We start from the raw sequence: 57,005 nt of genomic DNA, 5'->3' as shown, positions 1-57,005 counted from the left end.
GGGCATCTACCTGCCCGGCCAGAACTGGTACGTCCTCTCCGGGTTCATCTGGGACGAGGGCGGCGAGCTCGCCGTCGAGACCGGCGGGGAGTGGGTCGGCACCCTCGACGACGACAAGGCCCTGGCCGGCATGGAGTTCTACAAGCAGCTCCAGGCCCTCGGCGACGGCCCCAAGAACGCCGACGAGGAGACGCCGCCGCAGTCCGAGGTCTTCGCGGGCGGCGAGGTCGCCCAGATCATCGCCCCGCCCGGCCAGGCCGCCGCCATCGAGGCCGCCAACCCGGCCCTCAAGGGCAAGCTCGGCTTCTTCCCGGTCCCCGGCAAGACCTCCGACAAGCCCGGCGCCGTCTTCACCGGCGGCTCGGACCTGATCATCCCCGAGCGGACGAAGCACCGCAGCCAGGCCGTCGACGTGATCACCGCACTGGTCAGCGAGACCTGGCAGACCGAACTCGCCCGCACGATGAGCTACGTACCGAACAAGGCCGCCCTCGCGCACGTGGTCGACGGCAACGAGGGCGCCGCGAGCATGGCGCCCGGGGCCGCCCAGGGGCGCGCCACCCCGAAGTCCGCCCGCTGGGCCGAGGTCGAGGGCAAGAACCCGATCAAGCCCTACATGACCGCCGTGCTCACCGGACAGGACCCGAAGGAAGCCGCCAAGGCGGCCTCTGACATGATCAGCAAGGTCCTCAGCTCCGACCGCTGAGCCGGCCCGCTGAGCCCGACCGCTGAACCGGCCCGCTGACCCCGGCCGAGGAACGCTCCGAGCCCCTGCCGAGTGCCCCGCGAGCCCGTGTCGAGCCCGTGTCGAGCCCCTGTCGAGCCCCTGTCGAGGGCCTCTCCGGCGCCTTTCGAGCGGGCGTCGAGCCCCCTTCGAGCACCTGTCGAGTCCCGGCGCGCCCGCCGAGTTCAGCGTTCGCACATCCAAGTGCCGCTGAGCGGTCATGTCGAATCCAGCCAGTCACGGAAGAAGTAAAGGAGCCAGGCCGAACCACCTGCCGGCCTGGCTCCCGTGCCCGGATCAGGAGCCGCCATGACCATCGCCCCCCTGTCCCCGTCCACCCTTCCCCCCACCGTGACCTCGGCCGTCACCCCTCTCCTCACCGCCGCGGCCGTCCCCGCGGCCGCACCCGTCGCGGCACCCGCGGCCCTCCCCGCGACCCCCCACTACACCGTGCGCCTCGCCCGCGACGAGGACGAGGTACGCGCCGCCCAGCGCCTGCGCCACCTGGTCTTCGCCGGTGAGCTCGGCGCCCGCCTCGACGGCCCCGAGCCGGGCCTGGACTCCGACGCCTTCGACGCGTACTGCGACCACCTCCTCGTCGTCGAGGAGGAGACCGAGCAGGTCGTCGGTACTTACCGGCTGCTGCCCCCGGAGCGCGCAGCCGTCGCCGGCCGCCTCTACTCCGAGGGCGAGTTCGACCTCTCGGCCCTCGCCCCGATCCGCCCGGACCTCGTCGAGGTCGGCCGCTCCTGCGTCCACCCCGACCACCGCAACGGCGCCGTCATCGCGCTGATCTGGGCCGGCCTCGCCCGCTACATGGACAGCTCCGGCCACAACTGGCTCGCCGGCTGCTGCTCGATACCGCTCGCCGACGGCGGGGTCCTGGCCGCCGCCACCCGCGAGAACGTCCTCGCCCGCAACCTCGCCCCCGAGGAGTACCGGGTCACCCCGCACCTGCCCTGGAACCCCGAGGGCATCACCTTCCCGGACCGCGTGGAGCTGCCCCCGCTGCTCCGCGGCTACCTGCGCCTGGGCGCCTGGGTCTGCGGCGAGCCGGCCCTCGACGCCGAGTTCGGCTGCGCCGACCTGTACGTCCTGCTCTCCCTGCGGCGCACCAACCCGCGCTACCTCAAGCACTTCCTCTCGCTCGTCCCGGCCGCATGAGCGTCTGGCTGCCCACCTCGCCCTGCACTCCCGAGGCCTGCGCCGGCCACGAGGGGGAGCGGGCGGGCCTCGCCCGCGCGGTGCTGCGGCTCACCGCCGCCGTCGCCCTGATCCTGCTCGGGATCCTGGGCTTCCAGCCGGTCCGGCTGCTCCCCGCCCGCCCCCGCCAGGCGCTGGTGCGGGCCTGGGCGACCGCCCTGGTCCGGGCCTTCGGCATACGGATCACCGTGCACGGCAGCCCGGGGCCGGGCGGCGGACGCCTGATCGTCGCCAACCACATCTCCTGGCTGGACATCCCGCTCATCGCCGCCACCATGCCCTGCCGGATGCTGGCCAAGAGCGACATCGGCCACTGGCCGGTGCTCGGCCCGCTCTCCCGGCAGAACGGAACCCTGTTCATCGAACGGGAGCGGATCCGCGCCCTCCCCGGCACCGTCGAGACCATCACCCGCGCCCTGCTGGCCGGCGACCGCGTCACCGTCTTCCCCGAGGGCAGCACCTGGTGCGGGCGCGCCCAGGGCCCCTTCCGGCGGGCCGCCTTCCAGTCCGCCCTGGACGCCCGGGTGCCCGTACAGCCCGTGCGGCTCGCGTACCGGCTGCCGGACGGGAGCCCCGCCGGGGCGCCCGCCTTCGTCGGGGACGATCCGCTGACCGCTTCCCTGTGGCGGATCGCACGGGCCCGCGGGGTGCGGGCCGAGGTCCGGCTGCTGCCGCGGATCCCGCCGGGCCGGTACGCGGACCGGCGGGAGCTCGCGGCCGCGGCTCAGGCGGCCGTCGCCGTCGGATCCGTCCCCGTCGTGCCCGTCGTGCCCGTCACCTCGGTCCCCGCTTCCTCCGTTCCCGCGCCCACCTCACTGCTCGCGGGCGTACCGGCCCAGCCGAGCTCGCCGTCGGCCACCGACAGGGACAGGGCGAAGCGGCCCTCCGCGTCCGTCCACCACTGATTCAACTCCAGTCCGGCCTCGGCGAGTTCTTTCCGTACGCCCTCCTGGCGGAACTTCGCGGAGACCTCGGTCAGGATCTCCTCGCCCGCCGCGAACGGCACCACCAGATCCAGCGCCCGGACCTTCACCACCAGTTCCGACCGGGCCCGCAGCCGCATCTCGATCCACTCCTGCTCCCGGTTCCACACCGCGACGTGCTCGAAGTCCTCGATGTGGAAGTCCGCGCCCAGCTCCCGGTTGACGACGGCCAGCACGTTCTTGTTGAACTCGGCCGTCACCCCCTGCGCGTCGTCGTACGCGGCCACCAGCACGGCCTCGTCCTTCACCAGGTCCGTCCCCATCAGCAGGGCGTCCCCGGGCGACAGCATCGCCCGTACGGAGGCCAGGAACACGGCGCGCTCCGGCGGCAGCAGGTTGCCGACCGTGCCGCCGAGGAACACCACCAGCCGGGGCCCGGGCGCGTCCGGCAGCCGCAGCGGCTTCGTGAAGTCGGCCACCAGCGCGTGCACCCGCAGCCCCGGGTGCGCCGCCAGGAGCGTCTGCGCCGCCCCTTCCAGGGCGCTGCCGCTCACGTCCACCGGGATGTACGTGTCCAGCGCGGGCATCGCCTCGATCAGGTGCCGGGTCTTCTCCGAGGAGCCGGAGCCCAGCTCCACCAGCGTGCGCGCCCCGCTCGCCGAGGCGATCTCCCCGGCCCGCGCCAGCAGGATCTCCCGCTCGGCGCGCGTCGGATAGTACTCGGGCAACCGGGTGATCTCCTCGAAGAGTTCGCTGCCGCGCGCGTCGTAGAACCACTTGGGCGGCAGCACCTTGGGGGACGCCGTCAGTCCGTGCAGGACGTCCGCGCGCAGCGCGGTGTCGGCGGAGTGCTCGTCGAGGGTGCGGGTCAACTGGAAGTCGCTCACGGGGAGGTCTCCTTCAGCGGGGTCAGATCGACCCGTGTGCCACGGGCGGTCAGCAGGGTCCGGTCGGGTACTTCGCACCAGCGGGAATCGTCGTCGTACGGCTCGGAGGCCACCACCGTGCGCTCGGCCGCCGCGTCGGACAGGTACCAGAGCGAATCGCCCCAGGCCGTCGCGGCGATGCCGGTGCCGTCGGTCAGCAGCAGGTTCAGCCGGGAGCCGGGCGAGGCCGCCGCGAGCTCCCGCACGGGCTCGGCGAGCGCCGAACCGAGGTCGTCCCCCCGCTGCAGCCGGTGCAGCACCAGCGCCCAGACCAGCGCCGAGTCCGTGCTCGCGGCCAGGGACAGCAGCTCCGCGGGCGGCAGGGCGGCCGCGAGCGGCGCCGCCGCGTCCGGCCAGTCCCGTAGCGCGCCGTTGTGGCTGAACAGCCACTGCCCGGCGGCGAACGGCGCCGCCGCGGCCTCTCCGTCCGCCCCGAACACGGTGGCGTCCCGTACGGCGGCCAGCGCGGCCCGCGTTCGCACGACCCGGGCCAGATCGGCGAAATTGGGGTCCCCCCAGATCGGTCCGGCCCGCCGGTAGCGCGCGGGGGCCGGATCGCCCTCCGCGTACCAGCCGACGCCGAAGCCGTCGGCGTTGACGGTGCCGTGGCGCTGCCGGCGCGGTTCCCAGGACTGCCGCACGAGCGAGTGCTCGGGCTCGGTCAGCAGCCGCGCCAGGGGTATCTCGGGTCCGATGAAGGCGATGTGACGGCACATCAGGCATCCCTCGCGGTCCGGAACCCGGAGAAGATCTGCCGGCGCACCGGCAGGTCCCAGTTGCGGAAGGTGCCCCGGCAGGCCACCGGGTCCACCGCGAACGAGCCGCCGCGCAGCACCTTGTGCTCCGGCCCGAAGAACACCTCCGAGTACTCGCGGTACGGGAAGGCCCGGAATCCCGGGTACGGAAGGAAGTCGGAGGCGGTCCACTCCCACACGTCGCCGATCAGCTGGCGCACCCCGAGCGGGGACGCCCCGGCCGGATAGCTGCCCGCCGGCGCCGGACGCAGATGGCGCTGGCCGAGGTTGGCGTGCGCCGGGGTCGGGTCCTCGTCGCCCCAGGGGTAGCGGGTGGAGCGGCCGGTGGCCGGGTCGTGCCGGGCGGCCTTCTCCCACTCCGCCTCCGTGGGCAGCCTCCGCCCCGCCCAGCGGGCGTACGCGTCGGCCTCGTACCAGCTGACGTGCAGTACGGGCTCGTCGGCGGGCACCGGCTCGGTCACCCCGAAGCGGCGGCGCAGCCACTGGCCGGCCTCCCGGCGCCAGAACAGCGGCGCCTCGATCCCGTGCCGGTGTATCTGGTCCCAGCCCTCGGGATCCCACCAGCGGTCGTCCCGGTAGCCGCCGTCGGCGATGAACGCCTGGTACGCGGAGTTGGTCACCGGCGCCGTGTCGATCCGGAACGCCGCGGTGTCCCGGGTGTGCGCGGGCCGCTCGTTGTCCAGCGACCACGGCTCGGCCGAGGTGCCCATCGTGAACGGGCCTCCGGGAACGAGGACTTCGGCGGCCGCGGGCGGCGGGCCCTGCGGGGGGTCCGGGTCGGGGGCGGTGAGCACCGGCTCGCCCGTCCGCAGCTGATGGGTGATCAGCATGGTCTCGTCGTGCTGCTGTTCGTGCTGGGCGATCATCCCGAACGCGAAACCGTCGTCCAGCAGCGCGGAACCCTCCAGCGCGGTGCGCTCCAGCAGGTCGAAGACCCGGCCGCGCACCTCGGCCGTGTAGCGCCGGGCCTCCGCGGGCCCCAGCAGGGGCAGCTTCGGCCGCTCGGAGCGGGGGTGCTGGAACGCGTCGTAGAGCGGGTCGATCTCGGGGTGCAGGGAGTCGTGTCCGGCCACGTTGCGCAGCAGCCAGAGCTCCTCCTGGTTCCCGATGTGGGCCAGGTCCCAGACGAGGGGGGACATCAGCGGGGAGTGCTGGGCGGTCAGGTCGCGGTCGCTCACGGCGTCGGTGAGCAGGGCCGTACGGGTACGGGCCGCGGTCAGGGCGGCGAAGGCCCGCTCGCGCAGGTCGGCGGGTGTCCGGCGGGTGGGCGCCGGGGCGGCCGGCGTGCGGTCTGCTGAAGGCGATGCGGTCATGAGCGGGCCCCCGTCCCGGTGAGCTGCAGGTATCCGTCGTCGGCCGGGCAGCGGCCGCGCAGGGTGAAACGTTCGGTGAACGCGCCGACCACGTCTTGGACGTGCCGGCTCGCGCCGAGCCGCGGCAGTGCCTCGGCAGCGGCCCGGAAGCAGGTGGCGGCGGCCGTGCGCAGTTCCGGATCGGCCAGACCGTGCCGGGCGGCGGACTGCCACAGCGGGTTGCGCGGCGCGGGCCGGGGTCCGTGGGTGTCGGCCAGCGCCTTCGCCACCCGGTAGGCGCTCTCGGCGGCCTCCGGGTCGTCGAACAGCGCGTGGACGACGGCCACCGGCACCAGCCAGCCGTCGTCACCGGGCTGGGCGTCGATCATCCGGAACTCCAGGTGGCCGCGCGGGCGCACGGGTGGGAACAGCGTGGTCAGGTGGTACTCCAGGTCCTCGGCGGTGGGCGGCCGCAGGCCGTCCGGGCCCGGGGCGCCGTCGCTGTCGTCCCCGGCCCCGCCGGCGCGCAGCCAGTCGCGGAAGGTCATGCCGCGCGGGACCGGCCACGGCCCGTCGCTGGCCGACCGTACGCACATCACCTCGGTGTCCAGCGCGTGCCGGGTCCAGCCGCCGCGGGGTTCGCGGTCCAGGGGCGGCGCGAGCGAGCGCCGGGCGTCGAGATCGTGCCAGATCCCCTGGCGGGAGCACCGCCAGCCGGCGTACGGGCCCTCGTGCGCGGGGGAGTTGGCGAAGGCGGCCACGAACACGGCGCCCAGCAGGTGCGCCAGCCGCCAGCGCCGGCCGTACCCGAGCGGGCCCGGCTCCTCGTACCCGGCGTCCACGCAGACCTGCACGGAGGCTGAGGAGCACATCATGGCGCGCCCGGCCGGGCCGGTGCGGTCGAAGTAGGTCTCCATCGCGTCGTAGCGCGGGCTGCGCAACAGGCGGCGCAGTGGCCGGCGCGGATCGCGGCCGGTGCCGCGCAGGGTCAGGCCCTGGGAGCGCAGGGCGGCCCGTACGGCGGTGAGGTCGGCCTGGAGGCCGTTCACGCAGCCGGAGAGCGAGGGGGCGGGCGCGGAGCTGAGCTCCAGCTGGCCGCCGGGCTCGACGGTGAGCCGGGAGTGCAGGGGCAGGGCGCGGGCCGCGTCGTGCGCGGCCGTGAGCCGGTCGGGCGGCAGTATCTCGCCGGGCCGCTCGGCGTCCAGGACGAGCCATTCGAGCTCGGCGCCGAGGGTGCGGGGCGGCCCCGTCTTGAAACAGATGCCGTGGACCAGGTCCTCGGCGGCGGTTTCACTGAGAGCGGGTGGGTCGCCCAGGGCCTGTGGGTCTGGTGGCGCGTACGAGTCCTGTGGCATGGCAGGGTCTCCTGTCCACGGGTGTGACTTGACCATGCCTACCTACCCGTCCTTGTCGGCCTGAAAAGGGGGGAGCCGGCCACCGCGCGGAAAATCTCTGGCCGCGGGTGGCTCCTGCTGCCGATGATGGCGACGTGAGCAGCAGATTGCGTGAGATCGCGCGGGAGAACGCGACCATCGTGGCGGCCGGTCGGTACCGGACGCGGTCGGGGCGGCAGGTCTCCCTCGCCGCCGCCCTGGCGGAATCCAGGGCCGGAACCAGAATATATGGGCCAAACCAGCTCGTTCCAGACGAGAAGTGGCCCGGCAGGCGGTACGAGACGGCCGTCGAGGTCACGGGGGAGAGCAGCACGGTCGCAGCCCGTAGGCTCGCCGAGGACGGTCCGGGGCCGGTCTCCGGGGCCTCGGTGGCGGTCCTGAACTTCGCCTCGGCCCGTAATCCCGGGGGCGGATACGTCCGCGGGGCCAAGGCCCAGGAGGAGGCGCTGTGCCGCGCCTCGGCCCTGTACGAGACCCTGCTGGAGGCCCCGGAGTACTACGAGGTCCACCGCGCGGGGCGCAGCACCTTCTACACCGACCGGGTGATTCACTCGCCCGGGGTGCCCGTCTTCCGCGACGACCGGGGCGAGCTGCTGGACACCCCGTTCCGGGCGGGCTTCCTGACCTCCCCGGCTCCGAACGCGGGCACCATCCGCCGCCAGGAGCCGGAGCGCGTCGCCGAGATCCCGGCGGCCCTGGCGCGGCGCGCGGAGCGCGTCCTGGAGACGGCGGCGCTGCACGGATATCCGCGGCTGGTGCTGGGGGCGTGGGGGTGCGGGGTGTTCCGGAACGACCCGGCGCAGGTCGCGGAGGCCTTCCGGGCCCTGCTGGCCGGGCGCTTCGCGGGCGTATTCGAGCGGGTGGTGTTCGCGGTGCTGGACCGTGATCCGGGCCCTCGGGAGGCATTCGAACGGGCTTTCGCGGGATTCGGGGCGTAGGGCGGCGCCGGCCCGCCCTGCCCCGATCCGCCGGGTCCCCCCGGAGGGGACGGCTCAGCGCCAGCCGTAGCGCTCGCGGAGCCGGTCCACGACCAGCTGGAACCGGCCCCGGTCCAGGGCGCACGCCTCGCGCCGCATGCCCTCCTCGTGCACCCGCAGCACCCGGTCCACGTCCACCCAGGACTCCCGCCCGGCGCCGTCCCACGGCCCGGTCCCGATCGGCACCCACTCCCGGTCGTTGTCGTGCCGCTTGCTGGACAGCTGCACGGCGAGCAGCGTGCGCCCGCCCGCCTCCCGTGCGACGACCAGCACCGGGCGGTCCTTGCCGCGGCCGTCGTTCTCCTCGTACGGGACCCAGGTCCACACGATCTCGCCGGGGTCCGGGTCGCCGTCCTTGTCGGGCGCGTACTCGGTGCGCACGGGCCCGATGGCGTGCGGATCGGCCTCGGTGGTGGCGGTGGCCCCGCCGCGGCCGGGCTGCTCGATGGGGTCGGAGCTGTGGTGGGAAAGTGCCGTCATGCGGCTGAGGTTAGTGGTTCGGGCGGCCGTCGCGGTGCGGTTCAGCCGGTGACCAGGGCCATGACGAGGCCGTCGTACCCCTTGCTGCCGACGGTCTGGAGGGCCGTGGCGGTCAACCTCGGGTGCTCGGCGATGAGTTCGGTGAACCGGCGGACGCCCTGGACGCGGGGGTCGGCGCTGTCGGAGTCGACGACGGCGCCGTCGCGGACGACGTTGTCGCCGATGATGACGCTGCCGGGCCGGGTCAGTTCGAGGGCCCACTTCAGGTAGTCCGGGTTGGACGGCTTGTCGGCGTCGATGAAGACCAGGTCGAACGGGGCGAGGTCCGTGAGTTCGGGCAGCAGGTCGACGGCCCGGCCGCGCCGGATGTCGACGACGTCCGCCAGTCCGGCCCGGGCGACGTTCGCGGCGGCGACGTCGGCGCACTGCGGGTCGACCTCCAGCGTGACCAGCCGTCCGCCCGCCGGCAGGGCCCGGGCGAGCCAGATGGTGCTGTAGCCGCCGAGGGTGCCGATCTCCAGGATGGTGCGCGCGCCGCTGATCCGGGCGAGGAGATGCAGCAGCTTCCCCTGGTTCGGAGCCACCTGGTGCGCGGGCAGCCCGGCCGCCTCGGCATCCGCGTTGGCGGCGACCAGCGCCTCGTCCTCCTCGACGAGCAGCCCGTCGAAGTAATCGTCAACGGCCGTCCACGTCTGCTGCCCCATGAGCACTTCCGTACTCCCCTTCGCCCGTGTGTGAGTTCCCAAAGGGAACTTACACGAGATCCGGCATCTTTCAACAGGTTGTGGCGGAGGTGGCTTCGGCCGCGGTTTCGGCTGCGCCTGTGGCTTCGGCTGTGGCTGCGCGCAGGCTTTCCCGGTGGGCCCGGGCCGTGGCCATCAGCCCGTCGAGCGCGTCCCGGGTGCGGACGAGGTCGGCGATGTGGCCGGAGAGCCGGTCGCGCTCCTGCGCCATCCGCGTCAGCGCGGCGTCGGAGGTCTCCTCGCTGGGCGAATCGACGCACGGCAGCAGTTCGGCGATGGTGCGGCTGGACAGCCCCGCGGCATACAGCCGCTGGATGAACGCGACGCGCTCCGCCTCGTCGTCCGTGTAGTGCCGCTGTCCGCCGGCGCTGCGCGTGCTGGTGAGCAGCCCCTGCTCCTCGTAGTACCGCACTGACCGGACGCTGACTCCGGCCCGCGCCGCGAGCTCTCCGATGCGCATCTGGGCCCTGCTCTCCCGTTCGGCTGTGATCCGCGGCACACAGCTTGCCTCTGACGTCAATGTCAGGTTTTAGCGTAGCCGCAGTGCCCGACATCCGGGCGCTGCGGATACGAAGGAGCCCTACGGTGACGACGCTTTTCGACAGCCGTCGACTCGGTGACCTGACCCTGCCGAACCGGGTGGTGATGGCCCCGATGACCAGGGTCCGGGCCGCCGCCGACGGTCTGGCGACCCCGTCGATGGCGACGTACTACGCCCAGCGGGCGACCGCCGGGCTGATCGTGACCGAAGGGGTGCAGCCGAGCCCGATCGGGCAGTCCAATCCGGGGACCCCGGGACTGCACACCGAGGAACAGGTCGACGCGTGGCGCCCGGTGACCGCCGCGGTACACGCCAACGGCGGCCGGATCTTCGCCCAGATCATGCACGGCGGCCGCGTCTCGCACCCCGACACCACCGGAATGCGGCCGGTCGGTCCCTCGGCCGTCCCCGCCGCCGGCGACGTGTTCACCCCGGCCGGCCCCCGGCCCGCGCCCGTGCCGCGCGCCCTGGACACCGCCGAGGTGCCCGAGCACGCCCGGTCGTACGCCGAGGCCGCCCGTCGCGCCGTCCACGCCGGCTTCGACGGCGTGGAGCTGCACGGCGCCAACGGCTACCTGATCTCGCAGTTCCTCTCCTCGAACGCCAACCTGCGCACGGACCGCTACGGAGGCTCGGTGGCCAACCGGATCCGGTTCGCCGTCGAGGCGACGGCCGCCACCGTCGACGCGGTCGGCGGGAGCAGGACCGGCATCCGCCTCTCCCCGGGCGGGACGTTCTGGGGCGTCGCGGAAACCGAGGTCCCCGAGCTCTACACCGCCCTGCTCGCCGAACTCGCCCGCCTCGAAGTGGCGTACGTCCATCTCGAAGCGACCGCCGAGGAGCACGTGCTCCTCGGCCTGCGGCGGGCCTGGCCGGGCACCCTCGTGGTGAACCCGACCCTCCCGATGGGACCGAAGCAGACCGGCCGGGCCGAAGCGGACCACTGGCTCGGGCTCGGCGCCGATCTCATCAGCTTCGGCCGCGCCTACATCGCCAACCCCGACCTGGTCGAGCGACTGCGCCTCGGACTGCCCCTCGCCCCGGTGGACGAGGCCACGTTCTACCAGGGCGGCGACGCGGGTTACCTGACCTACCCGGCGTATCGGCACACGGACTGACCCCGCTCCCCATCCCGGCACGCAGACGGGCGAAACGGGAGGGGCGAGGGTTTCCGGGCGGGCATCCGGTCGTTACGGGAGAGGAGGAAGGAGGTCCGCCATGTCCGCACACGGACCCGCGAAGCACCCCACGACCGAGCTCGACGCCCGCTACAGCTCCGCCCTCAACCCCCGCCCGGGCGCCGAGGACGTGACCGCCACCGACTGGGCCGAGGCCCAGCGCCAGTTGGAGTCCGCCGAGATCTTCTGGCTGTCCACGGCGCGGGCCGACGGCCGGCAGCACGTCACTCCCGTGATCGCCGCCTGGCACGACGGGGTGCTGTACTTCTCGACCGGCCCGAGCGAACAGAAGGCGAAGAACCTCGCCCACGACGGCCACTGCGCGCTGACCACCGGGGGGAACTCCCTCACCGAAGGGCTCGACCTCGTGGTCGAGGGCACGGCGGAGCAGGTCGCCGATCCGGCGCGGCTGGAGGAGGTGATCACGGCGTACGAGAGCAAGTACGGCCCCCACATCACCTCTTCCGAAGGCGCCTTCCACGGCATCGGGGACGCGTTCCGCAAGGGCGACGTGATCGTGTTCGCGGTCCCCCCGTCCACGGCCTACGGCTACGGCCGCAACGACGGCGTCTACACCCACACCCGCTGGACGTTCTGAGCGACCGGCATCACGAAGGCGGCGCCACGTCGTCGGCGCGTCAGCGCGTCGGCGACGGATCCGGTCCCGTCGTGGGGGCGAGGTGGTGCCGGACGTACCACTCGGTGCCCGTGACTCGCTTCTGGAGCGCGGGCGCGAGGGCGGTGATGCGGCCGGGGGCGGCTCCCCGGTCCGCCTCGCTGCGGTGGGCGGCGATGGCAGCCAGCTTCTGCCCGACCCAGGGGCTCACGTCGACGGCCGTGACCATCCCGTCCGGGACGGAGTACGCGCTGTCCACGGTCCTGCCGGGTCGCAGGAGATAACCGCCGAGGTCGTGGGCGGCCGAGTCGGGGTGGGTGGCGAGCCAGAGGGCCGTCGGCTGCCAGGGGTCTCCGGCCTCGGGATGGAGCCTGCCGAAGCCGGCCGCGTGGACGGCCAGGACCGCGAGCCTGTGCGCGTGAACGTGGTCCGGATGCCCGGTCAGCCCCCCGTACGCGTCGTGGGTGATGACGACGTGCGGCCGGAACTCCCTGATCTGGGCGACCAGGGCGCCCACGGCCTCGTCGAGAGGTGCGTCGCACCACGGTGGTCGGCCCGGGGCCGAGGACGGGACGCGGGCGTCGGCGTAGCCCAGCAGCCGGGGCGCACCGGCACCGAGGATCTCCAGCGCATCGGCGAGTTCGCCGGCACGCCGCGTACCCGCCGTCCATGTCGCGGTCACCACCGCGGTCCGGGCACCCGCAGCGGCGTGCCGGGCGAGGACGCCACCCGCGGACAGGGCTTCGTCGTCGGGATGGGCGAAGAACGCCAGAACGCTCGGCATCGGCATCGACATCGGCATCGGTATGGGCATAAGGCACCACCTTCCTGAGCTGCTTTCACCGATACCCGGGGCGTCAGCGGCACACCCTCCTGCCGGCACTCGGGGGTGCTCAGGGGCAGCTGGTGCGGGTGTCGCCCGGGTCGGTGGTGCAGGTGTCGGTGCCGGGGCCGCCGTTGGCGGTGTCGTTGGCGGAGACGCCGTCGGTGGTGGTCAGGCGGTCGTTGCCGTAGTCGCCCAGCAGGGTGTCGTTGCCCGGGCCGCCGTTCAGCGTGTCGTCTCCGAAGCCGCCGTCGAGGTTGTCGTTGCCGTAACCGCCGTAGACGGTGTCGTTCCCGTAGCTCGCGCGGACGGTGTCGTTGCCGCCGAGGCCGCAGATCACGTCGGTGAAGTAGCCGCCGTTCAGGGTGTCCGCGCCGGTGGTGCCGATGACGGTGCAGCCGTGGGCGTTGTTCGCCGATGTGGTGGTCGTGGCCGTGTTGTTGGAGGTCGACGGGTCCTGCTGGGCGGCGCTCGCGACGGCCGTGCTCGTGACGGTACCGGTGGTCCGGGGCTCGCCCGTCACCGTGACCGTGGCGCTCGCGCCCGGGGCCAGGGAGCCGAGGGCGCAGGTGGCCCCGGTCGCCGTGGTCGTGCAGGTGCCCTGCGAGGCGGCGGCCGAGGTGAGGCCCGCGCCGGCTCCGGAGAGCGTGTGCGACAGCGTGACACCGGTCGCGGTCGCGTTGGAGGCCGCGGAGTTGGAGACCGTCACCGTGTACGAGGCGCGGTCGCCGATGCTCACGGTGGCGGTACCGCTCTGCGTCACCGACAGGTCCGCGTTCGGCGGCGGGGGCGGCGGCGTGCCGTCGCCGCCCTGGTAGCGGGCGAGGGCGAAGGCGAAGCCCGCCCCGAAGCCGGCCGCCACGATCTTGCCGTCCGGCTGTACGAGCACCCCGCGGGCGCCGTCCCAGTCCAGGAAGCCCGTGACCACGAAGCCGTCGCCGCCGAAGCCGGTGTCCACCGCGCCGTTGGTGTGGAAGCGGGCCAGGCCGAAGTCGTTGGCCTCCTGGCTGTTCGGGTCGTCGGCCTGCCCCGCGATGACGATCTTGCCGTTCGGCTGGAGCGCCAGGGCGCTCGCGCCTCCGCCGTCCCCGGGGAAGTGGACCGAGGTGCGCCCGCCGGTGCCGAAGGCGGCATCGGGGCTGCCGTTCGCCTCGTAGCGCAGCAGGGCGACGCCGACACCGCCGGATCCCGCGGCGACGATCTTGCCGTCCGGCTGCACCGCCACGGCGTTGCCGAACTCGGTGCCGCCGAAGTCCGCGGTCACCATGCCGTCACCGCTGAAGGTGGGGTCGAGGGCGCCGTTGGGCAGGTAGCGGGCCACGCCGATGTCGAAGGCGGTGTTGCCCACGTACCCGACCGAGACGATCTTGCCGTCCGGCTGGAGGGCCATGCCGCGGGCGGTGCCGCCGGCGTCCTGGGGCGAGGCGGGCGTGAAACCGGCGACGACCGCGCCGTCGCCGCCGAGGCTCGGGTCCAGGTGTCCGCCGGTGTCGAGGCGGACCAGCGCGAAGCCCCCGCCGCCGCCCTTGCCCGCGGCGATGATCTTGCCGTCGGGCTGTACCGCCACGTCGGCGCCGTCCGCGGACCCGCCGAACTCCTCGACCCGTACCAGGCCGCCGTCGCCGAAGCCCGCGTCCAGAGTGCCGTCCGTGTTGTACCGGGCCACCGAGAAGAAGCAGCAGCCGCCGCCCTCCTCCGCGACGACCTCGGTGGTGCCCGCCACGACGATCTTCCCGTCCGAGGGCTGGATCGCCACCGCGTTGGCCGCATGGGCGCCGCCGCCGAAGTCGCTGGTCACCGTGCCGTCCCCGGCGAAGCCGGAGTCGAGGCCGCCGTCGGCGTTGTACCGGGCGAGCGCGAAGCCGCCCTCGCTCATGCCCACCACGACCAGCTTGCCGTCGGCCTGCCGCGCGATGTCGTGGCCTTCCGCGTACCCGGGGAACGGGGTGACCACCCGGCCGTCCGGCCCGAACGACGGATCCAGATCGCCGGGCGCGGCCAGCGCGGAGCCGGGCAGCGCGAGTACGAGTGCCAGGCCGAGCGCGGCGGCCAGTACCCCGGTCGTCCCGCCGGGTCCGCGGCGCCGCCGCCGTGCCGGTCTCAGGTGTGCGTGGGTCATGGGCGTACGAACCTCCGGCCTCGCGGGGTGCAGGGAGCAGCGCACAGCTTCGTACGGGAGCCCGCCCGCGCCCCGCGAGCCGTGCCGCACCGCGCCCACTGGGCCCCGGGAACCACCCCGGCGGGGGAGCGCGCGGGGTGATCACGGGGTGATCGGCGGGGAGAGTTGCGGGGGAGAGCGGCGGGGAGGGCGGCGTGCTCAGCCGGCCGCGGCGCCGAACCACTTGGGCAGGTGGGCGAGCAGCTCCTGCTGGTCCTCACCGACCCACGCCACATGGCCGTCCGGCCGCAGCAGTACCGCCGGCACGTCCAGTTCGTCACTGACGTCGACGACGTGGTCGACCCGGTCCGACCAGCCCGCCACCGAGAGCCGGCCGGTCTGGTCGAGCAGCAGGCCGCGGCCGCCGCGCGTCAGCTCGTAGAGGCGGCCGCGCTTCAGCGCCACGTCCCGCATCCGCCGGCCGACCAGGTCGTGGCCCTGGTGAACCCGGCCGCCCTCCTCGCCCTCCTCGCCCTCGTCTCCCTCGCCGAAGTCGTAGCGGACGGAGATCGCGGTGATCTTCTCGATGAGGTACCGGTTCACCTCCTCGAAGTCCATCAGTTCCGCCAGCAGCCGGCGCACCGACTGGGGCCCCGGCTCGGCGGACATCAGCTGGATCTGCGCGCGCGTGTTGTCCAGTACGGAGGCGGCCACCGGGTGCCGTTCCGTGTGGTAGCTGTCCAGCAGGCCCTCCGGTGCCCAGCCGCAGACCTCTGCGGCCAGTTTCCAGCCGAGGTTGAACGCGTCCTGGACGCCGAGGTTGAGTCCCTGCCCGCCGGTCGGCGGGTGGATGTGCGCCGCGTCGCCGGCCAGCAGGACACGGCCGACCCGGTACCGCTCGGCCAGTCGGGTCGCGTCGCCGAAGCGGGAGAGCCAGCGCGGCGAGTGCGCGCCGAAGTCGGTGCCGGCGAAGGCGTGCAGCTGTTGCTTGAACTCGTCGAGGGTCGGCGCGGTGGTGCGGTCCTCGGCCACGCCCTCGGCGGGCGCGACGACGCGGTAGACCCCGTCCCCCATGGGCATGGCACCGAACCGCAGCTGTGTCGTGCGGACTTCGGCCACCACGGCGGCCACCGTCTCCGCCGGTTCGGCCAGCTCCATCACGCCCAGCAGCGTCTCGACCCTGGAGGGCTCGCCGGGGAAGCCGACGCCGAGCAGCTTGCGCACCGTACTGCGACCGCCGTCGCAGCCGACGACGTAGCGGGCGCGCAGGCGCGTGGTGTCGGCCAGTTCGACGGTCACCCCGTCGTCGTCCTGGCTCAGCCCGACCAGCTCGCAGCCGCGCCGGATCTCGACGCCGGCCTCGACGGCGTGCTCGGTCAGCAGCCGCTCGGTGATCTCCTGCGGGATGTGGAGGACGTACGAGTGCGCCGTGTCCATCCCCTCCGGCCACGAGGTACCGAGGCCGGCGAAGAAGCCGCCCACCGTGAACTGCCGGCCGAGCGGGAGGAACCGCTCCAGCAGACCGCGCTGGTCCATCACCTCGATGCTGCGTACGTGCAGACCTTGGGCGCGGGACTGACGGGTCGGCTCCGCCTCCTTCTCCAGCACGAGCACCCGCACACCGTGCAGCCGCAGCTCGCCGGCCAGCATCAGGCCGGTCGGTCCGCCGCCGACCACGATCACGTCCATCATGAAAACCCCCAGGTACGTTGACAAAGGCACGTGTACTGCGCGAATCCCTGATTTCGGCAGGTTCTGGCCTCGGCCGATGATTGTGCGGCACGACGGGGGCCTTGCCGCAAGCCCCCCAGTGCGCTATATGTTGAGAGTGGCAAGGAGTGGGTAACCTCCTTGCCTTTCTCTTTGTCCGCGGCTCGGCGGCTTCGCGCACACTCCGTCCGGAGCCGGGGAACGCGACGACGAGAGCGTGCGGGTTCGCGGCGGGAACGTTCCGGCGGGCCGCCTCGTTGGTCCGGGGTCCGCTGCTCTGACCCGCGAACCGCAGGAGCGCCGTGCCCGTGCCCGAAACCCCGTCCGGCCCCGCCGTACCCTCTCTCCCGCCGCTCGCCGCCCAGGCCGAGCGCCTGATCGAGCTCGGGATGCACGAGCTCGCGGGAATCGACGCCGATGAGCTGCGCGCCTTCGCCTCCGCGCAGGACGCGGGAGGCGGGCACGGCGGTGACGCCCTGCTCGCCGTGCATCCGGACCGCGTCCCCGCCTCCGCCCTCACACTCCTGCTCCGCCGCGACGGCAAGCCCGGCTTCGTCGTCACCGACATGCCCGACGTCGACGGCTTCGCCCCGCTCGACGCCATCGAGCTGCCCGACGCCCCGCTCTACGTCGTCACCGGCCTCGATCGCGGCGACCACATGGCCAACTGGAGCCCGGAGGAGGCGCTCCCGGCCCTGACGAAGGAGGAGCGCACCCCGCTGCTGCTCGGCGAGGGCATCCACTGGGTGCTCCAGCAGCCGGCCGCCCTGGAACGCAACCGCTGCTTCATGACCATCGGCTCCCGGCTGCGCAAGGCGAACGGCACCCTCGACGCCCGTACCCCGGCGATCTGGATCAGCAACGGCACGGGGCGGGACGGCCGCGAGCGGCGCGAGGCCCCGAAGGTCGGCTGGTGCTGGTGGGGCAACCGCCACACCTGGCTCGGCTTCGCCTCGGCGGCGGGCCGCAGAGTCTGAGGGCCCGCACGCCCGGTGCGCTGGGAGGCGACGACGCCGGCGCGCGTGCTGCAATCGTCGTATGCAACTGGACGAACTCCGTGACCTGCTGGCCCGGCACGCGCGGCCGGACTGGAGCACCGACATCGACGGGGTCCGCGTATCGAAGGTCGAGAGCCCCCACCCGCCCACACCGGCCGCGTCCGGCACGGTGCTGGCCGTCATCGCCCAGGGGACCAAGCGGCTGGCGCTGGGCGAGCAGGTGTACGAGTACGGGGCCGGTCAGTACCTCGTCGCCTCGGTGGACCTGCCGATCACCGGCAACTTCACCGAGGCCAGCCCCGAGGAACCCGCCCTCGGCTTCGGGCTGACCCTGGAGCCGTCCGCCGTCGCCGAGCTGCTGCTGGCCGACCCGGGTGGCGCCGGGCGCGCACCGGGCGGACCGCACCCGGCCATCGCGGTCAGCGACGCCCCGCCGGAGCTGCTCGACGCGGTGGTCCGGCTGCTGCGCCTGCTGGACCGGCCCCGCGACCGGGCCGTGCTCGCCCCGCTGGTCAAACGGGAGATCCTGTGGCGGCTGATCACGGGCGAGCAGGGCGAGATCGTACGCCAGCTCGGTCTCGCCGACAGCAGCCTCAGCCACATCGCGCGGGCGGTGCGCTGGATCCGGGAGCACTACGCCGAGCCGTTCCGCGTCGAGGACCTGGCCCGGCTCACCGGCATGAGCGTCTCCGCCTTCCACCGCAACTTCCAGACGGTGACGGCGATGAGCCCCATCCGCTTCCAGAAGCAGATCCGCCTCCAGGAAGCGCGGCTGATGCTGGCCACGCGCTCCGGTGACGTCACCGGTGTCAGCGTCCGCGTCGGCTACGAGAGCCCGTCGCAGTTCAGCCGCGAGTACCGCAGGCAGTTCGGCGCGTCGCCCAGCCAGGACGCCGCCCACCTGAGCCGCTCCGCACGCGCCCGTGCGGAAGCCCTGCCGTGACTCCGGCCCTGCCCTCCGGTCCCACCGCGGCAGGAATGGGCAAGGACGCGGGAGGATCTTTCTTTCGGCGCCGCGACGCCGGCTGGTTGCCTGGAAGTGTCACATTCCGGGTGGAGCGCACGTACTCCACCGCACGAGCGGGAGGCACATCATGCAGGTAGCCGTGGTCACGGGCGCCAGTTCCGGCATCGGACGGAGCGCGGCCCTCCAGATCGCCGCACGGGGCGTCGGAGTCATCCTCACGTACGGCTCCAACCGGCAGGGCGGCGAAGAGGCCGTCGCCGAGATCGAGAAGCGGGGCGGCACCGCCGTGGCGCTGCCCCTGGACATCAGCGACACGGCCGGCTTCCCCGCGTTCCGCGAGGCCGTGGCCGACGCGCTGCGCACCACCTGGCAGCGCGACACCTTCGACCACCTCGTCAACAACGCCGGCTTCGCGGGCGAGTCGATGATCGAGGACACCACCGAGGAGTCCTTCGACCGGCTCACCCGCGGGCTCTTCAAGGGCCCGTTCTTCCTCACCCGGGCGCTGCTGCCGCTGATGGCCGACGGCGGGGCGATCGTCAACACCACCAGTAACTCCGCACTGCCGCACGTGACGGCACCCGGATACTCCGTCTACGCGTCGCTGAAGGGCGCGGTGACCGTACTGACCCGCTACATGGCCAAGGAGTTCGGTCCGCGGGGCATCCGCGTCAACTCCGTCGCGCCCGGTGCCACCCGCACCCGTTTCGCCGACAACGCCTTCGAACGGCACCCGGAGATCATCCCGGAGATGGCGCGTGCCTTCGCGCTCGGACGGATCGGCGAACCCGACGACATCGGCATGGTGATCGCCACCCTGGTCTCCGAGGAAGGCCGCTGGATCACCGCCCAGAACATCGAGGTCTCCGGCGGACAGAACCTCTGAGGGCGACGATCCCGCGCAGAGCCCGTGCAGCCCCGGCTCAGACCCGGCTCAGACCCGGCTCAGCCCCTGCTCACCCTCCCTGCCTGCCACTGGTCCGGCCAGGCGTCCGACCAGGCTCCGGCCGCTTCCGCCTGGGCCGCCAGGGAGAGGAGGAGGGGTTCCGAATCGGCCGGGCCCAGGAGCTGGGCCCCCAGGGGGAGGCCCTCGGTGGTGAAGCCCGCCGGGACGTTCACCCCCGGCCAGCCCAGCACGTTCCAGGTCCAGGCGTACGGGCACGCCGCGATCATCGCCCGGTCCGTGGCCATCGCCCCGAGCCCCGCCAGGGCGCCGATCCGCAGCGGGGGAGCGGCCGTCGTCGGGGTCAGGACCACGTCGAACCGGCCGAAGATCTCCCCGACCCGCCGCCGCAGCAGGGTCTCCGCCCGGCGGGAGACCCGCAGCGGCAGGCCGCCCAGGATCCGGCCCGTGCGCATCGCCTCGTGCGTGCGCGGGTCCAGCAGCGCGGGATCCGGCACCCGGGACGCCCAGTCCCGTACGCCCCCGGTCGCGCGGGGGACGAAGGTCAGGCCGATCTGCCCGTAGCGCGGGTCCTCCGGGACCACCTCGTGCCCCAGGGACTCCAGCCGGCCCGCCAGCCGTTCCACCGCCGAACGGACCTCGGGATCAAGGGACTTCGGTGTCGCCGTGAAGGCCATCCCGAACGACAGGGCGATGCGCAGCCGGCGCGGCGCGCGCCGGGTCGCCTCGATCGCCGAGACGGGGGCCGGGCGGTGCCGGTCCCCGGCGTGCGGGCCGCTCGCGGCGTCGAGCAGGAGCGCCGCGTCGCCGACGCTGCGGGCCAGCACGCCGTTGACGGTCAGCCCGTGGAACGACTCCGGCTCCGGCCAGGTGGAGATGCGCCCGCGCTGCGGTTTGACGCCCACCAGATGGGTCCAGGCCGCGGGGATCCGTACGGAACCCGCCCCGTCGGAGCCGAGCGCCGCCGGGACCAGCCCCGCGGCCACGGCGGCCGCCGAGCCGCCGGAGGAACCGCCGGGCGTGTGGGCCGGGTTCCACGGATTGCGGGTCGCGCCGAACGCCGGGCCCTCGGTGAACGGCCACTGCCCCAGCTCCGGCGTCTGGGTCTTGCCGATGACGACCGCGCCGGCCGCGCGCAGCCTGCGTACGGCCTCGCTGTCGGCGGTCTTCGGCGGGAACTGACCGGCGCAGCCGAACGCGGTCGGCTCGCCGGCCACGTCCATGTCGTCCTTGACGGCTATGGGTACGCCGAGCAGCGGGAGCCGCTCACCGGCGGCCAGCCGCCGGTCGGCCGCGTCCGCCTCGGCGAGCGCGGCCTCGGTGCGTACGATCCGGAACGCGTTGAGGACGGGCTGCGCGGCGGCGATCCGCTCCAGCGCCTCCTCGGTCAACCGGCGTGCCGAGACACCTCCTTCGGCGAGCGCCCGCGCCGTGTCCACCAGACCGTCGGAGACGGAAGGGACAGAAGAGACGGACGAGACAGCTGAAGACTTCGTACCTGACGACGTCACCGACATCGGACCTCCCCGTTACCGCTCGGTAGGACCGAAGGTAACGGGGACGGCCCGAGGGTGGCTAGAGCGGTTGGATCCAACCCTCCAGCGAGGCCATGAACCCGTCGAAGTCGTCCCGGTGGATGGTGTGTCCGGCGCCGGCGACGGACCGTACCTCGAAACCGCGCTCCTCCAGCAGCGCGGCCCGCTCCGGCGGGATGAGGAAGCTCGGGTCGGCGAGCTGGACGAGCGAGGGGACCACCGGCGCCGCCGGCAGCAGGTCCCTGCCGAACAGCGCGGCGAGGCCGAGCGCCGTCGCCTCGTCCCAGACCGCCAGGGTCTCCAGCTCCACGTCGATGTCCGCCTCCTCCCAGCGCGGGTTCATCGCCCGGATCTGCTCCCTGGGCGCGGACTTGAACTGCGCGAACAGCTCCGGACCCATCCCCTCGGCCGGGGCGGCGAGGTGCCAGGCCGGGTCGGAGAACACCGCCCGCTCCGGCTTCAGCCGGTCCACGGCCAGCGAGAGGGTCAGCCCGCCCAGCGAGTGGCCGATCGCGAGTTCGGCGCCGGTGGGCAGGGTCTCGACCACGTCCTGCGCGAAGAGCTCCGGGCCGTACGCGCCCCGCCCGCTGGCGCCGTGGCCCCGCAGGTCCACGGCGATGACCCGGTAGCCGCGCTCGGCGAGGGCGGGACCCACCCGGCGCCAGGTCCGGTGGTCGGCCATCATGCCGTGGATCAGGAGCGCGACGCGGTCGCCCTCGCCCCAGGTGTGGGTGTGCAGCTGCACGGTGATGCCTTTCTCGGCAGTGTGACGGTGGAATCAGCGGTGATGACGGAGGAACAGGACTCGGAGGCGGCACGGGGCCCGAACGCCGAGCAGGAGCGCGCTCCGCCCCTCACCGCACGCTGCGGATCGGCTTCACCGCCAGCGCGCCCGCCACCGCCAGGACCGCCGCGACGATGAACAGCGCGGTGTAGCCGCCGCTCAGCGAGACGATCACCGAGGCGATGAACGGCGCGATGATCTGCGGCCCCGCGTTCGCGATGTTGAGCACGCCCATGTCGCGGGCCGCGTCCTCCGCCTTCGGGAGCACCATCGTCACGAGCGCGGTGTCCACGGCCATGTACGAGCCGAAGGCGAGCCCGTTGACGGCGGCGAAGGCCAGCATGGCCGTCCAGCTGTCCGACACGGCCGGGATCACGAGCGCGACGGCCGACAGCAGGGCGGAGGCGCCGACGAACAGCTTGCGGCGGTCGAGCCGGTCGGAGAGGTACCCGCCGAGGACCGTGGAGACGACCATCGCGATGCTCGTCAGCGGCATCAGCACCGCCACCGCCGCCTCCGGCTTCATGCCGTCGGGCAGCACGGTGTGGTCCTGGAGGATGTACAGCTGGTACCCGCTGACCGCGAAGTACCCGAGTACGAGCAGCGCCCGCCCGATGAAGGCCCAGCGGAAGTCGTGGTCGCGCAGGGCGCTGGTGAACGCGGCGAGCTGCTCCTTGACCGGCAGCGGGGCGCGCGCCGGGAGCCGTTCCTCGCGGGTGCAGGCGGTGAACAGGACCGCGGCGCCCGCCACGATCGCGCCGAAGACGAGGTACCCGGTGCGGTAGTCCTCCGAGAACGCGGCGCCGATCAGCGCGCCGAGGGTGGAGCCGAAGGGCAGGCCGAGCCCCACGGCCGCAGAGGCCTTGCCGCGGGCGGACGTCGGGACCCGGTCGGGGACGACGGAGGTGAGGGCGGCCTGGTAGACGTTCATGACGGCCTGGCCGAGGCACCAGGCGATCGTGATCAGCAGGATCGTGTCGGCGGCGCCGAGCAGGAACATCGCCGGTACGGCGGCGATACCGCCGCCCAGGATCCAGGGATTGCGCCGCCCGCTGCGGTCGGACAGGGCGCCGGCGACCGGGTTGAAGATCGTGGCGAAGATCGCCGAGACCCCCGCGATCAGGCCGAAGTTGGAGACCTTGTTCGCCGGGTCGACGTCCTCGACGTGGAGGGCGAGCAGGACGCCGGCGACGCCGACGTAGAGCGTGTACATCGCGCTGTTGCCGACGAGCAGCAACGGGAACAGGCCGCGTCCGATAGCGCGCGGGGAGCCGGTGTCGCCGCTGGCGGCGGGTGCGGCGGACGCGTCGTCGGGGGTGGCTCCGGTGGTGCCGGTGCCGGAGGAGGAAAGGGCCACGGTGCCCTCCTGGGCGGGTTCTTCGTGCGGACGAGGGTGGGGTGGAGCTTGAGGTGGCGGGTACGGGAGGGGGTGCCGGGAGGTGCGGGGAAGGAGTGCGGGGAGAGGTACGGGGAGGTGCGCGCCGCCCTGTCGCGGCGGCGGGGGTGCGACGGAACACGACAGGGCGGCGGCACGGCGGGACACGCTCGGACGCGTGCGGGAGCGCCCCGGGGAACGGGATGTGACACCCGGGTTACACGTGTCAATGAATCGTGTAACCACTGTGTAGCATTCGTTTCCGGCCATCCGCTAGCCCCCGGGCACGATCGGTCTGGAAAGATGCCACGGCAATGTCACAGTCATCGAAACCGCCGCAGTCGGCCCCCGTGCCGACCAGCGCCGACGTGGCCCGTCTCGCCGGCGTGTCGCGCGCGACCGTCAGCTACGTCCTCAACAACGCGGAAGCCGTACGCATCAGCGAACCGACCCGCCGCAAGGTCCGCCGGGCCGCCGAGGAGCTCGGGTACGTGCCGCACGCCGCTGCCCGCAGCCTGCGCGCCGGCCATACCCGCATCGTGCTGCTGCCCACCTCGCACGTGCCGATCGGACCGCTCTACAGCGCCTTCCTCAACGAGCTCCAGTGGTCGCTGCGCCGCCTCGACTACACCGTGGTCCAGTACGGCAGCCTCGGCCTCAGCGGCGACGAGGCCGCCCGCGCCTGGGCCGAGCTGCGCCCGGTCGCGGTGATCTCGCTCGGCGAGATCACCCTCTCCGCGCACAACGTGGCCACGCTGAAACGGGCCGGAGCCCGCGCGGTGATAACGATGGGCCCGGTCGGCGTTCCCGGGGCCCACGCCCTGGTCATGGACCAGCGCGAGGTGGGCGCCCGGGCCGCCGAACACCTCGTCGAGCGGGGCCACCGGCGGATCGGCGTGGTCGTCCCGGAGGAGGAGGGGATGGAGCTCTTCTCCGCTCCCCGCCTGGAGGGCGCCCGCTCGGTCGCGGGCGCCGAGGTCGAGCCGCTGGCGATGGCCTACTCGGAGGAGTCGGCCGCCGCCCTCGCCGCCCGCTGGCGTTCGCTCGGCCTGGACGCGGTGTTCGCGTACAACGACGAGTACGCGATGCTGCTGATGCGCGCCCTGCTGGACGAGGGGCTGCGGGTCCCCGAAGATGTCGCGGTCATCGGCGCCGACGACCTGCTCATCGGCAGGCTGCTGCGGCCCCGGCTGAGCACGGTGCAGATCGAGCTGCCGACCGGGGACCACCTGGCCGCGCTCGTGGACCGGGCGGTGCGGGAGCCGGGCGAGATCACGCAGCGGCACGACCTGATCTCCGCCGTGGCCATCCGACGGGAGTCGACCTGACGCCCGGCCCGTGACGCCGCCCGGCTCGGGACGGTCGGTCGTTGGCCGGCGGAGGGCCGTTGACAGCCGGTGACCTGCGGACGGAGACTGCGGGCGCGCCCCACCGGGCGCGCCCGGCGCCGCACCGGGTGCCGACCCCGGCACCGCCCCGGCGCCGCCCGTACGGATCCGCCCAGGAGAGCCCCGATGAGCATCCGCACCGCCCGCGACGGACGCAGCGTCCGCGACGTCTACGTGGTCGACGCCGTCCGCACCCCGATCGGCAAGTTCGGCGGAGCCTACGCCGGGGTCCGCCCCGACGACCTCGCTGCGCACGTCGTGCGCGCGCTGGTGGACCGTACGCCCGACCTCGACCCGGCCCGCATCGACGACGTGGTCTTCGGCGATGCCAACGGCGCGGGCGAGGACAACCGGGACGTGGCCCGGATGGCCGTCCTGCTCGCCGGGCTCCCGGTGTCCGTGCCCGGGGTCACCGTCAACCGGCTCTGCGGTTCGGGCCTCGAAGCGGTGATCCAGGCCGCCCGGGCCATCGCGCTCGGCGACGCCTCCGTCGCCATCGCGGGCGGCGTGGAGTCGATGAGCCGCGCCCCCTGGGTGGTGCAGAAGCCGGAGCGCCCCTTCCCGGCCGGCCACCAGCAGATGTGGTCCACCACCCTCGGCTGGCGGATGACCAACCCGCGCATGCCCGCGGAGTGGACGGGCTCGCTCGGCGAGGGCGCCGAACTCATCGCGGAGAAGCACGGCATCACCCGCGAGGCCCAGGACCTCTTCGCCCTGGAGAGCCACCGCAAGGCGGCGGCCGCCTGGGCCGCCGGGCAGTACGCCGACGAGGTCGTCGCGTACCCCGGAGTGGACCTCGTACGCGACGAATGCATCCGGGAGGGCTCCACGCCCGAGGCACTGGGCCGGCTGAAGCCCGCCTTCCGGACGGACGGCACGGGTACGGTCACGGCCGCGAACGCCTCCCCGCTCAACGACGGCGCCGCGGCGCTGCTGCTGACCGACGAGGAGGGGCTGGCGGCCACCGGCCGGGAGCCGCTGGCCCGGATCAGCGCCTCCGCGGTCACGGGCATCGAGCCGCAGCTCTTCGGCCTGGGCCCGGTCGACGCCGTGCAGCGCGCGCTCGCCAAGGCGGGCCGGAGCCTGGCCGATCTGACCACGCTCGAACTCAACGAGGCCTTCGCGGCGCAGGCGTTGGGCTGCCTCGCGGCCTGGCCGGAGCTGGACCCGGCGGTGCTGAACCCGCGCGGCGGTGCCATCGCGATCGGGCACCCGCTCGGCGCCTCCGGGGCCCGGCTGGCCGGTTCGGTGGCGCACCAGCTGGCCGCGGCCGGCTCGGGTACGGGCATGGCGACGCTGTGCATCGGTGTCGGGCAGGGCATCGCGCTCGTCCTGGAGCGCTGAACGCACCCACGCCGCCGGGCCGTCGATCGTTTCCGGTCACGGCGGCCCGTCAACTGCCCAATAACTGAACAGATGTGGTGCCTCCGGTCTGGCACGATGGCGCGTGCTGCCGCCCCCCGCCCCGCCCATCCCCACCGGAGGCCCCGCGCCATGCCGCTCCTCGATCCGACGCTCTGGCAGGACGGACCGACCCTCACCGGGGGCGCCGCCCCGGTCGTCGAACCCGCCACCGGCCGCACCCTGGCCACCTTCGCCCTGGCCGCGACCGCCGATGTCGCCGAGTCCGCCCTGCGGGCCAGGGCTGCCCAGGAGGACTGGGCGCGGGCCTCCCACATGGAGCGGGCCGCCGTCCTGCGCCGCGCCGGAGACCTGTTCACCGCCCACGCCGACGAGCTGCGGGACTGGCTGGTGCGCGAGTCCGGCTCCATACCCGGCAAGGCCGACTTCGAGCTGCACGTCGCCGCCCAGGAGTGCTACGAGGCCGCCGCGCTGGCCTCCCGCCCGGCCGGGCAGGTGCTGCCGAGCGAGGCGCCGCGGCTGTCCTTCACCCGCCGGGTCCCGGCCGGGGTGGTGGGCGTGGTGGCCCCGTTCAACGCGCCGCTGATCCTGGCGATCCGCTCGGTCGCCCCGGCCCTCGCCCTCGGCAACGCCGTGCTGCTCAAGCCGGACCTGCGGACCGCCGTGTGCGGCGGCCTCGCGCTCGCCGCCGTCTTCGCGGCCGCCGGGCTGCCGGACGGACTGCTGCACGTGCTGCCCGGGGGAGCGGAGACCGGGGCGGCGGTGGTCGCCGATCCGCTGGTCCGGGTGGTGTCGTTCACCGGGTCCACGGCCGCCGGGCGGCTCGTCGGTGAGCTGGCGGGCCGCCACCTGAAGCGGGCGCACCTGGAGTTGGGCGGGAACTCGGCCCTCGTCGTGCTCCAGGACGCCGATGTCGAGGCCGCCGTCGCGCAGGCCTCCTGGGGCTCCTTCTTCCACCAGGGCCAGATCTGCATGACGGCCGGCCGGCACCTCGTCCACGCCTCGCTGTACGACGAGTACGTCGAGCGGCTCGCCGCGCGGGCCGAGGCGCTGGCGGTGGGGGACCCGTACCGCGAGCGGGTGCACCTGGGGCCGCTGATCGACCGCGGCCAGCTGGAGCGGGTCCACGCCCTGGTCGAGGCGAGCACGGAGCGGGGCGCCAAGCTCGTCGCCGGCGGCACGTACGAGGGGCTCTTCTACCGGCCGACCGTGCTGGCGGGGGTCACCGACGACACCCCCGCCTACGCGGAGGAGGTCTTCGGCCCGGTGGCGCCCGTACGGTCCTTCGTGACGGAGGAGGAGGCGGTGGCCCTGGCTTCGGCCGGCCCGTACGGCCTCTCCCTCGGGATCGTGACCCGCGACGCGGCGCGCGGGATGGAGCTGGCCGGGCGGATCCCGACCGGGATCGCGCACGTCAACGACCAGACGGTGAACGACGAGGCCGTGGCCCCGTTCGGCGGGGTCGGCGCCTCGGGCACCGGGGCCCGGTTCGGCGGCGAGGCGAACCTGGACGCCTTCACGGAGCTGCGCTGGACGACGGTCCGCTCGGCTCCGGCGGGGCACCCTTTCTGAGACGGCACGTACGGGCGGGCCGCCGACGCCGTGCGGCGGCCCGCCCGCGCGCCGCGGCGGAATGCACGGGGCGAGCCGATCGTTCAAGGTGCATACAAGGCAATCAGGAGGTCTGGAACCGTGGCTACTGTCGAGCTCACCAAGGAGAACTTCGACCAGACGGTCAGCGAGAACCCGTTCGTGCTGATCGATTTCTGGGCGGGCTGGTGCCGGCCCTGCCTGCAGTTCGCCCCGGTCTACGAGAAGGCCTCGGAGGCCCACCCGGACCTGGTCTTCGCCAAGGTGGACACGGAGGCGCAGCAGGAGCTGGCCGCCGCCTTCCAGATCACCTCGATCCCGACGCTGATGATCGTCCGGGACCAGGTGGCGATCTTCGCGCAGCCCGGCGCGCTGCCGGAGCCGGCGCTGACGGACCTGATCGGGCAGGCACGGGCGCTGGACATGGACGAGGTGCGCGCGAAGATCGCCGCGTCGCAGCAGGACGGCCAGCCCGGCACGGCGGAGGCCTGAGCTCAGACCCGCCGCCCCGCGGTCCCCACGTAAGGTGACGGGGAACAAGCGCCCCTGGAACCACGGATGGTGACTGTGTCGGAAGCGGTGGAGTACGACGTCGTGGTGCTCGGCGGGGGACCGGCCGGCGAGAACATCGTGGACCGGACCCGGGCCGCCGGGCTGACCACGGCCCTGGTGGAGGCCGAACTCATCGGCGGCGAATGCTCGTACTGGGCCTGCGTCCCGAGCAAGGCGCTGCTGCGCCCCGCGCTGGCCAGGGCCGACGCCCGCCGGTTGCCCGGGCTCGCGGGCTCCGTGGAGGGGCCGCTGGACGCGGCGGCCGTGTTCGCCCACCGCGACTACTGGACCTCCAGCTGGAAGGACGACGGCCAGGCCGACTGGATCGAGTCGACCGGTGCCCACCTCTACCGGGGCCACGGCCGCCTGTACGGGGTCCGCAAGGTCGCCGTCACCAGCCCCGAGGGCGAGCACCACGTGCTGGCCGCCCGCCACGCCGTGGTCGTCGCCACCGGCACCCGCGCCGTGATCCCGGACGTGCCCGGGCTCGCCGGGGCGCGGCCGTGGACCAGCCGCGAGGCCACCTCCGCCCAGCAGGTGCCGGGCCGGCTGCTGATCGTGGGCGGCTCGGTGGTGGCCGTCGAGATGGCCACGGCCTGGCAGGCCCTCGGCTCCCAGGTCACGGTCCTGGTACGCGGCTCCGGGCTGCTGCCGCGGATGGAGTCCTTCGCCGGCGAACTGGTCGCCGAGGCGCTGCGCGAGGCCGGCGCGGTGGTCCGTACGGACGTCTCCGTCGAGGCGGTCGTACGGGACGGCTCGACCGGGCCCGTCCAGGTCGTACTGGAGGGCGGCGAGATCCTGGAGGGCGACGAGCTGCTGATGGCGACCGGCCGCACGCCGCGCACCGAGGACATCGGGCTGGAGACCGTCGGCCTGAAGGCCGGCGACTGGATCCCGGTCGACGAGAGCTGCCGCGCCCAGGGCCACGACTGGCTGTACGCCGTCGGCGACGTCAACCACCGCGCGCTGCTGACCCACCAGGCCAAGTACCAGGCCAGGATCGCGGGGGCCGCCATCGCCGCCCGCGCGGCGGGCAGCCCCGCGCTCGACAGCGGCCGCTGGGGCGCGCACGTGGCGACCGCCGATACGCGGGCCATGCCGCAGGTGGTGTTCACCGACCCCGAGGCGGCGGCCGTGGGGCTCACCCTCGCGGAGGCCGAGCGGGCGGGCCACCGGGTCCGCGCCGTGGACTACGACCTCGGCAAGGTCTCCGGCGCCGGCCTGTACGCCGACGGCTACCGGGGCAGGGCCCGGATGGTCGTCGACCTGGACCGTGAGGTGCTCCTCGGGGCCACCTTCGTCGGCCCGGGCGTGGCCGAGCTGCTGCACGCGGCCACGATCGCGGTCGCGGGGGAGGTCCCGGTCGACCGGCTGTGGCACGCGGTCCCGGCGTTCCCGACGATCAGCGAGATCTGGCTCAGGCTGCTGGAGGCGTACCGGGGATAGCCGGGTCCACGACGTCGGCCCGCCGGTAGCTGCCGCCGTCGCGGGTGCGGGTCAGCAGGCCCGAGGTGATCAGGTAGCGCCGCAGCGCCGAGCAGTCCTCGTGGACGGTGCGCAGCGCGTCGTTCACCTCGGGTTCGGTGTACGTCCGGCCCTGTGCGAAGAGGGTCTCGGTGAGGTGGGCGAGCAGCTGCTCGCGGCGGGCGGCCTTGCGCGGGATGGCGATGAGCCGTCCGCCGGAGAAGAGGTCGGAGACGTGGCGCTCTTTCTGTGACATGGCAGCGAGCCTCTCCGACACCCCGCGCGTCCGGCAACGGATTTATGCCCGACGCGCTGTCGGCGACGCGGCAACTCCCCGGAAAAGTGACGGTCGTTCATCTTACTGAGCGGTAGACCGCGCCAGTACCCTCCCCCGTGACCGCTTCCTGCCCCACGGAGGAGCACGTATGCGACGTCCCACCGCCCGCCTGAGAACTGCCGTCGCCGCCGGGGTGATCGCCCTCGGCGCCGCCCTGCTCTCCCCGCTCGCGGCCGCCACCGCGGCCGCCGCGCCGCCCGCCGATCCCGTGCCGCTCCCCGTCGCCGACTACTGCGGCGGCCAGTGCGCGGACATCCTGCCGCCCGGCCAGAACGGCAACGCGACCCTGGCCCAGATCCTCCTGCACAAGGCGTTCGGCACGATGCCCGCCCACGCATCCGACCAACTGGCCCGTTACGACTCGCTGGTGGCCGGATACCCCGGGCTCACCGACGCCAAGGTCAACGACTTCTTCAACGACGCGTCCTTCGGGGTCCCCGCCGACCAGGTCGAATCGACCACCAGCCCGCGCTCCGACGTCACCATCACCCGCGACAAGAAGACCGGCGTCCCCCACATCAAGGGAACCACCCGCTACGGGACTTCCTTCGGCGCGGGCTTCGCCGCCGCCCAGGACCGGCTCTGGCAGATGGACCTCTTCCGCCACGTCGGCCGCGGCGACCTGACCCCGTTCGCCGGCGGCGCCCTCGCCAACCAGGGGCTGGAGCAGCAGTTCTGGCCGCAGGCCCCGTACACCGAGGCCGACCTCCAGGCCCAGGTGGACCGGATCCGCACCACGGAGGGCGACCGCGGCCGCCTCGCGATGGAGGACGCGCAGGCGTACGTCGACGGCATCAACGCCTACCGCGTGCAGTCCAAGAACGGCCGCTACTTCCCCGGCGAGTACGTCCTCACCGGCCACATCGACTCCATCACCAACGCCGGCGAGATCCAGCCGTTCAAGACCACCGACCTGATCGCCCTCGCCTCCGTCGTCGGCGGGCTGTTCGGCGGCGGTGGCGGCGGCGAGGTGCAGGCCGCGCTCTCCCTGCTCTCCGCGCAGCAGAGGTACGGCCTGGAGGAGGGCACCCGGGTCTGGGAGTCCTTCCGCGAGCGCGACGACCCCGAGGCCGTGCTCACCGTCCACGACGGCACGAGCTTCCCGTACGCGCAGAAGCCCGCGGACCCGCAGGGCACCGCGCTCCCGGACCCCGGCTCGGTCACCGCCGAGCCGCTGGTCTACGACCGTACGGGCGCGGCGGCCACCGCGGCCGCCGCGAATCCGCCGAAGCCGGTCAAGCAGAGCATGTCGAACGCCCTGCTCGTCTCGGGGGCGAAGACCGCGAGCGGTCGCCCCGTCGCCGTCTTCGGCCCGCAGACCGGCTACCTCGCGCCCCAACTCCTCATGCTCCAGGAGCTCCAGGGCCCCGGCATCAGCGCCCGCGGCGCCTCTTTCGCCGGGGTGAGCATGTACGTCCAGCTCGGCCGCGGCCAGGACTACGCCTGGAGCGCCACCTCCGCCGGGCAGGACATCACCGACACCTTCGCCGTCGAACTGTGCGAGCCGGACGGCGGGACCCCGACCACCGCGAGCGCCTCGTACCTCTACCGCGGCACCTGCACCCCCATGGAGAAGCTGGAGCGCACCAACACCTGGAAGTCCTCGGTGGCCGACCCGACGCCGAACGGCTCGTACCGGATGCAGGTCTGGCGGACGAACTACGGCATCGTCACCCACCGCGCCACCGCCCTGGGCAAGCCCGTGGCCTACACCGCTCTGCGCTCCACGTACCGCCACGAGGCCGACTCGATCATCGGCTTCCAGATGCTGAACGACCCCGCGTACGTGACGGACGCCCGTACGTTCCAGCAGGCCGCCCAGCACATCGGCTACGCCTTCAACTGGTTCTACGCGGACGCGCGCGAAGCGGCGTACTACAACAGCGGGTCGAACCCGGTCCGGGCGGCCGGGGTCGACGCCGCGCTGCCGATCGCGGCCAAGCAGCAGTACGAGTGGCAGGGCTTCGACCCGGCGGCCAACACCGCCGCGTACACCCCGCCCGCCGAGCACCCGCAGTCCATCGGGCAGGACTACTACATCAGTTGGAACAACAAGCAGCCCAAGGAGTACGGCGCGGCCGGCTTCGGGATGGGCTCCGTGCACCGCGGCGACCTCCTCGACCAGCGCGTGAAGCCCCTCGTCGCCGCGGGCGGGGTCACCCGCGCCAAGCTCACCCAGGCGATGGCGGACGCGGCCGTCACCGACCTGCGGGCCGAGAACCTGCTGCCCGAGCTGCTCGCCGTGCTGCGCAGCCGGCCGGTCACCGATCCTGCGGTGGCCGCCGCCGTCGACAAGCTGGCGGCGTGGCAGGCTGCGGGGACCGAGCGCAAGGAGACCGCTCAGGGCTCGAAGGCGTACGCGCACGCCGATGCCATCCGGATCATGGACGCCTGGTGGCCGCTGCTGATCGAGGCCGAGTTCAAACCGGGGCTCGGGGCGCCGCTCTACGACGCCCTGCGGGCCTCCCTGACCGTCGACGAGGCACCCAACGCGGGTCACGGGCCGACCGGTTCGCACGCCGGGTCGGCGTTCCAGTACGGCTGGTGGAGCTACGCGGACAAGGACTTGCGCACGGTGCTCGGGCGCCCGGTCGCCGGTCCGCTGGCCAAGGCGTACTGCGGCGGCGGCTCGCTGTCCGCGTGCCGTGACGCCGTTGCGGCCTCGCTCAAGCAGGCGGCCGCCGCCACCCCGGCGGCCGTGTACCCGGCCGACGGGACCTGCGCGGCCGGGAACCAGTGGTGCGCGGACTCGATCGTGCAGCGTCCGGTGGGCGGGCTGAGCCACCCGCAGATCAACTGGCAGAACCGGCCGACGTACCAGCAGGTGGTGGAGTTCCCGGCGCACCGCTGAGGCCCGGCCGTACACGTGAGGAGGCCCGCCGGCCCCGGATCGCTCCGGGGCCGGCGGGCCTCCTCGGCTGCGGCCCTTGAGCAGGGGGGCCGCCGCCGCCCGTCAGGGGCCGACGGTGATCTGCTGCGCCGGGTCGCTCGTGTCGGTGACCTTGTACACGGCGTTGAAGACGGACGAGGTCGCGCTGGTCGGGCAGCCGAACCCGCCGGTGACCGTGACCGGCACGGAGGCGTTGGTGAAGGTCAGGCTCGGCGGGGCGCCGTTCACCCAGCTCCCGGCGACGTTCGCCGGGGCGGTGGGGGCGGCGGTGACCGTACAGGTGGCCAGGCCGGTCGTGTGCACGACGAGCCCGCCGACGGGGACGGTCATGGTGGCGGTGACGGGGGAGCCGTTCTGCATCGACACCGACCAGGATCCGCTGGTGGTGACCGTCGGGGTCACACCCGGGATGCTGGAGGTGCACGAGGTGTACGTCGGCGGCGTGATCGGCGACGAGACGGGACCTGCGGGGTTCTGGTTCCCGGGGGCGGCCGGGACCGTGCCGGTGGAGACGGAGACCGTACAGGTCACCGTCACCGAACCGGCCTTGAGAGTGGCCTTGCCGCTCAGGGCGGCCTTGAACGAATGCCCGGCCGGGGTGACGGTGGTCGATCCGGCCAGCGGCGCGGGCGCGGCGGTGGCGGTGACCGAGGCCACCGACAGCGCTCCGGCGGCGGCCAACCCGAGGGCGAGCGCGGTACGCGTGCGGCTCATGGCTGTGCTCCTTGGGGATCGGGGTGCGCGGTGGTGCCGGTTGGGGTGGGGGGATGCGGTGGTGCGGGGTCCGGCGTCCCGGGGGAGGGGCGCGGGGCGGCGGAGTTCGGCTGCCAGGCGAACATCAGCCCGCCGCCGAGGATCCCGAGCAGGGTGCCGATCAGGAACCCGCCGAGGTTCGACATGACCAGTGCGGCGGTGGCGATGAGCGTGGTGAGGACACCGGCGAGGCCGCGCTGTGCGGGCGAGAACCAGGCGGTGAGGCCGAGCACGATCATGACGATGCCCATCAGGACGGACGGGATGCCCGCGATGCCCTGCTGGAGCATCACCTTCAGAGGTGCGAGGGGCAGGGCGCAGATCTCCGTCCCGGCGAGGACGGCGAAGAGCCCTCCCCAGAACGGCCTGCCCCGACGCCACTTCCGCCACCGCCGCCGGAGGCTCAGAAGCATTCCTTCTTGCCCTTGCTGATGTTCATGCTGAGCCCGGAGAGCTTGAAGGTGCCCGCGTTCGTGGCCCAGGCCGTCTGCTGCAGATCGGTGATGCTGACGGTGTCCGCCTGCTGGGCGAACAGGTCCTGCATGCCCACGGCCTCCGCCGGTCCCTTGTCGAGGGTGGAGGCGTCGCGGCCGATCTCGATGTTGCTGAACACGGCGTCGCCGGAGAGCTGGGTGGCGTCGACGAACAGGTTGCTCGCCTCGACGGGCGCCTTCTTGCCCGCGGTGAGGTTGAGCGAGATGTCGCCGACGACCGGGAGCGTGGTCACGACGGACTGGCAGAGGCTGTGGAGCTTGGCCTCCTTGATGGCGGTGACCGCCACCGGGATGAGCTCCTCGCGGGCGTTGACGTCGATGCTGCCGTACTGGGCGAAGCCCTCGCCCTCCAGGCTCGTCGCCGACACCTTGAACTGCTGGCCCGACACGGCGAAGGAGGCGGCGAGGGCGCCTTGTGCGAGGGCGATGCCGAGGCCCGCGGTCACGGCGATGGCGGGGACGGTCAGGACGGCGAAGCGGCGCCAGCGGACGCGGCCGCCTCCCTCGTCGTCTCTGCCGGGCGGGGCGGAGGAATCCGATAAGTTGGGGGAATCTGCCATGAGATCGTCCCTTATTTCGGCTGTGCACCGTTGTTACCGACGAGTTGAATGTAAGAGTGCCAATGGGGGTTGGCAAGGTTGTTCGACCGTACCCTTTCGGCCGACTCCTACCGGTCGGTCACCGCTTCCGGTGCGGCCTTATCCGGCCTTGCGCGGCTTTGCACGGCTCTACGCGGCTTTGTGCGGCCTCAGCCGTCCCTGCGGAGCAGTTCGGCGACCTCCGCCTCCACCCGCCGGGCCATCGCCCGGGCGAACTCCGAAGCCACGACCTCGCCGGCCACCGGACGCAGCGCCGCCACCGCGTCCGAGATGTGATCCAGTTGGGTGGCTGAAAGTCGCTCCAGCCCGTCCGGTCCGATCACATGCCGCCGGAACAGTCCGACGAACCGGTCGGCGAGCGCGGCCGCCTGCGTCTGCACGAAGTCCCCCGCGTCGAGGATCTCCGCGAGCGGCACGCCCTGCCGCACGAGCGTGAGCGTGGCCTCCAGCAGGCGCCGGCTCCGGTGCGTGACCCGGTCGCCCTCGATCCGTACGTACCCCAGCTCGGCCGCCCGCCGGGTGTCCTCGGCCGTCCCCGCGGGGCCGAACAGTGCGCGCAGTTCGGCCAGGGTCATGGTGACCGGCTCCTCGTGGACCCAGTCGCGGGTCATCGCCCGCTCCAGGCCCAGGAGTTGGGACAGGCCGCCGCCCGCCTCCCAGGCGTGCAGCAGCTCGGCGATCCCGTTGACGGTGTACCCGCGCCCGAGGAGATCGCTGATCAGGCGCAGCCGGGTCAGGTGGTCCGCCGAGTACCAGGCGATGCGGCCCTCGCGGCGCGGCGGCGGGAGCAGCCCGCGCTCCTGGTAGTAGCGCAGGTTGCGCACCTTGACGCCGGCCGCGCGGGCCAGGTCCTCACGGCGGTAGCGCCCGCCGTCGGCGCCGCCGGTGCCGCCGTCCGCACTACCGCCGTCCGCACCGCCGCCCGTACCGCCGCCCGCGCCGCCGTCCGTACTGTCTTCTTCTCGTACCTGCCTGCTCACGCGGCCGAGTGTAGGGCGAACCGGGGGAGCTACCGGCGGGTGTACCGGCAGGTCACGCGGGGCGCGGCCGCTCCTCCTGCTTGACCGCCCGCAGCACCACGAACTTCGGTTCGCTCGCGGCGACTTCGCTGTTGCCGAAGAGACGGCGCAGGTGGGTGTGGTAGCCCATGTGGCGGTTGGCCACCACCCACAGCTCACCGCCCGGGCGCAGCACCTTGCGCGACTGCGCGAACATGCGCAGCGCCGTCGCGTCCGTCGTCGCCTGGTGGGAGTGGAACGGCGGGTTGCACAGCACCAGGTCGACCGAGCCCGGGTCCAGCATGGCCACGCCGTCACCGACGAGGAAGTCGGCCCGCTCGCGCTCGTGCCGGACGTTGGCGCGGAACGTGGCCTTCGCCGAGGCGACGGCCTGGTACGACTCGTCGGTGAACACGATCTCGGCGCGCGGGTCCGCGACCGCGACCGCCGTGCCGACGATGCCGTTGCCGCAGCCCAGGTCCACGACCCGGGCGCCGTTCGTGTTGTTCGGGATGCTCTGGAGGAAGAAGCGGGTGCCGACGTCGAGCCGGTCGGCGCAGAAGATCCCGGCGTGGTTGACGGCGGTCAGGCCGGCGCCCGAGCCCGCCTCCTCGTCCAGCGTGTACGTCACCGGCCACGGGTCGACGGCCCGCGTCGAGGTGGCGCTCGGCGTGCAGAAGATCAGCCGGGCCTTCTTCTCGGCGAGCGAGGTCCTGGTCGGGCCGAGGATCTTCTCGAAGAGCTTCAGGGTGGAGGTGTGGATCTCCTTGACCATGCCCGTGCCGACGACGACCGTGCCGGCGTGTACGTGCGGCGCCAGCCGGTACAGCTGGTCCTCCAGCAGCGCCAGGCTCTTCGGCACCCGTACGAGGAGCACGTCGATCCGCTCGGGCGGCGGGTCCTGCGTGGTCAGCAGCCGCACCGTGGACTTGGCGGTGCCGATCCCGGCACGGTCCAGGTTCGCGGCGGTGCCGGACCGGGCGAGGTAGGAGTCGGTGATCTGCGTGGGGTGGTACGCGGCCAGCGCCGTCGTGAGCGCCCCCCAGCGGTCCCCGAGGATGGTGATCTGCCCGGCGCCGGCCAGGTCCACCGGGCCGTGTTCCCCCGTACCGGAGTCGAGGTGGCGCAGCAGGTACTCGTCGGCGGCGTCCCAGGCGCGGAGCTGGTCGCGCGGGTCTTCGGGGAAGCGGGTGAGCTCGTAGGAGCCGTAAGGCGTGGTCAGACGGTTCATCGTGACCCCAGGCTAACCGAGGCGGCGGCCCGGCCCCGCACGCACGGGGCCGGGTCGCGCGCTGCGCCGCGCGCCACCTGCGGTACTACTCGGGGAACTCGCCCGCCATCGCGGCGGCCATCCGCAGGTGGGGGCGGGCTTCCCCGGCCCGGCCCTGGCGCTCCAGCGTCCGGCCGAGCATCAGCTGCGCGTAGTCCTCCACCGGCCAGCGCTCGAGGATGGCGCGGAGCTCGTGCTCGGCGCGGGAGAGCCGGGCGGAGTGGTAGTAGGCGCGGGCCAGCAGCAGCCGGGGCGCGAGCTGCTCGGGGGCCTCGGCGGCCAGCGCCTCCAGGATGTTCGCGGCCGTCGTGTACTCCTTCGCCTCGAAGAAGAGCCGGGCGCGCTCCCAGCGCTCGGCCGCCGTGCCGTGCTCGAAGTACGTCGTCGGCGCGTTCATCGGGATCCCTTCCGCCGTTCAGGTGGTGCGTCCGCATGCCCCAACACGTGACGGCGGCCGGACATTCCACCGAACGCGGCGCCGGTGGCGGTACTAAGTTGTGCGGTATGAGCAATCTCGATCGCCAGCCCGCTCTCTCCGCCTGCGGCGGCCGCGGCTTCGTCGTGGCCGACCCCGTGCGCGAGCTCCTCAGCCCGCGCACGGTCAAGCTCGGGGAATCCACCGAGGTCCGCCGACTCCTGCCGAACCTGGGCCGCCGCATGGTGGGCGCCTGGTGCTTCGTCGACCACTACGGCCCGGACGACATCGCGGGCGAGCCCGGGATGCAGGTCGCCCCGCACCCCCACTCCGGGCTCCAGACCGTGAGCTGGCTGCACGACGGCGAGGTGCTGCACCGGGACAGCGTGGGCAGCCTGGAGACGATCCGCCCGCGCGAGCTCGGCCTGATGACCTCCGGCCGCGGGATCAGCCACTCGGAGGAGAGCCCGCGCTCGCACGGCCGCATCCTGCACGGGGCCCAGCTGTGGGTGGCCCTCCCGGAGGAGCACCGCAATGTGGAGCCCCATTTCCAGCACCACGCGGAGCTCCCGCAGGTGACCGCCCCGGGCCTGACGGCGACGGTCATCCTGGGCACCCTGGACACGGCCACCTCACCGGGCACGGCGTACAGCCCGATCGTCGGCGCGGACCTGGCGCTCGCGGCGGGCACGGAGACCCGGCTCCCGCTCGACCCGGACTTCGAGTACGCGGTGCTGTCGATGTCGGGGGAGACCCACGTGGACGGCGTCCCGGTCCCCCCGGGCTCGATGCTCTACCTCGGCTGCGGCCGCACGGAACTCCCCCTGCGCGCAACCTCGGACGCCGGCCTGATGCTCCTGGGCGGCGAGCCGTTCGAGGAGGAGATCGTGATGTTCTGGAACTGGATCGGGCGCAGCCAGGCGGACATCGAGGAGTTCCGCGAGGACTGGATGACGGGCACCCGCTACGGCGAGGTGAAGGGCTACGACGGCCCCCCGATCCCGGCTCCGCAACTCCCGCCGGTGCCCCTGAAGGCCCGGGGGCGGGTGCGCTGACCTGCACTTTCGTGAAGCATGCCGACCAGCCGAGATCAGCCCCGGAGAGGCAGCATCCCGCGCGGAGATCCTCCTTTCGCCGGGACCGATGCTGACCCGACGCTGACTTTGGTGACGTGTGTCGTCGTTCCCGGAGGCGTGCGGGCTCCCCTGGGGACAGCGGGTGCGGACCGGGCGCCTCACGGCTGGGTGGGTGCGCCGGGAAGCGGTGCCACCAGTCCTCTCACCGCCTCGTCGAGCTCGGCCGCCCCGACGGCCCACCGTGTCCGGCGCTTCTCGGACCGGGCCCGGGCCTTCGCGAGATCGGCGCGGAGTCCGGCCACGGCGCGGGCCGTCGAATCACCGCCGGGCCCCCCGCCGTATGCGCAGGCCTGCGCGACGGCCTCCGGTTGCAGCCAGTCGTCCACCCCGCCGGGGGATTCCGGACCGCCGTCGTGAGCCGTCAGCCGGGCTATTTCCGGAACCTCCTGGGCGGCCTCGGCGAGCGACCGGGAGGTGTCCAGCGCGCGCACTATCGTCGTGCCCACCAGGTGGTGTGCACTGCGGAACGGCATCCCCGTGGCGACCAGTCGTTCTGCCAGGTAGGTGGCCGGCGTGAAGCCTTCGACGGCGCGGCGCAGCATGCGTTCCGCATCCGGTTCGGCACCGTGCACGACGAGCCGCAGCAGGGTCACGGCGTCCGTGGTGTTCCTCAGCCCGGGCCATGTGTGCCGAAGGGCTTCCGTTCCCACAGCTATGGCATTCGTGTAGGAGGCCGTGGCCATCGAGGAGGCGGCCGCCGTGAACGCGCCGAGGCTCGCGGTCGCCCGGCCCTGGACATGCTCCAGGAGGAACGGGTTCCGCTTCTGCGGCATCATCGAGCTGGAGCCCACCAGGTCGTCGGCGAGGTGGATGAGGCCGGCCTCTTCGGAGGTCCAGGCCGAGAAGTCCCGGGCGACACGTGCGACGGTGACGCCCAGCCCCGAGGCCGCGGCCAGCAGCCTGAGAGCGAAGTCCCGGGAGGCAACGGCATCGACCGAATTGCGGGCCGGGCCCGCGAACCCGAGCAGGACGCTCGTGCGTTCCGGGTCGATGGCCACGGACGTGCCGCCCACGGCTCCGGCACCGAGGGGGTTGACGTCGAGCTCCCGCCCGGCGTGGAGCAGGTCTTCGAGCGCGCGGAGCACAGAACAGCCGACGCCGGTCAGGTAGTGCCCGTAGGTGATGGGGACCGCGGGCTGTCCGTGGGTGTACGCGGGCATGACGACGGCCCCGTACTCCTCGGCCTTGTCCAGAAGGGTCCTCGCGAACGCCTCGGTCGCCTCCACCAGGCGCAGGAAGTGCCGACGGGCGCGCAGCCGGGCCGTCGTCGCGTTGAGGTCGTTCCGGGAGCGGCCGGTGTGCATCACACCGCCGATGCCCTCGCCGAGCCGCTCGGTCAACAGGGACTCGTACGCGAGGTAGACGCCCCGGGGCATGGGCCTGGCCCGTACCGCCGCGAAGTCGGAGCCGCGCAGGTCGTCGATGGCCCGCAGGAGGGCGGACGCGTGGGCCGGCTCGACGATCCCGCGCTCGCTGAGCATCACCAGGTGGGCGCGGTCGACCTCGCTGATGAGGCGGAGCTCCTCGCCGAGTCCGTCGTCCGCGTCGTGGGGGGAGAGGTACTGGTCGTAGACGATCGCGTGGGCCTCGTCGTTCAGCCCGGTGCTCAGCCTTCCGGTGTCCACGCCGGGGCGCGCCGCCGCGGCCGCTGCATCCGTGGTGCGTTCGGAGCTCATCCGCGTGCCTCCTCGGGAGCGGGGGCGAGCGCGCCGGCCAGCTCGCGCAGTGCTTCGTCGGCGGATGCCCCGGCGAGGGACGCACCGGCGGCGGAGGCGATGACGTGTCCGAGCCGACCTCGGAAGTCGCGGGCGGGCTCGATCGGATCGCCGGGAGCGCGGTAGAGCACGGCGGTCTCGGTGTGCGGCACCGAACGGGCCGTCTCCAGGGCCCGCTCGGTCCGGGTGCGGTCGGCGATGGAGCCCGGTCGGTCGGAGGTGAGGAAGCGGATCGCGGCCGATCTGCCCGTGGCCGGCGGGGTGTCGGTGGCGGGAGCGCCGACGGCGGCCCCGACCTGGCAGGCCACCAGATCGATGCCGAGCGCGTGGCGGACCAGCTCCGGGATCATGCCGCCGGCCAGCCGCGGATTGACCTCGACGACGCGGACGTCGTGGCCGTCCATGCGCAGCTCGACGTGCGCGGCTCCCCAGCCGAGTCCGAGGGCCTTCACCGCGTGCACGGCCTGGTCCCGCAGCCGTGCCGCCGCGTCTGCCGATATCGGGGCCGGAACGTCGTGACCCAGTTCGACGAAGTCCGGCAGCGGGCCCAGGTGCTTCGCGACGACGACCAAGGCCGCGTGTCCGAACACCTCCACGGAGTACTCGGCGCCGCGCAGGTACTCCTCGACGAGGACGTCCCGGGGTACCGGCACGCCGCGCTCGTTCACGGCGGCGGACGTCAGGGCCGCGGCATGGGCCGACACCTCCTCGGCGTCCCCGCACAGCCGTACTCCGAGGCTGCCGGAACCCTGGACGGGCTTCAGGACGACGGGGTACCCGATGCGGAGCGCGGCGGCCACCGCCTCGTCGGCGCTGCGCACCCGCTCGTGGCGCGGGACGGCCACGTCCGCCTCGTGCAGCCGCTGTCGTTGCCGTGCCTTGTCGCGGCATTCCCGTACGGCGTCGGCGTCCGGGCCGGGCAGCCCGAGGGCGCGTGCAGTGGCGGCGGCCGTGGCCACGTAGTACTCGGAGCTGGACGTGACCCCGGCTATCGGAGCCTGCTCCTGAAGGCGTCGGGCGGCGGTGAGGACGGCGGCCTCGTCCGCCGTGTCGACGACGAGTGCGCGCACGTCGTCCTCGGCCACGTACGGGTAGCGTCCGGGGTCCGTGCAGAGCAGGACGGGCTGGATGCCCAGGGCCCTCGCCTGCCGGGCGAACTGGCGTCCCGTCCCCGTCGTGTTGCTTTCGACGAGCAGTAGCACGGGCTGTGTCACGCGGGGCTCCCTTGTGTCTGGAGATCGATGGAGGCGCCGGCGACGTCGTCGTACGTGCGGCGGTTCCACAGGAGTCTGGACCAGCTCCCGTCGCCCTCTCCCGGCCTCTCCACGAGGCGGGGGCCGTCGGCGGGCTGCGCGGGCAGTGCGTTCTGGCCGCGCAGCCAGTCGTCGTTGTAGACGGTGGACTGGTAGCGGTACCCCTCGTCCGGTAGTACCGCCAGCACCGTGGAGTCGCGATTGCGTTCCGCCCACCACGAGGCCACGAGGAAGGCGGCGCCGCTGGTCGGACCCATGAACAGGCCGTGGCGGCGGTAGAGCTCGCGGGTGGCGTGGAAGACCTCGCCGGGGCCCACCCAGTGGACCTCGTCGTACGCGGTGTGCACGACGTTCCCCGGGACGATGCTGCTGCCCAGGCCCCGTAGCAGCCGAGGGGCCTCCGGTGCCTTGAAGATGACGGAGCCGTGGGTGTCGACGCCGATCAGGCGCAGCGCCGGTGTGTCCGCGCGCAGGGTCGAGGCGATGCCGCACGTGGATCCTCCCGAGCCGACGGGCCCGATGAGGGCGTCGACGGATCCCAGGGTGTGGGACACGAGCCGGCCCACCGAGGCGTAGGCGGCCGGGTTCTCGGGGTTGGTGTACTGCTGCGGCACGAAGCTTTCCGGCCTCGCCCGGCACAGCTCCTCCACCCGGGCCAGCCGGGCTCCCTGGATGCCGCCGGGCTGCCCGCGGTCCTCGACGAGTTCGACCTCGGCGCCGAGCATTTCCAGGCGGTTGCGCAGGTCGTCGTCGATGGAGTGGTCGCCGACGATGGTGAGCGGGAAGCCGCGCTGCCGGCAGACCAGGGCGAGTCCGAGGGCGAAGGTGCCGGAGGACGTCTCGATGACCGGGGTGCCCGGTGTGAGGTCTCCGGCGGCGATGGCCCTGTCGATGATGTGGCGGGCGGGCAGGAGCTTCATCAGGGTGAACGCGGCGGCGTAGAGGTTGCCGCCGATGTGGATGATCTTCGGTAGTTCGACGGCCTCGATCACCGACGGGTAGACGGCCGACTGATGGATTGTCATGAATTCATTCATCCGTTCGTCGTGAACTTCCATGACTCGACGATGCCGATGTCGCGAAGTAACCCCTCGGCGCGTGAGGAGCGCACGCTGAGCGCGGGGTCGTCGCGGTCGAAGAGCAGCCCCGCGACATCCCCGCTGTGCGAGATCTGGAGGCCCACCGCCCGCGCTTCCTCGGCGATCTCGAGGATGCGGTCCAGCTGCGGGACCGGGAGGTGGCGCTGGTTGAGCCGTGTGCTGGCCGTGGCCACGTTGCCGAGCAGGGCCACATCCTTGGCGAGTACGGCCTCCCGGAGCATGGCGCGCAGCTCCGCGAACTCCAGGACGTCGTCATCGGTGTAGCGCGCGGGCGGCAGGGACAGGGTCTCGACCCCGCGGCCCCCCTGTGCCGGCCTGGATCCGAAGCCGAGGACGAACACCGCCGGGAGGGGGTGCCCGAAGTCCTCGATGACCTCGCCCTCCCGTTGGGCGAAGAGCACGGCCGTCGAGTCGAACATCAACGAGTCGGACGCGATCTCGGCACGTACCGCGAGCCGGGCCTTCTCCTGCGGGGTCAGACGCAGCGCGTACCTGTCCTGGACGGCTCCGATCGCCGCGAGGACGTCACTCGTCGACGATCCGAACCCGCGCCCCAGCGGCACGTCGCTGGATATCTCCAGATGTCCGCCCGCGGGCAGGCCGTGGGCGGCCAGGGTCAGGCGCGCGGCTGCGCGCGCCTTGGTGCGCCAGCCGGGCAACACGGTGACGTCCGCCCCGCCGCCCGACGCGAAGCGTGCCTGCACGCAGTACAGGGGGCAGGGGAGGGTGACGAGGCCGCGCCGCGTCCCGCCCCGGTCACGGAACAACCCCTGGAGCACCTCGCCGTGGTGTATCGGGGCCGACGCCTCCCCCATCCGCCCTGTGCTCTGATCCACCTGTTCCCTGGCTTCCTCTGCTACTTCGACGGGTTGTCAGATCCATGCTCGGAGCCGCTCCGGGTCGGGGCGCCGGGCAGGGGGGAGCATGCAGGGGAACGAGTGCCGGAACACGGCGATGCCCGCGGCGGGAGTGGCCCTGCACCCTCGGATGCCCCCGTGGCCGATCGCACCGTAACCCCTTGATTTGACCTGCGGCCGAGGCATTTTGCAAGTGATCACGGACACAGCCGGAGCGGGAACCGCCTGTCGGTGCCTTGGGTGACCGGCAGTGTCGGGGCTCGCCCGGAGTGCGACAAAGGACCTGTGAAGAGCCGCAGTTGAGGTGCGGGGCAGTCGTCCGGCAAGGTGCTGTCGGTATGATCGGCACGATCCCGCCCGCAGCAGGCCGGGTCGGTCCCCAGCGGGGCGAGCCGCGGCACACGGATGCGCGGCGCCCCCGCCACTCCCCCCATCACGCACGTCCGCCGGTTGCGCGCCGCGTCGATGTTCCCCGGCAGTGTTTCGTGCCGAACGCGGCGCCCGGTCCGGCCCCAGGAAGGAACGGAATTGAAGGCTCTGGTCTACGTGACGGACGGAAGCCGTGGCGACGTACAGCCCTACCTGGCCCTGGCGCACGCGCTCAACAGAGCAGGACACGACGCCACGCTCGTCGGACCGCGTCTCTACGGGGACTTCGTCGCGGAATTCGATGTTCCGTTCGCGCCGCTCAACGACGAACTGGTCCGGCTCCAGTCAACCCCCGAGGTCCGCGGGTTGTACCTGAACAACGACGACCCGCAGGTGCAGCGCCGGCTGCGGGAGGCCACGATCGCGCTCTTCCCGCGGGTCTTCCCGCTGATGATGCGGGAAATGTGGGACGCGGCTTCGGCCGGGGCCGACCTCATCGTCTATTCGCCGTCCTCCCGGCAGGTGACGCACCAGATCGCCGAGCGGCTCCGCGTGCCGCACGTCCTCGCCTCTCTCTACCCGCACCACGTCGTCTCCGGGGAGTACTCGCCGGGCCCCGGCCTGCGGCCGACGGCGACGAACCTGGCGGACCACGCCCGCGTCAACAGGCCGCTCGAACCACCGCTGTCGGACTGGGTGGACCAGTGGCGCACGGACGTCCTCGGGCTTGCGCCCCGGGACGGCTCCACGGACTTCCGGAACGATGTCCACGGCAACCCGACACCCGTGCTGCACGGCTTCAGCCCGCACGTCCTGAGGCCCGCCGCCGACTGGCCGGATTGGGTGCACACCACCGGGTTCTGGACGCTGCCGCGCCGCCCGGACTGGCGGCCGCCCGCCGAGCTGGTGCGCTTCCTGGAGCGGGGCCGGGCCCCCATTTCGGTGGGTTTCGGCAGCATGTTCGGCGGAGATCCCGAGGCGACCGGCCGACTGGTCGTCGAGGCGGTGAGCGCGGCCGGGGAGCGGGCGGTCGTCGTGGAGGGCTGGGGCGGCGTACGCGTGGTCGATCCGCCCGAGAACATCATGGTGGTCAGGGACGTCCCCTACGACTGGCTCTTCCCCAGGGTCCGAGCCGCCGTGCACGCCGGGGGCACCGGAACCTACAACGCCGCCCTGGTGGCCGGACTCCCGCAGATGGCCTGTCCGTTCCACAACGAACAGCAGATGTGGGCGGACCACGTCCACGGCCTCGGCGTCTCGGCGCCGCCCGTGAAGTTCCGGGAGCTGACGGCGGAGGCACTGCGCTCGGGCATCGTCACGGCGACGACCGACCCCGGCATCGCGCGGAACGCCGAGCGACTGGCCGAGAAGCTGAGGCGGGAGAGCCCCCTCGAAGACGCTGTGCGCGTGCTTGAGCACGTCCGGCAGGCGGGGTCGGGGAGGAGTGCCTGACGGCTCGGGAACGCCGGGGTGAGCCTTGGTCGGCCGACGGTTCCGCAGGCGCGGAAACGCCGGCCGTCAGGCGTCGGTGTCACGCGGCAAACACGCCGTGTCACCAGGCGTTAACAGGCCGATCTTCGTTGCCTTCGGCCCCCAACTCACCTATGATCTTGGCCTGTTCACAGCTGCAACATCACATGTGCTGACTCACACGGGGGTGAATGGCATGGTTCGTCGCTGTGTGGGTACTGGCGTGTCGCGTTGCGCGGCATTAGGCCCCGCTTCGTCCGGAGGTGCGGACGGGTGTGGAGGCGGGCATGCCCTCTGACCCTCCCTCCACCGGAGCGTCGTGGATCCGGCGCAACCGGCGATGTCGTGACGCACGTTTGCGCCTCCTCTGCCTGCCGCACGCCGGCGGCACCGCCTCCTTCCACAATTCCTGGGCCTCGTGGCTCCCCGACGGAACCGATCTGCTGTCCGTCCAGTACCCGGGCCGTCAGGACCGGATATCCGAGCCGTGCGTGTCGACCATGGACGACCTGGCACCCCGGGTGGTCCAGGCTCTGCAACCCCACCTCGACGATGATTCCCCCCTCGTTCTCTTCGGGCACAGCATGGGCGCCTGGGTCGCGTTCGAAGTGGCGCGACTTCTTGAGATGTCATGGGGCCGCCGGCCGGCCGGACTCATCGTGTCCGCCCAGATTCCGCCCCACCTGCCTCCGGAACGCGAATGGCCCGGAGAGAGCGACGACGAGCTGATCGCCGAACTCCGCAGGGCTGGAGGCGCTTACACCGATCCGATGCTCCAGCCCGGACTCCGAGATCTGGTGCTGCCCTCCGTCCGTGCGGATTTCCGTCTCGTCCGGGATTATTCGCCGCAACCTCTTCGCAGGATCTCCACACCCATTACCGCATTGGCCGGTGTTGACGATGCGGGAGTTCCCTGGAATAGGGTGGCCGAGTGGAAAGACGCCACGACGGGGACCTTCGCAAGTCACACGTTCCCGGGCGGCCACTTCTACCTGTTGGAGCATGAGCAGGAATTCGCAGGCGAAGTGAACCGAGCCATCCACCGGATGGCAGGAAACAGCGCGAGGCATTCACGCACCGGTCAGCTGCCGACGGTTGGGCAACCAGGTCGGCAGTGAACGGGACACAGGGGGAATCTTGAACGCGTTGGACCCCATCGCACGCGATGGGCTGCTCTACCTGTCGGCCGCCGACGTCGAACGCGCCGTCGGCTCCGAACGCACCCTCTTCGTGGAAGCCGTGGAGGCCGCACTGCGCGCCCAGGCCGCCGGCGACGTGGTGCAACCGCTCAAGCCCTACCTGCGCCGGCCCGACCGCCCGCACCCGACGGACCGCATCATCGCCATGCCCGCCTACGTGGGCGGTGAGGTCCACCTCTCCGGCATCAAATGGATCGGCAGCGCCCACGACAACCAGGAAGCCCGAGGCGTACCACGGGCCTCCGCGGTGATCGTCCTCAACGACGCGGACAGTGCCTATCCCGTCGCGATCATGGACGGATCGGTCGTGAGCGCCTGGCGGACCGCCGCGGTCTCCGCCGTGGCCTGCCGGTACCTGGCGCCCGAGGGCAGGCGCCTCGCCATCCTGGGAACCGGTCTCCTCGCCAGAACGCACCTGTCCCTTCTGTGCGAAACCTGGGACGGGCCCGAGGCGGTGGACGTCCACGACGTCTCCCCCCGGCAGGCGGAGTCCTTCGCGCACTGGGCCCGCGAGGAGCACGGGCTGACGGTCACCGTCCACGAGGACGCCGCCGGATGCCTGCGCGGCGCGGACGTCATCCTCGTGGTCACCACCGCCCCCGCGCCGTGGATCCCCGCCGCATGGGTGCCGCGCGGTTCCCTGTTCCTGAACGTTTCGCTCGCCGACCCCATGCCGGACGTCGTCCTCGCCAGCGACAAGGTCGTCGTCGACTGCTACGAGCAGGTCATGCGCCCCGGGAAACTTCTCCACACCATGGCGCAGCAGGGCACTTTCGGTCCCGAACGCTGCCATGCGGAGCTCTCGCAGCTCGTCACCGGCGCACGTCCGGGCCGGGAGAAGCCCGAGGAGACCATCTTCTTCAACCCCATCGGACAGGCCGTCGGAGACATCGCCTGCTCGGCCGCCGTCTACAGACGGGCCGTCGAGAGCGGCGTGGGCACTCGACTGGAAAGGTAACCCCTTTCAGTGAAAGAAAGAGCAATCGTGTCCGAAGCGAACGGTGCGGAACCCCCGCAACGGGCTTTCCTCGCATCACTCGGCGTCGTTCGCCGGATGCCCCGAACCTACCCCTTCGACCCCGGCTACGACGTCGCGACGGTGGTCTCCCACATCGGCCAGAGCCACTCCCTGATGGCGGGGCTCAAGCTGTCCATGGCGACATGGCTGCTCATCGAGGACAGCAGCCTGCAGCAGAAGATCCGGGCCGCCCGGGACCACGGGCTGCCGGTGACGGTCGGCGGAGGCATGTTCGAGATAGCTGCCGACCTCGGCCGCCTGGAGGAGTACCTCGACCTGTGCAGGCGGCTGAACGTCACGGGGATCGAGGCGGGTCAGGGATTCACCCGGTCCGACCCCCATCCGGGACGCGTACTGGAAGCCGCTACGGCCCGCGGCCTCACCGTCACCTATGAGATCGGCGGAAAGCACGACGGGGCGTTCGACGAGGAAACGACGAAACGACTCGTCGCGGAGGGCGGCCGATGGCTCAACGAGGGTGCCACCCACCTCGTCGTCGAAGGCCGCGAGAACGCCGCGGACGTGGGGCTCTTCGATGCGCAGGGCCGGCTGAGCCGCGGACTCGCCGACACGCTTGCCGATGAATTCGGACTGGACCGGCTCATATTCGAGGCACCCACCAAGCCGAGTCAATTCGCACTGCTCGACCACTTCGGCTCCGACGTCGCTCTGGGCAATGTCCGACTGGAGGAACTCCTCAGAGTGGAGACCTATCGGTACGGTCTGCACAGCGACGCATACGAACGCTCGCTCCTCGCCAAGTGACATAGGCGACATCAGAAATACTTCGCTGGACCGACAGACCCTGCCCGAACAAGAATGCATTCTCTGTGCCGTCAAGGCCCCGAGGGAAAGGAGCAACGGTGCTCCCTGCCGAGCGCGAGGTAAAAGTCCGCGAAATCATCTGCGATGTGCTCGAACTGGAGGAGGAAGAGCTGACCCCCTCCGGACGGTTCCGCGAAGACTACGGTGCGGACTCCATGAACGCCGTGGAAATCCAGAGCCAAATCGAGGTGGCGCTCGACATCGAAATCGCGCGGGAAGACCTGAAGCGCATGGTCGACCTGAAGACGGTGCTGGAGATCCTAGAAACGGCCAAGGCAAGGTAGATGACGAGCACGGGGGACACAACGAACGGCCGGCACCGGCGAGTGGTCATCACCGGAATGGGCGTTCTTTCGAGCATCGGCAACGGCGTCGGGCCGTTCACCGACGCGCTACGGGCCGGACGCCCGGGCACCACCGACATCACCCGCTTCGACACCCGGGACTTCCCGCAGCGGCGGGGACACCAGGTGGCGGGCTTCGAACCCGCGGACTGGATTCACAACCTTCCCCTGGAGGACGTGGGACCCGCCGCAGGATTTGCCATCGCGGCGACCCGCATGGCTCTGTCGGACGCCGGACTGACCGCATCGGAGTTGCACAAGCGACGGCGCGGGTTCATCGCCGTCGGCACCACGGACGGCGGCGTACCGGACCTGGACGGCATCGTCGAGGCCGTACTTCCCGGGGGCCTCGAAGACATGCCGACCGTCCTGGCCCGCCGCGTACCCGCATCACAGCTGTCGGTGCACCTCGCACGCGAGCTCGGCCTCCGCAACGTCGAAGCCGTCTCGATCGCCACCGCCTGCGCCGCGGGGAACTACGCCATCGGCGCCGGACTCGACGCCGTACGGTCCGGCGAAGCCGACTACGCCCTCGTGGGCGGATCGGACGTGCTGTGCCGCAAGACGCTCGCCGGGTTCACCCGGCTCGGCCTCGTCGCCGAAGAGGAGTGCCGGCCCTTCGACGCCGGCCGCGACGGCCTCCTGCTCGGCGAGGGAGCCGGCATGCTCCTGCTGGAGGACGCCGACTCCGCACAGGCCCGAGGCGCCCGCGTGTACGCCGAAGTGATGGGCTACGGACTGAACTGCGACGCCCACCACCCCGTCGCCCCCGAACGGGACAGCGTGGCCCGCTGCATGCGCCTGGCACTGGACGACGCCGGAATCAGCCCCGAAGACGTCGACCTCGTCTCCGCGCACGGCACCGGCACCCAGACGAACGACATCACCGAAGTGCAGGCCATGCACGACGTCTTCGGCGCGCAGCTGCCCCGCGCCACCGCCGTCAAGTCCATGATCGGACACACCATGGGCGCAGCTAGCGCCCTCGGCGCAGTGGCAGCTGCCCTCGCCATCCACCACGGCTTCGTGCCCCCCACGGCCAACCACCGGGACACCGACCCGGAATGCGCCGTCGACTGCACGCCCAACCGATCCGTCGAAGCAGACGTGCGGATCGTCCAGAACAGTGCCCTCGCCTTCGGCGGCAACAATGCCGTCCTCGTCCTCGGCAGCCCCGACGGCAGGCGGACCCCGCCGAGGGAGCGGAACCCCGAGCAGGAGCAGATGGCGCAAAAGGAGAAGCCGTGCTGAGCACCGGGGCGGGCCGGCCGCAGCGCCCCGTGATCACCGCCTGGTCGGTCGTGTCGCCGTTCGGGGTGGGACGCGAGCCCTTCGAACGGGGACTGTCGGCCGGCCGTACGACCGCCCGGCGCCCCGACACCGACATCTGGGGGGTCGTCGCCGACCCGCTCGCCCATCTCGTACCGGACTTCGAGGTCCGGGAGGTACTGGGGAAGGCCGGCACCAGGGGGCTCGACCGTGTCACCGGCCTGGCGATCACCGCGGTGCGGGAGCTGTTGCGGCACGCGCCCGACATCGTCGACGACAGCGGTCTCACCACCGGGATCGTGCTCGGTACCACCACCGGCAGCGCACAGGGGTACGCGGACGTGACCCGTGCCTCCTTCGAAGGGCGGCGCCCCCAGGACGTACCGCCCGTGGCCATCCCGAACATGGCGATGAACAGGGCCACTTCGGCCAGCGCCATCTTCCACGGCCTCCGCGGCCCGAACAGCACCCTCGCGGCCGGACGGGTGTCGGGCCTCATGGCCCTCGAACACGGCCGTCGGCTGCTCGCGCAGCACCGCGCCGACCGTGTCGTCGTCGGAGCCACCGAGGAGTACTCGCAGGCCCGCTCCTGGCTGGAGCACCACCGGCGGCCCGCCGGCGACACGGACGCGGCACTGGGCGAGGGATGCGCCGTCCTCCTGCTGGAGCGACCCGACGGCATCGGCGCCGGGCGCACCGTCCTGGCCGAGCTTCTGGCCGTCACCTCGTGCATCGACGTGGACGGCGATCCCAACGCCGCCCTGCGCTCCTGCCTGTCCGCCGTACTCGACGCCGCCGGAGCGGCCGCCCGGGACGTCTGGGCCGCCATGCCGAGCGGTTGCGGAGGGACAGCGGCGCCGGGAGAGGCCCGGCTCCTCGAGGAGATGTTCGGCACGGAGGCGGTCTCCCGGCCCGCGATCGGATCGCTGATCGGGGACACCTCCGCCGCCACCTCCGTCTTCCAGATCGCGGCGCTGCTGAGCACCGCACAGCACGCCGCCGCCGACCGCGGCCACGACGGCGACCGTCTGGCGCTGGTCAGCGCCGTCGACCCCGACGGAGCGGTGGCCTGCGCGATCCTGCGACTGCCGTCGTCCGGCCGCTGAACAACCCGGTGCACACAGCCGCACCGGGCAATGAGGAATCCGTTCTGCAAGGAAGGAAGACCCGATGGCCAACCCGTTCGAGGACCCCGAGGGCGTCTACACCGTTCTGGTCAACGACGAAGGACAGCACTCCCTCTGGCCCGCATTCGCCGTGGTGCCCGCAGGGTGGACCGTCGCCCACGACAAGGACACCCGACAGGCCTGCCTCGACTACATCAACGAGAACTGGGTGGACATGCGCCCGAAGAGCCTGGTGGACGCCATGGGCGACACCAGCTCCTGAAGACGCCCACCGATCTGACGCAATGAACGGAAGGCCCAACCGGGTGAGTACCGACCGAGAGCACGTCATCGCGACCGCGACCGACCCGGTGGTCCGCGAATTCCTGCGCATGGCGGACGACAGCATCGTCGCCGTACTGCCGTACGCGCTGTCCGTCGCCGCACACTTGGGCGTCGCGGACGAATTCAGCGACACCGAACGGAAGGTGGAGGAGCTGGCCGGGGCACTCGACCTGTCGCCCGGAGCCCTGGAACGGCTCCTGCGGACCCTTGCCAGCTGCGGGTTCTTCACCGACCACGGTGAGGGCCTGTTCTCGCTCACCCGGCTGGGCCAACTGCTCCAGACCGACTCGCCCGTCTCGATGCGGGCGACCCTCACCAACGTCGACTCCTACCGTGCCTGGCTCGGAGCAGTCGACACCATCGCCACCGGCCGGCCCGCCTTCGACAGCCAGTTCGGCGCCGGATTCTTCACCCACAAGGACGGCGACGGTCAGGTCGGCGCCGCCTTCGACGAACGCATGCGGGAGCGGGCGGGCCGCCTCTACGCGGGCCTCACCACGCTCCCCGCGTGGAACGACACCCGCTGCCTCCTCGACATCGGCGGCGGCAAGGGCGCCGTACTCGCCTCCATCCTGACGGCCAACCCGCAGGTCAGCGGAGTCCTCTTCGACCGGCGCAGCGTCGTCGAACGGGCCGAGGTCTCGGGTGAACTCGCTCCACTGCGAGAGCGCTGCCGGACCGAATCGGGCGACTTCTTCGAGGAGATCCCCGCCGGGGCCGACGCCCACCTCATGTGCAGCGTCCTCCACGACTGGGAGGACGACGACGCCGTCACCATCCTGCGCCGCAGCCGCGAGGCACTGTCCGCGGACGGCAGACTGCTCATCTGCGAAATGCTCCTTCCCGAATCGGGCGAAGCCCACCCCGCCTGGTGGAGCGACCTGGGAATGATGGTCGTCCTCGGTGGCCGCGAGCGCACCCTGGACCAGTACCGGTCCCTGCTCCGGCGGGCGGGCATGCACCTCTCGGACGTCACCCGGCTCCCGGACTCGTTCTTCAGCGTGCTCGAAGCGAGACGAGACGACTGCTGATCGGCGGTCCACCGAGAGCGAGACACGGGCCCGACGGCGCCCGACCCGGCACACCCCCGCACACCGGCGCACCGGTGCGCCGTCGTGCTGCCCGTTCCAGTTGTTGGCTTCAAGCGTGAGGTGATGAGGGTGTCCGAGGAGCAGAGCGAGCACACGGAACTGTCCACCGCTCAGACGGGAATCTGGTTCGGCCACCAGCTGGATCCCTCGGGACACGCCTACAACATCGCCGAGTACGTCGACTTCCGTGGCGACATCGACGTCGCCCTGTTCCAGGAGGCCTGCCGACAGGCGTTCCGCGAGTCCGAAGCACTGCACCAGCGGTTCAGCGAAGGACCGGAAGGCGTACGGCAGACCATCGACCCTTCCCTCGTCCCGGACGTCGGCTACATGGACGTCTCCGGCCGGCCGGATCCGGAGGCGGCGGCACGGGAGTGGATGCGCGCCGACCTCCGCCGGCCTGTGGACGTCCTCACCGACCGGCTCTGGTCGTTCGCCCTCTTCCGGATCTCCGACCGGCGCTACTTCTGGTACGCGAGGTTCCACCACCTCCTCATGGACGGCTACGGCGGCTTCCTGTTCCAGCAGCGCCTGGGAGACATCTACATGTCGCTCCGGTCGCCGGATGCGCACGCCCTCGAAGCAGTCGTCCCGCGCGGGCTCGACCCGCTGCGCGAGGAGGACCGCAAGTACCTCGCCTCGCCGAAGTTCACCGCCGACCGCGCCTACTGGCTCGACAAGTTCGCCGACCGCCCGCACCCGACGACGCTCGCCTCACGCGAGCCCGGCGTCAACGGACGCGTCACCCGGGTGACCACGGAGCTGGACGAGGCCGCCAGCGACACGCTCGGCGACCTCGCCCACGAGCACCGGACGACCCGCGCGGTCGTCTTCATCGCGGCCGTCTTCGTCTACCTCAGCCGCATGACCGGTGAACGGGACGTCCTGGTCGGCCTTCCCGTCACGGGCCGCAAGTCGGTGCACGCCAGGAATACCGTCACCACCCTGTCCGACGTCCTCCCGCTCCGCCTGACCCTCTCCGGTGAGGAATCCTTCGGCGACCTCCTCGGCCGGGCCACCACCGAGGTGAACCAGGCACTGCGCCACCAGCGCTTCCGCTCGGAAGACCTGATCCGGGAGATCCGCGGAGGCAACCGGACCCAGCGCATCTGGAACGTCGTCGCCAACATCATCTCGTTCAACGACGGCATATCCCTCGGCGACCTCCACGGCGCCCCCCACAACCTGTCGAGCGGACCCGTACCCGACCTCTCCATCGTCGTCCGCGACCCCGATGACGGCCGGGGCCCCACCATCGACTTCGACGGCAACTCCGACCTCTACGACCGGCAGGAAGTCGCCTCCCACCAGACGCGGTACCTGAGCCTGCTGGAGCAGCTCGTCGCGGATCCCGGCGCCCCCCTGCGCCAGGCCGACCTGGTCGCACCGGACGAGCGCGAGCGGATCCTGCACACCTGGAACGACACGGACGTCGACTACCCGCACGACATCTGCGTCCACGAACTGTTCGAAACCCAGGCGGCACGCACTCCCGACGCCCACGCGGTCACCGACGGCGCCACCGTCTTGACCTACGCGGAACTGGATGCCGACGCCGACCGCCTGGCCCGCCGCCTCCGGCGCGCAGGCGTCACCACCGAGTCACGGGTCGCCGTCCTCCAGGAGCGCTCCATCGGCGTCGTCGTCTCGTCCCTCGCCATCCTCAAGGCCGGCGGCGTGTACGTACCGATCGACCCGAACCAGCCGGCCGGCCGGTCCGAGTTCATCCTCCAGGACACCGCAGCCATGGCGTTGCTGACCGACCGGGACCCGCACGACATCGGCTTCGCCGCGGACGTCCCGGTCATCCGGGTCACGTCACGGGGAGAGGAGGACACCGAGAACCAGCCGGAGACGACGCCCGGAACGGCAGGTGCTGCCGCCGACCCGGGCACGGTGGCCGGCCACGAGAGTGCCCCGGCCGCGCCGCGTGCCACGGTCCACTCCGAGCAACTCGTGTACGTCATGTACACCTCCGGCTCCACCGGCAAGCCCAAGGGCGTGGCCAACACGCATCGCAACGTCGTCCACCTGGCGGCCGACTCCTACTGGACCTCCGGCCGGCACGAACGCGTGCTCATGCACTCCCCGTACGCCTTCGACGCGTCCACCTTCGAAATCTGGACACCGCTCCTGACCGGCGGCACCGTCGTCGTCGCCCCGGCGGGCCTGATGGACGCCGCGGACCTCGCCAAGGTGATCACCGAGCAGAACGTGACCGGCCTGTTCGTCAGCGCCGGACTCTTCCGCGTCCTCGCGGAAGAGCACCCCGCCTGCTTCAAGGGCGTCCGCGAGATCTGGGCGGGCGGTGACGTGGTCTCGCCCACCGCCGTCCGCCGAGTCCTCGAAGCCTGCCCCGGCACGGTAGTCGCCAACGAGTACGGCCCCACCGAAACCACCGTCTTCTCCGCGGTCAACCCGCTGCGCGAAGCCGGCCGCGTACCGGACAACTCCGTCCCCATCGGCCGGCCCCTCTGGAACACCCAGCTGTACGTTCTGGACGAGGCACTGCGCCCCGTCGCCCCGGGAGTCAGCGGCGAGCTCTACATAGCCGGCGACGGCCTGGCCCGTGGCTACCTCAACCGCGCCGAACTCACCGCCGGGCGCTTCGTCGCCAACCCCTTCGGCGCACCGGGCGCCAGGATGTACCGCACCGGCGACGTGGTGCGCTGGCTGGCCGACGGCACCATGGACTTCATAGGCCGCGTCGACGACCAGGTGAAGGTACGCGGCTTCCGCATCGAGCCCGGCGAGATCGAAGCGGTCCTGGCCGGGCACGCCCAGATCGGCCAGGCCGCAGTGATCCTCAGGGAGGACACTCCCGGCGACAAGCGGCTCACGGCCTATGTGGTGCCCCCGGCAGGCACCGACCCCGCCGGGGTGAACACGGCGGCGCTGCGCGCGTACGTCGCCGAGCGGCTGCCGGACTACATGGTGCCGTCGGCCCTCGTGGCGCTGGACGCCCTGCCACTGACCCTGAACGGAAAGCTGGACCGGCGGGCCCTGCCGGTCCCGGAGTACGCGCCGGTGGGCGCGGGCCGCGGTCGTGCGCCGCGGACACCGCAGGAGACCACGGTGTGCGGGCTGTTCGCCGAGGTCCTGGGCGTGGAGTCCGTGTCGATCGACGACGGTTTCTTCGAACTCGGCGGGCATTCGCTGCTGGCGACCCGTCTCGTGAGCCGCATCCGGACCGCGCTCGGCGTCGAGGTGAGCATCCGGTCGCTGTTCGAGGCCCCGACCGTGGCGGGGCTGGTGGACCGGCTCGATGAGGGCGTTCAGGTCCGGAAGCCGCTGGAGCGGCGGGCGCGGCCGGAGGTTCTTCCGGTGTCGTTCGCGCAGCGCCGTTTGTGGTTCCTGGGCCAGCTCGAAGGCGTCTCCGCCACGTACAACGTCCCGCTCGTGCTGCGCCTGACGGGTGCCTTGGACCTGGAGGCGCTGCGGGCCGCGCTCGCGGACGTCGCGGGCCGTCACGAGAGCCTGCGCACGGTGTTCCCGCAGGACACCGACGGCCGGCCGAGCCAGCTCGTCCTCGACGCGGCCACGGGCGTACCCGAGTTCCGTGTGGTGCCGGTTCCCGCCGATCACGTCGCTGCCGCGGTGACCGAGGCGGCTGCGACCGGCTTTGACTTGGAGCGGGACCTGCCGTGGCGGGTGCGTCTGCTGGAGGTTGCGGATGCTCCGGGCGAGTGGGTTCTCGTCATGGTGGTGCATCACATTGCGGCGGATGGCTGGTCGATGGCGCCGCTGGCCCGGGACCTGTCGCAGGCGTATGCCGCCCGCTGCCAGGGGGATGCCCCGGCGTGGCAGCCGCTCCCGGTGCAGTACGCGGACTACACGCTGTGGCAGCGCGAGGTACTCGGCAGCGAGGACGACCCGGAGAGTGTGATCGCCGCCCAGGTCGCCTACTGGGAGCGGGCGCTGGCCGATCTTCCGGAGCAGCTTGAGCTGCCGGTCGACTATCCGCGCCCGGCTGTCGCCTCGCACGAGGGGGCCGCGGTCGGGTTCCGCGTTCCGGCGCAGGTGCACGCCCGTCTGGTGGAGCTTTCGCGCTCCTGTGGGGCGAGTGTCTTCATGACGGTGCAGGCCGCACTGGCCGTGCTGCTCTCGAAGATGGGCGCCGGGCAGGACATCCCGATCGGCACGCCGATCGCCGGGCGTACCGACGAGGCCCTCGACGACATGGTCGGGTTCTTCGTGAACACGCTCGTGCTGCGGACCGACCTGTCGGGTGACCCGACCTTCCGGGAGGTCGTCGAGCGGGTCCGGGAAGCGGACCTGGCGGCGTTCACGCATGAGGACGTGCCGTTCGAGCGGCTGGTGGAGATCCTCAATCCGGCGCGCTCGATGGCCCGCCACCCCCTGTTCCAGGTCATGCTCGCCTTCCAGAACAACGTCCGACCCGAGCTCGACCTCCCGGGTGTAAGGGCTGACGTGGAACCCCTCCAGGGTGCGGTGGCGAAGTTCGACCTGTCGTTCAGCCTGGCGGAATCGCATGGCGTCGACGGCAAACCCGCAGGTCTTGAGGGACAGCTGGACTACCGGACGGATCTGTTCGCGGAGGTCACGGTCCAGGGGCTTGCAGATCGCCTGTTGCGTGTGCTGGAAGCCGTTGTTGCCGAGCCCGGTCGGTTGGTTCGGGAGATCGATGTCCTCGGTGTCGACGAGCGTCGGCGGATGTTGGTCGAGTGGAACGATACGGTTCGTGAGGTTCCGGATGTGACGTTGCCGGAGTTGTTCGAGGCGCAGGTGGTGCGGACTCCGGATGCGCCGGCGGTGGTGTGCGGTGGGGTTGAGCTGTCGTATGCGGAGTTGAACGTTCGGGCGAATCGTCTGGCGCGTCATCTGGTGGC

49 protein-coding genes and 1 pseudogene (1 of these 50 running past the window's edge) are annotated in these 57,005 nt (G+C 72.3%); 26 read left to right on the top strand and 24 right to left on the bottom strand.

Annotated elements, in window-relative coordinates; genetic code table 11:
* The 3 genes and pseudogenes from ADK52_RS22410 to ADK52_RS40385 form a co-directional block, all read left to right on the top strand.
* Positions 1–706, top strand: partial view of an extracellular solute-binding protein gene (locus tag ADK52_RS22410; protein WP_053691646.1) — the 3' portion only. It extends 557 nt beyond the left edge of the window; the window shows 706 of its 1,263 coding nt (coding positions 558–1,263); its start codon lies off the left edge, out of view; it ends in the stop codon at positions 704–706.
* 327 nt (positions 707–1,033) lie between these two features.
* Positions 1,034–1,888: a GNAT family N-acetyltransferase gene (locus ADK52_RS22405; RefSeq protein WP_078988523.1), complete on the top strand. Its 855-nt coding sequence runs from the start codon at positions 1,034–1,036 to the stop codon at positions 1,886–1,888.
* Positions 1,885–2,412: pseudogene (locus tag ADK52_RS40385) on the top strand (lysophospholipid acyltransferase family protein); the annotation flags it as partial. The gene ADK52_RS22405 and the pseudogene ADK52_RS40385, both read left to right, overlap by 4 nt.
* A 239-nt stretch (positions 2,413–2,651) precedes the next feature.
* On the opposite strand, the gene egtD reads toward ADK52_RS40385, so the two are convergent.
* The 4 genes from egtD to egtA are packed head-to-tail and all read right to left on the bottom strand — an operon-like array spanning position 2,652 to position 7,178.
* Positions 2,652–3,737: an L-histidine N(alpha)-methyltransferase gene (egtD, locus tag ADK52_RS22395; protein WP_053691624.1), complete on the bottom strand. Its 1,086-nt coding sequence runs from the start codon at positions 3,735–3,737 to the stop codon at positions 2,652–2,654.
* Positions 3,734–4,492 carry an ergothioneine biosynthesis protein EgtC gene (gene egtC, locus ADK52_RS22390; RefSeq protein ID WP_053691623.1) on the bottom strand — a complete coding sequence of 253 codons (759 nt, stop codon included), beginning with the start codon at positions 4,490–4,492 and terminating at the stop codon, positions 3,734–3,736. The genes egtD and egtC overlap by 4 nt, the downstream gene beginning before the upstream one ends.
* Entirely contained in the window at positions 4,492–5,844 is a 1,353-nt protein-coding gene (gene egtB / locus ADK52_RS22385) for an ergothioneine biosynthesis protein EgtB (RefSeq protein WP_053691622.1), read from the bottom strand. Before egtB ends, egtC begins: the two co-directional genes overlap by 1 nt.
* Positions 5,841–7,178 (bottom strand): ergothioneine biosynthesis glutamate--cysteine ligase EgtA, encoded by a 1,338-nt coding sequence (gene egtA, locus ADK52_RS22380; RefSeq protein WP_053691621.1) that lies wholly within the window; start codon positions 7,176–7,178, stop codon positions 5,841–5,843. Before egtA ends, egtB begins: the two co-directional genes overlap by 4 nt.
* 134 nt (positions 7,179–7,312) lie before the next feature.
* Here egtA and ADK52_RS22375 point away from each other — a divergent pair, with 134 nt between their 5' ends.
* Complete coding sequence (locus ADK52_RS22375; protein ID WP_053691620.1) at positions 7,313–8,155, top strand: TIGR02452 family protein; 843 nt, start codon at positions 7,313–7,315, stop codon at positions 8,153–8,155.
* A 54-nt stretch (positions 8,156–8,209) separates the two neighbouring features.
* Here ADK52_RS22375 and ADK52_RS22370 read toward each other — a convergent pair whose 3' ends face one another.
* The 3 genes from ADK52_RS22370 to ADK52_RS22360 all read right to left on the bottom strand — a co-directional run bounded on the left by ADK52_RS22370 (position 8,210) and on the right by ADK52_RS22360 (position 9,877).
* The gene (locus ADK52_RS22370) at positions 8,210–8,674 is read right to left on the bottom strand and encodes a type II toxin-antitoxin system PemK/MazF family toxin (RefSeq protein WP_053691619.1); all 465 of its coding nucleotides are present in this window, start codon (positions 8,672–8,674) and stop codon (positions 8,210–8,212) included.
* A gap of 41 nt (positions 8,675–8,715) precedes the next feature.
* Positions 8,716–9,378 carry an O-methyltransferase gene (locus ADK52_RS22365; RefSeq protein WP_053691618.1) on the bottom strand — a complete coding sequence of 221 codons (663 nt, stop codon included), beginning with the start codon at positions 9,376–9,378 and terminating at the stop codon, positions 8,716–8,718.
* A 70-nt stretch (positions 9,379–9,448) separates the two neighbouring features.
* The gene (locus ADK52_RS22360; RefSeq protein WP_053691617.1) at positions 9,449–9,877 is read right to left on the bottom strand and encodes a MerR family transcriptional regulator; all 429 of its coding nucleotides are present in this window, start codon (positions 9,875–9,877) and stop codon (positions 9,449–9,451) included.
* Between the two features lie 125 nt (positions 9,878–10,002).
* Here ADK52_RS22360 and ADK52_RS22355 point away from each other — a divergent pair, with 125 nt between their 5' ends.
* The gene (locus ADK52_RS22355; RefSeq protein ID WP_053691616.1) at positions 10,003–11,076 is read left to right on the top strand and encodes an alkene reductase; all 1,074 of its coding nucleotides are present in this window, start codon (positions 10,003–10,005) and stop codon (positions 11,074–11,076) included.
* A 100-nt stretch (positions 11,077–11,176) separates the two neighbouring features.
* Complete coding sequence (locus ADK52_RS22350) at positions 11,177–11,734, top strand: pyridoxamine 5'-phosphate oxidase family protein (RefSeq protein ID WP_053691615.1); 558 nt, start codon at positions 11,177–11,179, stop codon at positions 11,732–11,734.
* A 40-nt stretch (positions 11,735–11,774) separates the two neighbouring features.
* Here the strand turns inward: ADK52_RS22350 and ADK52_RS22345 are convergent, their stop codons facing one another.
* The 3 genes from ADK52_RS22345 to rox all read right to left on the bottom strand — a co-directional run bounded on the left by ADK52_RS22345 (position 11,775) and on the right by rox (position 16,365).
* Entirely contained in the window at positions 11,775–12,542 is a 768-nt protein-coding gene (locus ADK52_RS22345) for a PIG-L deacetylase family protein (protein ID WP_053691644.1), read from the bottom strand.
* Positions 12,543–12,645: 103 nt separating this feature from the next.
* A complete protein-coding gene (locus ADK52_RS22340; protein ID WP_053691614.1) occupies positions 12,646–14,694 on the bottom strand; it encodes a DUF11 domain-containing protein in 2,049 nt (682 codons plus the stop codon).
* Positions 14,695–14,892: 198 nt separating this feature from the next.
* On the bottom strand, positions 14,893–16,365 hold the full coding sequence (gene rox / locus ADK52_RS22335; protein WP_053691613.1) for a rifampin monooxygenase: 1,473 nt from the start codon (positions 16,363–16,365) through the stop codon (positions 14,893–14,895).
* Between the two features lie 326 nt (positions 16,366–16,691).
* Here rox and ADK52_RS22330 point away from each other — a divergent pair, with 326 nt between their 5' ends.
* From ADK52_RS22330 to ADK52_RS22320, 3 genes are all read left to right on the top strand, one after another.
* Positions 16,692–17,360, top strand: coding sequence for a DUF5701 family protein (locus tag ADK52_RS22330; RefSeq protein WP_053691612.1), 669 nt, complete (start codon positions 16,692–16,694; stop codon positions 17,358–17,360).
* A gap of 61 nt (positions 17,361–17,421) precedes the next feature.
* Positions 17,422–18,324: an AraC family transcriptional regulator gene (locus tag ADK52_RS22325; protein WP_053691611.1), complete on the top strand. Its 903-nt coding sequence runs from the start codon at positions 17,422–17,424 to the stop codon at positions 18,322–18,324.
* 151 nt (positions 18,325–18,475) lie between these two features.
* On the top strand, positions 18,476–19,234 hold the full coding sequence (locus ADK52_RS22320; RefSeq protein WP_053691610.1) for an SDR family NAD(P)-dependent oxidoreductase: 759 nt from the start codon (positions 18,476–18,478) through the stop codon (positions 19,232–19,234).
* 59 nt (positions 19,235–19,293) lie between these two features.
* Here the strand turns inward: ADK52_RS22320 and ADK52_RS22315 are convergent, their stop codons facing one another.
* From ADK52_RS22315 to ADK52_RS22305, 3 genes are all read right to left on the bottom strand, one after another.
* Complete coding sequence (locus ADK52_RS22315) at positions 19,294–20,769, bottom strand: amidase (RefSeq protein ID WP_078988522.1); 1,476 nt, start codon at positions 20,767–20,769, stop codon at positions 19,294–19,296.
* Between the two features lie 58 nt (positions 20,770–20,827).
* On the bottom strand, positions 20,828–21,532 hold the full coding sequence (locus tag ADK52_RS22310; protein ID WP_053691609.1) for an alpha/beta fold hydrolase: 705 nt from the start codon (positions 21,530–21,532) through the stop codon (positions 20,828–20,830).
* A 109-nt stretch (positions 21,533–21,641) separates the two neighbouring features.
* Entirely contained in the window at positions 21,642–22,928 is a 1,287-nt protein-coding gene (locus ADK52_RS22305; protein WP_053691608.1) for an MFS transporter, read from the bottom strand.
* 332 nt (positions 22,929–23,260) lie between these two features.
* Between ADK52_RS22305 and ADK52_RS22300 the strand changes: the two genes are divergently transcribed.
* From ADK52_RS22300 to ADK52_RS22280, 5 genes are all read left to right on the top strand, one after another.
* The gene (locus tag ADK52_RS22300; RefSeq protein ID WP_053691607.1) at positions 23,261–24,274 is read left to right on the top strand and encodes a LacI family DNA-binding transcriptional regulator; all 1,014 of its coding nucleotides are present in this window, start codon (positions 23,261–23,263) and stop codon (positions 24,272–24,274) included.
* A gap of 186 nt (positions 24,275–24,460) precedes the next feature.
* Complete coding sequence (locus tag ADK52_RS22295; RefSeq protein ID WP_053691606.1) at positions 24,461–25,678, top strand: thiolase family protein; 1,218 nt, start codon at positions 24,461–24,463, stop codon at positions 25,676–25,678.
* 150 nt (positions 25,679–25,828) lie between these two features.
* Positions 25,829–27,268, top strand: coding sequence for an aldehyde dehydrogenase family protein (locus tag ADK52_RS22290; RefSeq protein ID WP_053691605.1), 1,440 nt, complete (start codon positions 25,829–25,831; stop codon positions 27,266–27,268).
* A gap of 120 nt (positions 27,269–27,388) precedes the next feature.
* Complete coding sequence (locus ADK52_RS22285; RefSeq protein ID WP_053691604.1) at positions 27,389–27,778, top strand: thioredoxin family protein; 390 nt, start codon at positions 27,389–27,391, stop codon at positions 27,776–27,778.
* 66 nt (positions 27,779–27,844) lie between these two features.
* Positions 27,845–29,284, top strand: a complete 1,440-nt coding sequence (locus ADK52_RS22280) for a dihydrolipoyl dehydrogenase family protein (RefSeq protein ID WP_053691603.1) — start codon at positions 27,845–27,847, stop codon at positions 29,282–29,284.
* Here the strand turns inward: ADK52_RS22280 and ADK52_RS22275 are convergent.
* Positions 29,256–29,558, bottom strand: a complete 303-nt coding sequence (locus tag ADK52_RS22275) for a DUF2087 domain-containing protein (RefSeq protein ID WP_053691602.1) — start codon at positions 29,556–29,558, stop codon at positions 29,256–29,258. The two genes, ADK52_RS22280 and ADK52_RS22275, sit on opposite strands and share 29 nt — an antisense overlap.
* 169 nt (positions 29,559–29,727) lie before the next feature.
* On the opposite strand from ADK52_RS22275, the gene ADK52_RS22270 reads away from it, so the two are divergent.
* Entirely contained in the window at positions 29,728–32,490 is a 2,763-nt protein-coding gene (locus ADK52_RS22270; RefSeq protein ID WP_053691601.1) for a penicillin acylase family protein, read from the top strand.
* A 102-nt stretch (positions 32,491–32,592) separates the two neighbouring features.
* Here the strand turns inward: ADK52_RS22270 and ADK52_RS22265 are convergent, their stop codons facing one another.
* The 6 genes from ADK52_RS22265 to ADK52_RS22240 form a co-directional block, all read right to left on the bottom strand.
* Positions 32,593–33,243 carry a hypothetical protein gene (locus ADK52_RS22265; RefSeq protein ID WP_053691600.1) on the bottom strand — a complete coding sequence of 217 codons (651 nt, stop codon included), beginning with the start codon at positions 33,241–33,243 and terminating at the stop codon, positions 32,593–32,595.
* Complete coding sequence (locus ADK52_RS22260; RefSeq protein WP_220461314.1) at positions 33,240–33,695, bottom strand: DUF6114 domain-containing protein; 456 nt, start codon at positions 33,693–33,695, stop codon at positions 33,240–33,242. Before ADK52_RS22260 ends, ADK52_RS22265 begins: the two co-directional genes overlap by 4 nt.
* Positions 33,686–34,336, bottom strand: a complete 651-nt coding sequence (locus tag ADK52_RS22255) for a DUF6230 family protein (RefSeq protein WP_420714926.1) — start codon at positions 34,334–34,336, stop codon at positions 33,686–33,688. Before ADK52_RS22255 ends, ADK52_RS22260 begins: the two co-directional genes overlap by 10 nt.
* 188 nt (positions 34,337–34,524) lie before the next feature.
* Positions 34,525–35,355: a MerR family transcriptional regulator gene (locus tag ADK52_RS22250; RefSeq protein ID WP_234344140.1), complete on the bottom strand. Its 831-nt coding sequence runs from the start codon at positions 35,353–35,355 to the stop codon at positions 34,525–34,527.
* A 52-nt stretch (positions 35,356–35,407) separates the two neighbouring features.
* On the bottom strand, positions 35,408–36,595 hold the full coding sequence (locus tag ADK52_RS22245) for a methyltransferase (RefSeq protein WP_053691639.1): 1,188 nt from the start codon (positions 36,593–36,595) through the stop codon (positions 35,408–35,410).
* Between the two features lie 94 nt (positions 36,596–36,689).
* Positions 36,690–37,040 carry a tetratricopeptide repeat protein gene (locus ADK52_RS22240; protein ID WP_053691599.1) on the bottom strand — a complete coding sequence of 117 codons (351 nt, stop codon included), beginning with the start codon at positions 37,038–37,040 and terminating at the stop codon, positions 36,690–36,692.
* A 107-nt stretch (positions 37,041–37,147) separates the two neighbouring features.
* Here ADK52_RS22240 and ADK52_RS22235 point away from each other — a divergent pair, with 107 nt between their 5' ends.
* Positions 37,148–38,113, top strand: coding sequence for a pirin family protein (locus ADK52_RS22235; RefSeq protein ID WP_053691598.1), 966 nt, complete (start codon positions 37,148–37,150; stop codon positions 38,111–38,113).
* A 179-nt stretch (positions 38,114–38,292) separates the two neighbouring features.
* Here ADK52_RS22235 and ADK52_RS22230 read toward each other — a convergent pair whose 3' ends face one another.
* From ADK52_RS22230 to ADK52_RS22215, 4 genes are read right to left on the bottom strand one after another with little or no spacing between them, the layout of a single operon-like run.
* Complete coding sequence (locus ADK52_RS22230) at positions 38,293–39,870, bottom strand: argininosuccinate lyase (RefSeq protein WP_053691597.1); 1,578 nt, start codon at positions 39,868–39,870, stop codon at positions 38,293–38,295.
* Positions 39,867–41,123, bottom strand: a complete 1,257-nt coding sequence (locus ADK52_RS22225; protein ID WP_053691596.1) for an ATP-grasp domain-containing protein — start codon at positions 41,121–41,123, stop codon at positions 39,867–39,869. Before ADK52_RS22225 ends, ADK52_RS22230 begins: the two co-directional genes overlap by 4 nt.
* Positions 41,120–42,187 (bottom strand): PLP-dependent cysteine synthase family protein, encoded by a 1,068-nt coding sequence (locus tag ADK52_RS22220; RefSeq protein WP_234344138.1) that lies wholly within the window; start codon positions 42,185–42,187, stop codon positions 41,120–41,122. The genes ADK52_RS22225 and ADK52_RS22220 overlap by 4 nt, the downstream gene beginning before the upstream one ends.
* Positions 42,188–42,195: 8 nt before the next feature.
* Positions 42,196–43,098, bottom strand: a complete 903-nt coding sequence (locus ADK52_RS22215) for a kinase (protein ID WP_234344136.1) — start codon at positions 43,096–43,098, stop codon at positions 42,196–42,198.
* A gap of 549 nt (positions 43,099–43,647) precedes the next feature.
* Between ADK52_RS22215 and ADK52_RS22210 the strand changes: the two genes are divergently transcribed.
* The 10 genes from ADK52_RS22210 to ADK52_RS22165 all read left to right on the top strand — a co-directional run.
* Complete coding sequence (locus tag ADK52_RS22210; RefSeq protein WP_053691594.1) at positions 43,648–44,940, top strand: glycosyltransferase; 1,293 nt, start codon at positions 43,648–43,650, stop codon at positions 44,938–44,940.
* 305 nt (positions 44,941–45,245) lie between these two features.
* Entirely contained in the window at positions 45,246–46,076 is an 831-nt protein-coding gene (locus ADK52_RS22205) for a thioesterase II family protein (RefSeq protein WP_078988524.1), read from the top strand.
* Positions 46,077–46,104: 28 nt separating this feature from the next.
* Positions 46,105–47,115: a 2,3-diaminopropionate biosynthesis protein SbnB gene (gene sbnB / locus ADK52_RS22200; RefSeq protein ID WP_053691592.1), complete on the top strand. Its 1,011-nt coding sequence runs from the start codon at positions 46,105–46,107 to the stop codon at positions 47,113–47,115.
* 96 nt (positions 47,116–47,211) lie between these two features.
* A complete protein-coding gene (locus tag ADK52_RS22195; RefSeq protein ID WP_053691591.1) occupies positions 47,212–47,940 on the top strand; it encodes a phosphosulfolactate synthase in 729 nt (242 codons plus the stop codon).
* 98 nt (positions 47,941–48,038) lie between these two features.
* Positions 48,039–48,284 (top strand): acyl carrier protein, encoded by a 246-nt coding sequence (locus tag ADK52_RS22190; protein WP_053691590.1) that lies wholly within the window; start codon positions 48,039–48,041, stop codon positions 48,282–48,284.
* Positions 48,285–49,595 carry a beta-ketoacyl-[acyl-carrier-protein] synthase family protein gene (locus ADK52_RS22185; RefSeq protein ID WP_053691589.1) on the top strand — a complete coding sequence of 437 codons (1,311 nt, stop codon included), beginning with the start codon at positions 48,285–48,287 and terminating at the stop codon, positions 49,593–49,595.
* Complete coding sequence (locus tag ADK52_RS22180) at positions 49,589–50,719, top strand: beta-ketoacyl synthase N-terminal-like domain-containing protein (RefSeq protein WP_053691588.1); 1,131 nt, start codon at positions 49,589–49,591, stop codon at positions 50,717–50,719. Before ADK52_RS22185 ends, ADK52_RS22180 begins: the two co-directional genes overlap by 7 nt.
* A gap of 64 nt (positions 50,720–50,783) precedes the next feature.
* Complete coding sequence (locus tag ADK52_RS22175) at positions 50,784–51,002, top strand: MbtH family protein (RefSeq protein WP_053691587.1); 219 nt, start codon at positions 50,784–50,786, stop codon at positions 51,000–51,002.
* 43 nt (positions 51,003–51,045) lie between these two features.
* The gene (locus ADK52_RS22170; RefSeq protein ID WP_234344133.1) at positions 51,046–52,095 is read left to right on the top strand and encodes an acetylserotonin O-methyltransferase; all 1,050 of its coding nucleotides are present in this window, start codon (positions 51,046–51,048) and stop codon (positions 52,093–52,095) included.
* A 129-nt stretch (positions 52,096–52,224) separates the two neighbouring features.
* Positions 52,225–57,005, top strand: a 4,781-nt coding sequence (locus tag ADK52_RS22165) for a non-ribosomal peptide synthetase (protein ID WP_159046002.1), incomplete at its 3' end; no start/stop codon positions are given.

The sequence above is a fragment of the Streptomyces sp. WM6372 genome, from assembly GCF_001279655.1.
Taxonomy (GTDB): Bacteria; Actinomycetota; Actinomycetes; order Streptomycetales; family Streptomycetaceae; genus Streptomyces.
Note: the sequence above shows the minus strand (reverse complement) of the source record. Positions and strands in the feature narration are given on the sequence as shown.

What these genes read in the sequence shown, in the direction of transcription:
- ADK52_RS22255 (WP_420714926.1), bottom strand. Translation starts at nt 34,336, where the DNA reads ATGGCAGATTCCCCCAACTTATCGGATTCCTCCGCCCCGCCCGGCAGA.
- egtB (WP_053691622.1), bottom strand. Translation starts at nt 5,844, where the DNA reads ATGACCGCATCGCCTTCAGCAGACCGCACGCCGGCCGCCCCGGCGCCC.
- ADK52_RS22315 (WP_078988522.1), bottom strand. Translation starts at nt 20,769, where the DNA reads ATGTCGGTGACGTCGTCAGGTACGAAGTCTTCAGCTGTCTCGTCCGTC.
- ADK52_RS22290 (WP_053691605.1), top strand. Translation starts at nt 25,829, where the DNA reads ATGCCGCTCCTCGATCCGACGCTCTGGCAGGACGGACCGACCCTCACC.
- rox (WP_053691613.1), bottom strand. Translation starts at nt 16,365, where the DNA reads ATGATGGACGTGATCGTGGTCGGCGGCGGACCGACCGGCCTGATGCTG.
- ADK52_RS22345 (WP_053691644.1), bottom strand. Translation starts at nt 12,542, where the DNA reads ATGCCGATGCCGAGCGTTCTGGCGTTCTTCGCCCATCCCGACGACGAA.
- ADK52_RS22350 (WP_053691615.1), top strand. Translation starts at nt 11,177, where the DNA reads ATGTCCGCACACGGACCCGCGAAGCACCCCACGACCGAGCTCGACGCC.
- ADK52_RS22230 (WP_053691597.1), bottom strand. Translation starts at nt 39,870, where the DNA reads ATGAGCTCCGAACGCACCACGGATGCAGCGGCCGCGGCGGCGCGCCCC.
- ADK52_RS22205 (WP_078988524.1), top strand. Translation starts at nt 45,246, where the DNA reads ATGCCCTCTGACCCTCCCTCCACCGGAGCGTCGTGGATCCGGCGCAAC.
- ADK52_RS22365 (WP_053691618.1), bottom strand. Translation starts at nt 9,378, where the DNA reads ATGGGGCAGCAGACGTGGACGGCCGTTGACGATTACTTCGACGGGCTG.
- ADK52_RS22405 (WP_078988523.1), top strand. Translation starts at nt 1,034, where the DNA reads ATGACCATCGCCCCCCTGTCCCCGTCCACCCTTCCCCCCACCGTGACC.
- ADK52_RS22370 (WP_053691619.1), bottom strand. Translation starts at nt 8,674, where the DNA reads ATGACGGCACTTTCCCACCACAGCTCCGACCCCATCGAGCAGCCCGGC.
- ADK52_RS22270 (WP_053691601.1), top strand. Translation starts at nt 29,728, where the DNA reads ATGCGACGTCCCACCGCCCGCCTGAGAACTGCCGTCGCCGCCGGGGTG.
- ADK52_RS22340 (WP_053691614.1), bottom strand. Translation starts at nt 14,694, where the DNA reads ATGACCCACGCACACCTGAGACCGGCACGGCGGCGGCGCCGCGGACCC.
- ADK52_RS22185 (WP_053691589.1), top strand. Translation starts at nt 48,285, where the DNA reads ATGACGAGCACGGGGGACACAACGAACGGCCGGCACCGGCGAGTGGTC.
- ADK52_RS22275 (WP_053691602.1), bottom strand. Translation starts at nt 29,558, where the DNA reads ATGTCACAGAAAGAGCGCCACGTCTCCGACCTCTTCTCCGGCGGACGG.
- ADK52_RS22360 (WP_053691617.1), bottom strand. Translation starts at nt 9,877, where the DNA reads ATGCGCATCGGAGAGCTCGCGGCGCGGGCCGGAGTCAGCGTCCGGTCA.
- ADK52_RS22175 (WP_053691587.1), top strand. Translation starts at nt 50,784, where the DNA reads ATGGCCAACCCGTTCGAGGACCCCGAGGGCGTCTACACCGTTCTGGTC.
- ADK52_RS22265 (WP_053691600.1), bottom strand. Translation starts at nt 33,243, where the DNA reads ATGAGCCGCACGCGTACCGCGCTCGCCCTCGGGTTGGCCGCCGCCGGA.
- ADK52_RS22195 (WP_053691591.1), top strand. Translation starts at nt 47,212, where the DNA reads ATGCCCCGAACCTACCCCTTCGACCCCGGCTACGACGTCGCGACGGTG.
- ADK52_RS22260 (WP_220461314.1), bottom strand. Translation starts at nt 33,695, where the DNA reads ATGCTTCTGAGCCTCCGGCGGCGGTGGCGGAAGTGGCGTCGGGGCAGG.
- ADK52_RS22295 (WP_053691606.1), top strand. Translation starts at nt 24,461, where the DNA reads ATGAGCATCCGCACCGCCCGCGACGGACGCAGCGTCCGCGACGTCTAC.
- ADK52_RS22300 (WP_053691607.1), top strand. Translation starts at nt 23,261, where the DNA reads ATGTCACAGTCATCGAAACCGCCGCAGTCGGCCCCCGTGCCGACCAGC.
- ADK52_RS22235 (WP_053691598.1), top strand. Translation starts at nt 37,148, where the DNA reads ATGAGCAATCTCGATCGCCAGCCCGCTCTCTCCGCCTGCGGCGGCCGC.
- egtA (WP_053691621.1), bottom strand. Translation starts at nt 7,178, where the DNA reads ATGCCACAGGACTCGTACGCGCCACCAGACCCACAGGCCCTGGGCGAC.
- ADK52_RS22320 (WP_053691610.1), top strand. Translation starts at nt 18,476, where the DNA reads ATGCAGGTAGCCGTGGTCACGGGCGCCAGTTCCGGCATCGGACGGAGC.
- ADK52_RS22280 (WP_053691603.1), top strand. Translation starts at nt 27,845, where the DNA reads ATGGTGACTGTGTCGGAAGCGGTGGAGTACGACGTCGTGGTGCTCGGC.
- ADK52_RS22220 (WP_234344138.1), bottom strand. Translation starts at nt 42,187, where the DNA reads ATGACAATCCATCAGTCGGCCGTCTACCCGTCGGTGATCGAGGCCGTC.
- egtC (WP_053691623.1), bottom strand. Translation starts at nt 4,492, where the DNA reads ATGTGCCGTCACATCGCCTTCATCGGACCCGAGATACCCCTGGCGCGG.
- ADK52_RS22325 (WP_053691611.1), top strand. Translation starts at nt 17,422, where the DNA reads ATGCAACTGGACGAACTCCGTGACCTGCTGGCCCGGCACGCGCGGCCG.
- ADK52_RS22240 (WP_053691599.1), bottom strand. Translation starts at nt 37,040, where the DNA reads ATGAACGCGCCGACGACGTACTTCGAGCACGGCACGGCGGCCGAGCGC.